Here is a 51000-nt window from a genome sequence, read left to right on the forward strand (position 1 = left end):
CATCCGCACGGTGCTCTGGGCCGGCGTGCTGTACGTGCTGACTTCGTGGCTCTGGCTGCTCTTTCTCGTGCCGGGCTGGATCGCCTGGGCACTGATTTCGCTTTGGTTCCTCTATCGCATCGTCAAGGGGATGGTGCGCATGAACGCGGGCCGACCCATGGAAACAGCCAATGTCATCTGACCCGAACTGCGTCTTCTGCAAAATCATCGAAGGCAAGATCCCGTCGCGCAAGGTCTACGAGGACGACGAGCTGTTCGTCTTCCACGACATCGCGCCGTGGGCGCCGGTGCATTTCATGATCGTTCCGAAGCGCCACATCCCGTCGATGGCGCAGGTGACGACCGACGATTCCGCGCTGCTCGGCAAGATGATGACCCTGGCGCCCAAGCTGGCGGTCGAGCAGGGCTGCCGTCCCTACCCCAAGGGCGGATTCCGCATCATGGTCAACACCGGCGCCGAGGGCGGACAGGAAGTGCACCATCTCCATGTCCACGTCATGGGCGGCCCGAGGCCCTGGCTCAGGGGTTGAAAGCCATCCTTTCGGCCGGTCATTTCGCGGCGACTAAAATCCGACACATTCTTCAGGAGTAATCCATGGGTTCACTTTCCATCTGGCACTGGCTCATCGTGCTGCTCGTCGTCGTGATGATCTTCGGCACCAAGAAGCTGCGCAACATGGGCTCCGACCTGGGCGGCGCCGTGAAGGGCTTCAAGGACGGCATGAAGGACGGCGCCACGTCCGACGCGCCGACCGCCGCCGGCCCGAACGCCCAGGTGACCGCCAACAGCACCGCCGACAAGTCGACGATCGACGTCGAAGCGCGTCAGAAGTCCTGAGCCAGACCGTTCCGTGATCGACCTCGGCATCTCGAAGCTGGCCCTGATCGGCGCCGTGGCGCTGATCGTCATCGGGCCGGAGAAGCTGCCGCGCGTGGCGCGCACCGTCGGCACCCTGCTCGGCAAGGCGCAGCGCTACGTGAACGACGTCAAGGCCGAGGTCAACCGCTCGATGGACCTCGACGAACTTCGCAAGATGAAGGACACGGTCCAGGAGGCGGCGCGCGATGTCGAGCAAAGCATCCAGTCCGGTGCCAGCGACTTCGAGAAGCAGTTCTCCGAGAGCGGCCAGACGCTTTCCGAACTGTCCGACACCCCCCCCTCGTACCCCGAATACAAGCACCCACGCAAGAACTGGCGCCTGAAGCAGGGCGCCACGCCGCAGTGGTACAAGGCGCGCAACGGCGTGCGCACGAAGGCGTTGTCGGGCGCCGCGCGCGTGGCCCGCTACCGTCCCCACAAGATCAACTAGCGCAAGCTGGCGAAACGGCCGCGCGCAGCGTGCGCCGGGCGCCCGACTGCAGCGTCCCCACATGGCCGATTCCACCGACAAGAACAAAGAAGACGAACTGGCCGGCACCGAGCAGCCTTTCGTCCAGCACCTCATGGAGCTGCGGGACCGCCTGCTCTACTGCGTCTACGGACTGGTCGTGGCCGGCGTGCTGCTGGCCATCTGGCCCGGCCCGGCCGGCCTGATCGACATGATCGCGGTGCCGATCCGCGCCCACATGCCGCCCGATGCCAAGCTGATCGCGATCGGGGTCTTCTCGCCCTTCTTCGTGCCGCTCAAGGTGCTGGCCATGACGGCAGTGCTGCTGGCGCTGCCCTGGCTGATGTACCAGGCCTGGATGTTCATCGCACCCGGCCTCTACAGCCACGAGAAGAAATTCGCGCTGCCGCTGATCTTCTTCGGCAGCCTGCTGGCTTATGGCGGCATCGCCTTCGTGCAGTTCTTCGTGCTGGACAAGATGTTCGGCTTCATCCAGAAGTTCACGCCGCCCTCGGTCAACGCCACGCCCGACATCTCGTCCTACGTGGAGGCGATCCTGTCGCTCTACATCGCCTTCGGGGTCGCCTTCCAGGTGCCGATCGTGGTGATGCTGCTGGTGCGCTTCGAGCTCGTCACGGTCGAGAAGCTGCGTTCCTTCCGTGGCTACTTCATCGTGCTGGCTTTCGTCATCGCCGCGGTGCTGACGCCGCCGGACGTGGTCTCGCAACTCGCGCTGGCGATCCCGATGTGCCTGCTCTACGAGATCGGCATCATCGGCGCCCGCTACTTCACGAAATATTCCAAGCCGCCCGAAGAGAGCAGCACCGACTCGGCGCAGACCTGAACCCCCGGCCGGACGGCCGGATTCGGATCACTCGGTCTCGCTCGGCGCCCGGCGCACCGATGACCTGGGCCGCAGGCCCGGCGTGATGTCGAGTTCCAGCTTGTCGCTGCCTCGCTGCAGCACGAAGCGCGTCGCCGTGCCGGGCTTGAGGCCGGCCACGGCGCTCAGCAGTTCCTGGGTGTTGCCGATGTTCTTCTCGCCCACGCCGGTGATCACGTCGCCGGGGAGCAGACCGGCCTTGGCGGCCGGGCCGTTCTGCAGCACGCCGGTGATGATCACGCCGGCGCTCGCCTTGACGCCGAAGGTCTCGGCCAGTTCGGGCGAGAGGTCGTTCGGCTCGACGCCGATCCAGCCGCGCGTGACCTTGCCGGCCTTCACGATGTCCTCGAGCACCTGCTTCGCGGTCGACACCGGGATCGCGAAGCCGATGCCCATGCTGCCGCCCGAGCGCGAGTAGATCGCGGTGTTGATGCCTTCGAGGTTGCCGTTGACGTCGATCAGCGCGCCGCCCGAGTTGCCAGGATTGATGGCTGCGTCGGTCTGGATGAAGTTCTCGAAGGTGTTGATGCCGAGCTGGTTGCGCCCGAGCGCCGAGACGATCCCGCTGGTCACGGTCTGGCCGACGCCGAAGGGGTTGCCGATGGCCAGCACCTGGTCGCCAACCTGCAGCGCGTCGGAGTTGCCCAGCACGATCACCGGCAGCTTGTCGAGCTCGATCTTGAGCACCGCGAGGTCGGTGTCGGGGTCGGTGCCGATCACCTTGCCGCGCGCATGGCGGCTGTCGTTGAGCGTGACGTCGATCTCGTCCGCCCCCTCGACCACGTGGTTGTTGGTGAGGATGTAGCCGTCGGCGCTGACGATCACGCCGCTGCCGAGGCCGATCTGCGGCTGGTCGCCCTGGTCGCCGAAGAAGAAGCGGAACCAGGGGTCGTTGCTGCGCGGCGAGCGCTGCGCCGCCTTGCTGGTGTTGATGCTGACCACCGCGGGCGAGGCTTTCTTGGCCGCGGCGCTCAGGCTGCCGGCGGTGATGGTGCCGGCCGGCGCGGTGGGGGCTTCGATCACCGAGACCAGGCCATTGAGGGGGCCGTTGCGCCGGTTCAGCCATTCGGGCTTGAGGGTCGCGACGACGAAATAGGCCGCCAGCAGGACGGTCACGGCTTGGGCAAACAGCAGCCAGGTGCGTTTCATGAAAAAGGCAGGGAAGAAAGCGCCAATTGTCCCTCAAGGCCGGGAGCGACCTGTTCCGATGCCGTCCGAGGGGCCTGCCGACGACCCCGTCCCAAGGCAGGAAACAAGGGAAAACCCTTAAATCTCGCGCCTGTCCTGGTCGATGGCGCATCCCGTCAATCCTCGGCGGCGTGTTCGGCCTGGTGTCGGTCTGCCTGCGCCGCTTCCTGCACGAGCACCGGGCCGCCAGCTTCTGCGTCGCGCTGCCGACCTGGGTGCTGTCGGCCGCGATGCCACTCGGCGCTCGCGGCCATGCGATGCGGTCCGCGGCCGTCGGGGCCACAATGGCGCGATGAGCACGACCCGCCACGAACTCCTGCACGCATTCGACCTGCTGCTGGCACCCGCGCGCTTCAAGGACTACGGGCCCAATGGCCTGCAGGTCGAGGGCCGCACCACGGTGCGCAAGATCGTCTCCGGCGTGACCGCCAGCCGGGCCCTGATCGAGGCCGCGATCCACGCCGAGGCGGATGCGATCTTCGTCCACCACGGCCTGTTCTGGCGCGGCCAGGACGGTCGCGTCACGGGCTGGATGCGACAGCGCCTCGGCTTGCTGCTCGGCGACGATGTCAACCTGTTCGCCTATCACCTGCCGCTCGATGCCCATCCCGAGCTCGGCAACAACGCGCAGCTCGGCCTGCGGCTCGGCTTGGTGGCGCACCCGGGTTCGGCCGGCCGTTTCGGCGAACAGGAGATCGGCTTCCTCGGCGCCCGCGACAGCGGTGAGGGCTTCGCGAGCGCGAAGCTGCTGGCCGCGCATGTCGAGAAGGCGCTCGGCAAGGCGGTGAAGCTGGTCGAGGGCGCGCCGCGACCGATCCGCAACGTGGCCTGGTGCACGGGCGGTGCACAGGGCTACTTCGAGGCCGCGATCGCCGCCGGCGCCGATGCCTTCATCACGGGCGAGATCTCGGAGCCGCAGCCCCACTACGCCCGCGAGATGGGCGTCGCCTACCTGGCCTGCGGCCACCATGCCACCGAACGCTACGGTGCGCCGGCCGTCGCGGCCCATGTGGCCGCGCAGCTGGGCCTGGCGCACGAATTCATCGACATCGACAATCCGGCGTGAGCTTCGACACCGCTTCCCCCATCGCCCTCACGATCGGCGATCCCGCCGGCATCGGGCCCGAGATCATCGCCAAGGCCTTTCGCGATGCCGCCGCCGAACTGCGCGGATGCTTCGTCGCCGGCGACGCCGGACTCGTGCGCCATGCCGCACAGGCKATCGCCGCCGCCGGGGCCCCGGCCTTGCCGGTCGCACTGATCGAGGCCGCGGGCGAAGCCTGCGATGCGCCGCCGGGCTGCATCCCCGTGCTGCAGGTGGTCGCGCCGCCGGATGCGGCCATCGTACAGGGCCGCATCAGTGCCGCTGCGGGCCGCATTGCCGGCGATTGCGTGGTCTGGGCCGCGCGCGCCGCGCTGCGCGGCGAGATCGCCGCGATCGTCACGGCGCCGCTGCACAAGGAAGCCCTCGCGGCGGCCGGTTTCCCCTATCCGGGCCACACCGAACTGCTGCAGGCCGAGGCCGCGGCCCATCTCGGCCGGCCGCTGTCCGAGGTGCCGGTGCGCATGATGCTCGCCAACGACGAACTGCGCACGGTGCTCGTGAGCATCCACATGTCGCTGCGGCACGCCATCGAGGCCGTGACCTTCGACGGTGTGCTGCAGACGCTGCGCATCGCGCACCGGTCGCTCGGCGCGGTGCTCGGCCGGGCCCCGAAGATCGGCGTGGCGGGCCTCAATCCGCATGCGGGGGAGGGCGGGCTGTTCGGCTCCGAGGAGCGCGACATCATTGCGCCGGCGATCGCCTCTGCGCGGGCCGAAGGCATCGATGCCGACGGTCCGCATGCGCCGGACACCGTGTTCATGCGCGCGCGCGCCAAGGCCGGCGGCCGCGGCGAGTTCGACGTGGTGGTCGCGATGTACCACGACCAGGGGCTGATCCCGGTCAAGTACCTGGGCGTGGAGAAGGGCGTCAACGTGACGTTGGGCCTGCCGCTGGTGCGCACCAGCCCCGATCACGGCACGGCCTTCGACATCGCGGGCAGCGGCCGCGCCGATGCCTCGAGCCTGATCGAGGCGGTGCGGATGGCGCGGTCGTTGGTGCGGGGGGCTGAGGCTGCGCGGGATTTTTTCTAATCAGTTGAGGACAGAGCAAAAACTGCTACGCAGTTTCTTGGTCTGTCCCGCAAAGTCTCAGATTTGTCCCGCAAGGTCTCAGGAACGCTTCAGGCTGTCGCGGATCTCGCGCAGCAGCATCACGTCTTCGGGTGTCGGCGCCGGCGGCGGGGCCTCGGTCGTCTTGCGCAGCTTGTTGATCTGCTTGACCATCAGAAAGACGATGAAGGCCAGGATCACGAAGTTCACTGCCACCGTGATGAAGTTGCCGTAGGCGAGCACGGGTGCGCCGGCCTTCTTGAGCTCGACCAGGGTGTCGGCCACGCCGGCCGGCCTGGGGCCGAGCACGATGTACAGATTCGAGAAGTCGAGCTTGCCGAAGATCAGGCCGACCAGCGGCATGATGATGTCGCTCACCAGCGAGTCGACGATCTTGCCGAAGGCCGCGCCGATGATCACGCCGACCGCCAGGTCGATGACGTTGCCCTTGACGGCAAATTCGCGGAACTCTTTCAGAAAGCTCATGTCGTGCACCTCTTCTGCGGCTTGTTTTGAACGCCGGCCAGTATAGGGTGGGCTTCGTGACGGCCCCGGTCGAGGGCGTGCGTCGCGCGCCCCGGTCACGTTGAATTCGCCTTTTACGCTCCGCTACAATCGCGGGTTGACCCAAGTCCCCCCGAAGAAGATTGAGGATCTCCATGAGTGACAGCAGCGTGAGCACCGCCGGCCGCCCCCGGATCGACACCAGCAAGCGGACATGGTTGATCGCATCAGGCTGCGCAGGCGCAGTGGGTGGCGTGGCCGTGGCCGTGCCGTTCGTGAGCTCCTTCCAGCCGTCGGAAAAGGCCAAGGCTGCCGGCGCGCCGGTCGAGGCCGATATCGGTGCCCTGCAGGTCGGCGAGAAGATGACCGTCGAGTGGCGCGGCAAGCCGGTCTGGATCCTCAAGCGTTCGCCCGAACAGGTCGCCGAGCTGCCCAAGCTCGACCCGCTGCTCGCCGATCCGCAATCCAAGCGCAACCCCGACGAATTCACGCCCGCCTACGCGCRCAACGACCACCGCTCGATCAAGCCCGAGATCCTGGTGGTCGTCGGCATCTGCACCCACCTGGGCTGCTCGCCCAGCGATCGCTTCCAGCCCGGCCCGCAGGCTTCGCTGCCCGACAACTGGGAGGGCGGCTTCCTGTGTCCCTGCCACGGCTCGACCTTCGACCTGGCCGGCCGCGTCTTCAAGAACAAGCCCGCACCCGACAACCTGCCGGTGCCGCCGCACATGTACCTCTCCGAAACGCGCCTCCTGATCGGCGACGACAAGAAGGCCTGAGGAGAACAAGAACATGGCTGAATTCCACGAAATTTCCCCCAACGCGCCGGCCGGCGAGAAGCTGCTCAACTGGGTCGACAACCGCTTCCCGCTGACCAAGCTCTGGAACGACCAGTGGGGCAAGTACTACGCACCGAAGAACTTCAACTTCTGGTACATCTTCGGCTCGCTCGCGATGCTGGTCCTCGTGATCCAGATCGTGACCGGCATCTTCCTCGTGATGCACTACAAGCCCGACGCCGCGCTGGCCTTCGGCTCGGTCGAATACATCATGCGCGACGTGCCCTGGGGCTGGCTGATCCGCTACATGCACTCGACGGGGGCCTCGGCCTTCTTCATCGTCGTCTACCTGCACATGTTCCGCGGCCTGATGTACGGCAGCTACCGCAAGCCGCGCGAGCTGATCTGGATCTTCGGCTGCGCGATCTTCCTGTGCCTGATGGCCGAGGCCTTCATGGGCTACCTGCTGCCCTGGGGCCAGATGAGCTACTGGGGTGCGCAGGTGATCGTCAACCTGTTCTCCGCGATCCCCTTTGTCGGTCCTGACCTGGCCCTGCTGATCCGCGGCGACTATGTGGTGAGCGACGCCACGCTCAACCGCTTCTTCAGCTTCCACGTGATCGCCGTGCCGCTGGTGCTGCTGGGCCTCGTGGTGGCCCACCTGATCGCGCTGCACGAAGTGGGTTCGAACAACCCCGACGGCATCGAGATCAAGGCCAACCGCGGCGCCGACGGCCATCCGGTCGACGGCATCCCGTCGCACCCGTACTACACGGTGCACGACATCTTCGGCGTGGTGGTGTTCCTGACGATCTTCTCGGCCGTGATCTTCTTCGCGCCCGAAGCCGGCGGCTACTTCCTCGAGTACAACAACTTCATCCCGGCCGATTCGCTCAAGACGCCGAACCACATCGCGCCGGTCTGGTACTTCACGCCCTTCTATTCGATGCTGCGTGCCATCACCAGCGAGATGATGTATGCGCTGATCGCCTGCGTCGTCGCGGGGGCCGGCTACGGCGTCTGGAAGGCCCGCTTCCCGACCTTCATCAAGGCCGGTGTCGTGGTGGTCGCCGTCGGCGTCATCGCGATGATGCTGTCGATCGACGCCAAGTTCTGGGGCGTGCTGGTGATGGGCGGCGCGGTCATCATCCTGTTCTTCCTGCCCTGGCTCGACCACAGCCCGGTCAAGTCGATCCGCTATCGCCCGAGCTGGCACAAGTATGTCTACGGCGTGTTCGTCGTCAACTTCGTGGTGCTGGCCTACCTCGGCGTGCAGCCGCCGTCGCCGGTCGGCGAACGCATCTCGCAGATCGGAACGCTCTTCTATTTCGGTTTCTTCCTGCTGATGCCGTGGTGGAGCCGCCTCGGCGAATTCAAGCCGGTCCCCGAGCGCGTGGTTTTCAACGCTCACTGACCGGGAGACAACAAGAATGAAGAAACTGATCCTCACGTTGATCGCAGCGCTCGGCATCGTCACCGGCGCGCAGGCTGCCGAAGGCGGCCTGGCCTGGGACAAGGCACCGAACCGCACCACCGACCTGGCGGCGCTGCAAAACGGCGCCAAGCTGTTCGTCAACTATTGCCTGAGCTGCCACTCGGCGTCGTTCATGCGCTTCAACCGGCTGCAGGACCTCGGCATCTCCGAGCAGCAGATCAAGGACAACCTCCTGTTCACGACCGACAAGATCGGCGAGACCATGAAGGTCAACTTGGACCCGCACCAGGCCAAGGAGTGGTTCGGCACGGTGCCGCCCGACCTGACCCTGGTGGCGCGCTCGCGTGCCGGCCACGGCGGCACCGGCGCCGACTACCTCTACACCTACCTGCGCACCTTCTACCGCGACGACACCAAGGCCACCGGCTGGAACAACCTTGCGTTCCCGACCGTGGCGATGCCGCACGTGATGTGGGAGCTGCAGGGCGAGCGCCGGCCGGTCTTCGAGAAGGTCGAAGCCCACGGCCATGAGACCGAGATCTTCAAGGGCTGGGAGCAAGTGAAGCCCGGCACCATGACGCCGATGCAGTTCGACCAGAACATGGGCGACCTCGTGAGCTTCCTGCAATGGATGGCCGAGCCGGCGCAGAACACCCGCGTCCGCGTCGGTGTCTGGGTGCTGCTGTTCCTGGTCATGGCGGTGGTTTTCACGTGGCGCCTGAATGCCTCGTACTGGAAAGACGTCAAGTAGTACCACGCCGATCCGGCGCCTCGTGCGCCGGGTCCCGCAGAGTGGGTTGCCCAAGCGACCCACTCTTTTTGATTTTTAGGAGTCTTTCGCCATGATGGTCCTGTATTCTGGAACGACCTGCCCCTTTTCCCACCGCTGCCGCTTCGTGCTGTTCGAGAAGGGCATGGATTTCGAGATTCGCGACGTCGATCTCTACAACAAGCCCGAAGACATCAACGTGATGAACCCGTACGGGCAGGTGCCGATCCTGGTCGAGCGCGACCTGATCCTGTACGAGTCGAACATCATCAACGAGTACATCGACGAGCGCTTCCCGCATCCGCAGCTGATGCCCGGCGATCCGGTCGACCGCGCCCGCGTGCGCCTGTTCCTGCTCAACTTCGAGAAGGAACTCTTCGTGCACGTCTCGACGCTCGAGAACCGCACCACCAAGGGCAACGAGAAGGCGATCGAGAAAGCGCGCTCGCACATCCGCGACCGCCTGACGCAGCTGGCCCCGGTGTTCCTCAAGAACAAGTACATGCTGGGCGACAACTTCTCGATGCTCGACGTCGCGATCGCGCCGTTGCTGTGGCGCCTCGACTACTACGGCATCGACCTCAGCAAGAACGCGGCCCCGCTCTTGAAGTACGCCGAGCGGATCTTCTCGCGTCCGGCCTACATCGAGGCGCTGACGCCGTCCGAAAAGGTCATGCGCAAGTGAGTCGCTGGCGCCGTCGCACATGATCAACGCGCTCGAATCGTCATCCACCCGCCCGTACCTGATCCGGGCGCTGTATGAATGGTGCACCGACAACGGCTTCACGCCGTATGTCGCGGTGCAGGTCGACGATACGGTGCAGGTGCCGCGCGAGTACGTCAAGAACGGCGAGATCGTGCTGAACATCAGCTTCGACGCCACCAGCTCGCTCAAGCTCGGCAACGACTTCATCGAGTTCAAGGCCCGCTTTGCCGGCACGGCGCGCGAGATCAGCGTGCCGGTCGGCCGGGTGATCGCGATCTACGCGCGCGAGAACGGCCAGGGCATGGCGTTTCCGGCGCCAGCGCCCGCGCCGGGCGATGGCAGTGCCGCACCGGCGGCCACGACCGCATCGACCACTTCGACCCGGACGCCACTGCGCGACGCGTCGCGCGGGACCGAGGGCGATGCGGGCAAGATCGTTCACTTGGTGCCCGGCGAGGACGCCGCGGAGCCTGCCGAGACCACCAGTGCAGACACCGAAAAGCCGGAAGACCCACCGCGTCCGCCGGCAGGTGGTGGCGCTCGCCCCTCGCTCAAGCGGATCAAGTGAACGCCGGGCCGCGCCCGCGACGTTAAAATTCAAAGCACGCCGCTTTAGCTCAATTGGTAGAGCACCCGCCTTGTAAGCGGAAGGTCGTCAGTTCGATTCCGACAAGCGGCACCATCCCGATTCATGACCCACGCAACGAACGCGACCGTCCTCCTCCAGGCCAGCCGTTCCACGACACAGCGCCGAATCGTGCTCGTCCAATGGATCCGCAAGACCCACGGCTGGATCGGCCTCTGGGGCGCGATCCTGGGCCTGATCTTCGGCATCGCCGGGATCTGGCTCAACCACCGCGCGGTGCTGAAGCTGCCGATGGCACAAGAGCGCGTCAACGCCCAGCTCGCACTGCCCGATCCGGCGCCTGCCAGCGCGCAGGACATGGCGCTCTGGCTGCAGGGCGCGCTGGCGCAGGCCGGCCCGCCAAATTCGATTCGCACCGAGCCCGCGCGAGCGGTCGCCTGGGCCGAAAAAGGCAAGGCCGATCCGCTGATGCAGCCCGAACGCTGGGTGTTCAACTTCGGCGGGCCCGACGCCATCATGCAGGCCGACTACTGGCGGGGCAACCGCTCGGTCGGCGTCACGACCACGCACAGCGGCTTCGTCGCCACACTGGCCAACATGCACAAGGGCACCGGCATGCCGGTGGCGTGGATCCTGCTCGTCGACACCCTGGCCGGTAGCCTGATCTTTCTGTCGATCTCGGGCGTCGCGCTGTGGATGCTGACCCATCGGCGCCGCAGCGTCGGACTGGCCATCTTCGGAGCCTCCGTGGCCCTCACGCTGGGCCTCGCGATCGCGCAGCTCTGAGGCGGCCGGGCGGGGGGTCAGCGCCGCGACATCACCTTGATCCGGATCGTCGCCACATCCCAGCCGCGCGATTTCAGCCGCGCCTGCAGCATGGGCGCCAGCTGACGCAGCTTGGCCGCCGCCGCGCTGCCGTTCACCAGCATGCACCAGACATCGCCCTCGGCGGGACCCGCCAGAATCGCGGGGCGCATCTCCGGCGGGATCAAATCCTGCACCGCGGCCAGACGCTCGTTGGCGTCGCGCGCTCGCGCGGCCAGGCTCGCAAGGGTGGGCGAGCCCTCGGTGGCCTCGAACAGGGTGACGGCGTGATAGCGGCGATTCATCGGCAATGGACAGGGGTCGGGAAGCTTCGGGCACACCGGCTAAAATCAGTGGTTTGCCGGCAATCCTGCGGGCCGGCCCGCTTGCCTTTTGGCAAAGCGCGCCCAAGTTCGTTCTCCGTCTATCTTAGGGATTTCGGTCGAGGCACCCGCATCCAGCGAGTGTGCATCGATCTCCATTCATGGCCACCAACTTCCTGACCCAAATTTTCGGCAGTCGCAATGACCGGCTCCTGAAGCAGTATCGCAAGACGGTCGAACGCATCAATGCGCTGGAGCCGTCCTTCGAGAAGCTCGACGACGAGGCCCTGCGCGCCAAGACGCAGGAGTTCAAGGCCCGTGTCGCCAAGGGCGAGTCGCTCGACGATCTGCTTCCCGAGGCCTTCGCCACGGTGCGCGAGGCCTCGAAGCGGGTCATGAAGATGCGCCACTTCGACGTCCAGTTGCTCGGCGGCATGGCCTTGCACAACGGCAAGATCTCCGAGATGCGCACCGGCGAGGGCAAGACCCTGACGGCGACGCTGCCGGTCTACCTGAACGCGCTCACGGGCAAGGGCGTGCACGTGGTCACGGTCAACGACTACCTCGCCAGCCGGGATGCCAAGTGGATGGGCCGGCTCTACAACTACCTCGGCCTCTCGGTCGGCATCAACCTGCCGCAGATGCCGCGCGAGGAAAAGCAGCAGGCCTACGGCAGCGACATCACCTACGGCACCAACAACGAGTATGGCTTCGACTACCTGCGCGACAACATGGTGTACGAGCCGGGCGACCGGGTCCAGCGCGGGCTGAACTACGCGATCGTCGACGAGGTCGACTCGATCCTGATCGACGAGGCGCGCACGCCGCTGATCATCAGCGGCCAGGCCGAGGACCACACCGACCTCTATCTGGCGATCAACAAGGTCGTGCCGCTGCTGGTCAAGCAGGAAGGCGAAGCCGATCCGCGCACCGGCGAGGGCGTCACCAAGCCGGGCGATTTCACGGTCGACGAGAAGACCCACCAGGTCTTCCTGACCGAGGACGGCCACGAGAAGGCCGAGCAGCTGCTGTCCGAGTTCAAGCTGCTGCCCGAGGGCGCCTCGCTGTACGACCCGGCCAACATCACGCTGATGCATCACCTGAATGCGGCGCTGCGGGCGCGGCATCTCTACCACCGCGACCAGCACTACGTGGTGCAGCAGGGCGAGGTCGTGATCGTCGACGAATTCACCGGCCGCCTGATGACCGGCCGCCGCTGGAGCGATGGCCTGCACCAGGCCGTCGAAGCCAAGGAAGGCGTCGAGATCCAGTCCGAGAACCAGACCCTGGCCTCGATCACCTTTCAGAACTACTTCCGCCTCTACGCCAAGCTCGCCGGCATGACCGGCACGGCCGACACCGAGGCCTACGAGTTCCAGGAAATTTACGGCCTCGAGACCGTGATCATCCCGCCGAACCGGCAGAGCAGGCGCGAGGACCAGCTCGACCGCGTCTACAAGACGACGCGCGAGAAGTACGAGGCTGCGATCCAGGACATCCGCGAGTGCTACGAGCGCGGCCAGCCGGTGCTGGTGGGCACCTCGTCGATCGAGAACTCCGAGATCATCGACGGCCTCCTGGAAAAGGCCGGGCTGCCGCACCAGGTGCTGAACGCCAAGCAGCATGCGCGCGAAGCCGAAATCGTGGCCCAGGCGGGCCGCGCCAAGATGATCACGATTGCCACCAACATGGCGGGCCGAGGGACCGACATCGTGCTCGGCGGCAATGTCGACAAGACGATCGAGGCGGTGGAGGCGGACGAGTCGCTCGATCCCGCCGCCAAGGCAGCCGAGACCGCCCGCCTGCGCACCCAGTGGGAGAAGGACCACGAATTCGTGAAGTCGCTCGGCGGCCTGCGCATCATCGCCACCGAGCGCCACGAGTCGCGGCGCATCGACAACCAGCTGCGCGGCCGCTCGGGGCGCCAGGGCGACCCCGGCTCCTCGCGCTTCTACCTGGGCCTGGACGACCCGCTGATGCGCATCTTCGCGGGCGACCGCGTGAAGGCCATCATGGACCGCCTCAAGATGCCCGACGGCGAGGCGATCGAGGCCGGCATCGTGACCCGAAGCATCGAGAGCGCGCAGCGCAAGGTCGAGGCGCGCAACTTCGACGTCCGCAAGCAGCTGCTCGAGTACGACGACGTCTCGAACGACCAGCGCAAGGTGATCTACCAGCAGCGCAACGACATCCTCGACGCGAGCGACCTCACGGCCCAGATCGAGGCGCTGCGCGAGGGCTGTTTCACCGACCTCGTGCGCCAGTACGTGCCGGCCGAATCGGTCGAGGAGCAGTGGCAGCTCGCCGCCCTGGAGAAGGCGCTGGCCGACGAGTGGGCCCTCGAGATCCCGCTGCAGAAGGAGGTCGAGGCCGCGACCGCGATCGGCGACGAGGATGTCGTCGAGAAGGTGGTCGCCGCCAGCAACGAGGCCTTCAACGCCAAGCTGGCCCTGATCGGCCAGGAGAATTTCACCCAGTTCGAGCGCATGGTGCTGCTGCAGAGCATCGACACCCACTGGCGCGAGCACCTGGCGTCGCTGGACTACCTGCGCCAGGGCATCCACCTGCGCGGCTATGCGCAGAAGCAGCCCAAGCAGGAGTACAAGCGCGAGGCATTCGAGCTCTTCGGCCAGCTGCTCGACTCGGTCAAGAACGAGGTCACGCGCCAGCTCATGACGGTGCGCGTGCAGTCGGGCGAGCAGTTCGAGGAAGCCGCCGATGCGATGGAAAGCCGCGGCGAGAACCTCGCGAACATCACCTACACGGCGCCGACCGAGACCGGCGAGGTCGAGGTGCGGGTCGACGAGGAAAGCCTGCGCCGCCAGGCGGCCAGCGGCCTCAGTGCCGGCGCCGCGGCCTTCGCGCGCGTCGGCCGCAACGATCCGTGCCCGTGCGGCAGTGGCAAGAAGTTCAAGCACTGCCACGGCAAGCTCACCTGACAGCCATCGACCAGGATTTCCTCATGCCTGTGAATCTTTCCGCTCCCGATCCCGCCGCCCTGCATGCGGTGCCCGGCGTTCGCATCGGCGTGGCCGAAGCGGGTGTGCGCAAGGCCAACCGCAAGGACCTGACGGTGGTGCTGATCGACGAGGGCGCCGCGGTCGGCGGCGTCTTCACACAGAACCGCTTCTGCGCCGCGCCGGTGCAGGTCTGCCGCGAACACCTGGCGCAGAACTTCGGCATCCGGGCGATGCTGATCAACACCGGCAATGCGAACGCCGGCACCGGCCAGGACGGTCTCGCGCGCACGCACGCCACGTGCATCGCGCTGGCGCGCCACCTGGACCTGGCGCCCGAGCAGATCCTGCCGTTCTCGACCGGCGTGATCATGGAGCCGCTGCCGATCGACCGCATCGAGGCCGGCCTGCCGGCGGCGCTCGCCGACGCCGCACCCGACCATTGGGCGCGTGCAGCCGAGGGCATCATGACCACCGACACCGTGCCCAAGGCCTTCAGCCAGCAGCTTCGGATCGGCGGCGCAACAGTCACGGTCACCGGCATCAGCAAGGGCGCCGGCATGATCCGGCCGAACATGGCGACCATGCTGGGCTTCATGGCGACTGACGCCAAGATCGATCCGTCGCTGATCCAGCCGCTGACCAAGGCGCTGGCCGACGCTTCGTTCAATCGCGTGACGATCGACGGCGACACCTCGACCAACGACTCCTTCGTCGTGATCGCGACGCAGAAGGCGGCGCACGGCACGATCACTTCGCTCGATTCCGCCGAGGGCCGCGCACTCGTCGAGGCGATGCAGAACGTCGCCCGCCAACTGGCCCAGGCCATCGTGCGCGACGGCGAAGGCGCCACCAAGTTCATCACTGTCCGGGTCGAAGGCGGCAAGGACTCGGCCGAGTGCCGGCAGGTCGCCTACGCGGTCGCCCATTCGCCGCTGGTCAAGACCGCGTTCTATGCCAGCGATCCGAACCTGGGCCGAATCCTCGCGGCGGTGGGCTATGCGGGCATCGCCGATCTCGACCAGACGGGCATCGACCTCTACCTCGATGACGTCCATGTGGCCGTCAAGGGCGGCCGCAATCCGGATTACCGCGAGGAAGATGGCCAGCGCGTGATGAAGCAGAGCGAGATCACGGTGCGGATCGCGCTCGGCCGCGGCAACGCCGTCGACACCGTCTGGACCTGCGACCTGAGCCACGACTACGTATCGATCAACGCCGACTACCGGTCATGAACGTCCAGTTCGAACGCCTGCTCCAGCGTGCCGAGCAACTGATCACGCGCATCGAGTCGATCCTTCCGCAGCCGCTGGCGGCGCCGGCCGACTGGAGCGCTTCGATCGCCTGGCGCTACCGCCGCCGCAGCTCGGGCCACGGCACGCTCGAGCCGGTGCGCCACGTGGCTGCGATGTCGCTCGACGCCCTGAAGGAAATCGACGTCCAGAAGCAAAAGATCGAGCGCAACACGCGCCAGTTCGTCGCGGGCAAGCCGGCCAACAACGTGCTGCTGACCGGCGCCCGAGGCACCGGCAAATCGTCGCTGATCCGCGCCTGCCTGCAGGCCTATGCGCCGCAAGGCCTGCGCCTGATCGAGGTCGACAAGGCCGAGCTGACCGACCTGCCCGACATCATCGAGGTGGTGGCGAGCAGGCCCGAGAAGTTCATCATCTTCAGCGACGACCTGAGCTTCGACGAGGGCGAGCCGGGCTACAAGGCGCTGAAGTCGATCCTCGACGGCTCGATCGCGGCATCGACGCCGAACGTGCTGATCTACGCGACCAGCAACCGGCGCCACCTGCTGCCCGAGTACATGAAGGACAACCTCAGCTACACCCATACCGAGGACGGCGAGGTCCATCCGGGCGAGGTGATCGAAGAGAAGATCTCGCTGTCCGAACGCTTCGGCCTGTGGGTCAGCTTCTACCCGTTCAGCCAGAACGAGTACCTGGCGATCGTTGCCCAATGGCTGTCCTCGTTCGGCGTCGACGCCAAGGCCGTCGAGGCGGCGCGTCCGGAGGCGCTGGTCTGGGCGCTCGAGCGCGGCTCGCGCAGCGGTCGCGTCGCCTACCAGTTCGCGCGCGACTATGCCGGGCGCGCTTGCGCCGCATGACCGAGGCGCGCAAGCACACCGAGGTCGCGGTCGGCATCCTGATCCGCGAAGACGACGCGCTGCTGCTGTCGACCCGGCCCGAGGGCAAGCCCTACGCCGGCTACTGGGAGTTCCCGGGCGGCAAGCTCGAAGCCGGCGAGACCGTCGAACAGGCGCTGCGGCGCGAACTGCACGAGGAACTCGGCATCACGATCGCGGGTGCCGAGGTCTGGAAGGTCACCGAGCACGACTACCCGCATGCGCTGGTCCGTCTGCACTGGTGCAAGGTGCACGCATGGACCGGGGACTTCGAGATGCGCGAGGGTCAGGCCATGTGCTGGCAGCAACTGCCGCTCGAGGTCGCGCCGGTGCTGCCGGGTGCGCTGCCCGTGCTGGGCTGGCTGGCCGAGGAACGCGGGCTGGTGGTCTTGGCGCCGCCGCCGACCGCCTGAGACGCGGAGGCTATTGCCGCTTGGGATCGCCGAACGGATCGTCGTCCGGCGRCGCGTCGGCCGGCATCCTGAACTCTTCACTGGCCCAGGCGCCGAGGTCGATGCCCTTGCAGCGGGCGCTGCAGAACGGCCGGTAGGGGTTGCTGGCCGCATAGACGCTGTCCTGCCCGCACGCCGGGCACCGGACGATCCGCTCGCCGATGGCATTCACTCCCGTCATTGGGAAACCTCCGTGCTGCGCACTGCGGTGCGAGCTTGCTTGGGGCGGCCCAGCGCGGCGCTCATGCGCAAAGTGTCAGTTCAAATGGCGTGTCGTCGGTGCTCTGGTGCAGCCGGTCGTCGGCCTCGTGGCGCATCAGGCGCACCGACACCATGAGCCGGTTGCCGGAGATCTCGGGGATCAGCCCGAGCTTGGGATCGATGCGCAGGCGCAGCAGCTGGAAGCTGCGGCCCTGCGGCAGGGTCTGCTGAAACTGGCCGTTGGCCGCGATCACCTTGTAGGGCACGTCGGCGTCGCGCAGCAGCTTGAGCAGCAGGTAGATCGATTCGGCCAGCGGCGCCAGCGTCGAGGACCAGCGCTCGAGGTCGGCGCGCCGTTCGTTGGCACGGCGATTCTGCCAGGCGTAATAGGCCGGCAGATCGAACTCGCAGGTACCGCCGGGGATGCCGGCCCGGCTGCGGATGCTCATCAGCCACTCGTTCTCGGTCAGGGCCTGGCCGGCCTTGCCCGGGACCGTGTTGAGGATGGCGAAATTGCTTTCGAGCTTGTTCACCACCTGGTCCAGCACCGACTCGGCGATCGCCGGATTGCCGCGGTAGCTGTTGAACACGTTCTTGTGCTTGTCGAGATCCCGCAGCACGTCGGCCTTGAGGTCGGCGCGCGCCGCCACGTCCATGATCTCGAAGATCGTGACGAGTGCATAGTGATGCAGCAGCGGCGAGTCGGCCGGAACGAGTTCGCCAAGACGACGGAACAGGTGTTCCAGCCGCAGGTAGGTCCGGATGCGCTCGTTGAAGGGGTACTCGTAGAGGATCACGCGTGGTGGCTTCCGGTTGCAGATGATAGCTTCAAGAGGCCTTCGAAGGCGCAGCGGGCGAGATCTTCCGAAYCGCCTCGAGCATGCGCCGGCCGACCACCAGCTGTCCATGCATCGACAGGTGCGTATCGTTGGGGAAATAATAGTCGCGAACCTTCTTTTTCTGCTCCTGCGAGAACGTGAAAAGGTCGGGGCCCAGTCCCGCCGCCTCGAAGGCGGTCACGAAACCTTTCGAATGTTCCGGCTTGACATACACGGTGGTCTTGTTCGGAATCACCATCCAGAGGATCGACCGCGGGCGCTGCGATTCGTTGAAAGCCCGCATCTGGGCGGCGTGCTGGACGGTGAGCTCGCCGTTCTCGTCGTCGGCCGGCCAGAAAGGGGCGCGGTCGCACAATGCACTGCTGAACATCGAGCAGCCGTCCGCGACCGGCCGCACCACGATGCGCTTGTTGGACAGGAAGTCGCCGGTCGCCTGGCGCGCGCGCTTGGTATTGCGGTAGATGTTGACGCCCGAGGTGAGCTTGCCGTCCCAGTTGATCGCCGGTGGCGGAACGTGGTCGAGCGGTGCGAAGAAGGGCTTGAGGCCGGCCAAGAAGGGCTTTTGCATCTTCGCGCAGGTCCGGCTGTTGGCCAGCCGGTCGGCGAGCAGGCGCTCTACGCTCTCGACGATCACGATCTTGCCGCGGAAGCCGGCCTGGTCGAGCCAATCGTTCAGGTCGCCGCACAGCGCTTCGTCGATCTGGCCCCAGAAAGTCGTCGTGACCCGATAACCCGCGCGCGTGAGCTCGGACTGCCAGCGGTTCGACATCGAGAAGCTGTCGCCGATCACCACGATGTCGGCCTGCGCAACCGGAGAGGCCTGCAGGTACTCGGTCGGCACTTGCGGCGGCTCGATGGTCCAGCCGAAGGCGTTCTCCGACAGCAGCCCGATGCGGGTCATGTCGCCATAGAAAGGCGAGGTCTTGAGCGTCACGATCAGCAGCCCGCAGATGAGGGCGAAGCCGGCCAGAAAGATCCGCAGCCAGATTTTTGCGGGCGTCATATCAGTTTTCCATTGCGCATTCGCGCCACCCGCGACGCATGAAACCGGCACAACCGAGGCGGGAGACACCGCGGAACTGGCTTTGCCAGGCCGCTGGTGTCGCCCCCTTGAGGGGGTACTCGGCTACACGAAGTGAGCCGATACGGGGGTGGGTTTTCATCTCAGAATTGGAAGTACAGGAAGGGGCTGTAGGAGCCCAGCTTCGACACGCAGACACCGAGCAGGATCACCGTGAACACGGCCATCGCCGCGGTGAAGACCCAGGCCAGGCGAGGACGCCCGGCCAGGGTCTGGGCCTGCGGCACCCAGCGCTGCAGCGTGATGGTCGGCGGCAGCGCGAGGCAGACGATGAAACCCACCAGCATGGTCTGGAAGAACTCGGGCTTGCGGTAGGGGATGGAGCCGAACTCGCTGAAGATCGAGTAGTTCACGCCGTTCATGCCCAGCATGCCCTTGTAGATGGCGGTGGCCGCGGTCATGCTCTCGGCGCGGAACACCACCCAGGCGATCATCACGCAGACGAAGGTCAGCAGCCAGCCGAGCACGCGCCCGAACACGCCCGGCTTGGCATTGCGCCGCACCTTGGCGTTCCAGAGGTGGTTGACCATCAGGAAGAAGCCGTGCAGGGCGCCCCAGATCACGAAAGTCCAGGCCGCCCCGTGCCACAGGCCGCCCAGCAGCATGGTCAGGAACAGGTTCAGGTAGCGCCGCGCCGGCCCCTTGCGGTTGCCGCCCAGCGGCACGTAGAGGTAGTCGCGCAGGAAAGTCGACAGCGAGATGTGCCAGCGGCGCCAGAACTCGATGATGTTGGTTGACTTGTAGGGCGAATTGAAGTTGAGCGGCAACTGCACGCCCAGGCACAGCGACAGGCCCACCGCCATGTCGGAATAGCCCGAGAAGTCGAAATAGATCTGCAGCGTGTAGGCCATGACACCGAACCAGGCGCTCACCACGGTCGGCTGCACGCCGTTGTGGACACCCGTGAACATCAGGTCGGCGTACTGGCCCATGGGGTCGCCGATGAGCAGCTTCTTGGCCAGACCGAAGACGAAGATCGCCAGCCCGAGCGACACCTTGTCGTAGTCCACGCGGTAGGTCGCCGGATTGCCGAACTGCGGCATCATCTGCGCGTGGTGCAGCACCGGGCCGGCGATCAGGTGCGGGAAGTAGGTGACGAACAGCACGTAGTGGATGAAGCTGCGCTCGCGCACCTTGTCCTGCCAGCAGTCGACCAGGAAGGCGATCTGCGTGAAGGTGTAGAACGAGATGCCGATCGGCAACGCCACGTGCAGCATCGGCAGCGGCGCGATGCCGGCCGCCACCAGCCCCTCGTTGACGTTGCCGACGAAGAAGTTCGCGTACTTGAAGGTGGCGAGCACGCCCAGGTTGACCACCAGCGAGACCACCAGCATGCGCTTGCGGGCCGCGTCGGTGCGGCCAGGGCCTCGGGTCAGGCGCAGTCCGGCCCAATAGTTGAAGCAGATCGAGCCGACCAGCAGGGGCAGTGCCTGGATGCTCCACCAGCCGTAGAAGAACAGCGATGCGAGCGCGAGAAAGCCGGCTGCCGCCCGCGCGTTTCGACTGCCGACCAGAAAGAACCCGAAAAGAACGATCGGGAAATAAAAAAAGATGAACGCGTACGAATTGAAAAGCATCTTGGGGGGGAGAGCTGTGCCGCAGGGCGTTCCCGCGCCGCATTCTTGTTATCTGGCGCACGCGCCGGCGGACCGCAGATTATCGCGTGTCCGCGTCGCACCAGCGCTTCCAAAGACTCCCGACCTCTAAGGAGAGTTCCGCCGGCGTGAGCTTCTCGTTGAAGATCACCGCGTCGGCGGCGGCGCGCCGCAGCGTGCGATCGGCCTGCTGCGCGATCACCGCCCGGACCGCTTCCGGCGTCCAGCCGGAGCGAGCCACCACGCGTTCCAGCTGAACCGCCTCGGAAGCATCGACCACCAGCACGCGGTCGACGTTCGTGCGCCAGCGCCTGGACTCCACCAGCAGCGGGACGTCGAAGACGATGGTCTGGCCGGCGGCCGCGGACGCTGCCTGCCGTTCGCACTCGGCGCCGATCAGCGGATGCAGGATGGCTTCGAGCCGGCGTTTGGCTTCGGGGTCGGCAAATACGAGTTCGCGCATCCGCGCCCGATCGAGGCCGCCATCGGGGGCGATCACCGACGGGCCGAATTCAGCCTCCAGCGCCGGCATGGCGGCGCCTTGCGGCTGTGCCACGGCGCGTGCGATCGCGTCGGTGTCGACCAGCTTCGCGCCGAGCCCGACCAGCATCGACGCCACGGTGCTCTTGCCGCTGCCGATGCCGCCGGTCAGGCCGATGCGCATGGTGCGCCGGCCTTCAGAGCCCCACCGCGCGAAGGATCGCGTCGGGGCCGAAGATCATGGCCGTGAAGCCGGCGCCGGCCAGGAAGGGGCCGAAGGGCACGTAGCCACCCTCGCGCAGGCCACTGCTGAACTTGAGCGCGAGTCCGACCACGACGCCGATGACCGAGGCCATCAGGATGATCGGCACCAGCGCCTGCCAGCCGAACCAGGCGCCGAAGGCAGCGAACAGCTTGAAGTCGCCATAGCCCATGCCCTCCTTGCCGGTGGTCAGCTTGAACAGCCAGTAGATGGCCCACAGCGAGACGTAGCCCGCCACGGCGCCCCAGACCGCGCTCGACAGCGGCACGGACGTGAAGCCGGCCACCGAGGCCAGCAGGCCGGCCCACAGCAGCGGCAAGGTGATGTCGTCGGGCAGCAGGGTGGTGTCCCAGTCGATCAGCGCCAGTGCCAGCAGCGCCGCCGCGAAGCCGCACCAGGCCAGGCCGCCGAACTGGCCCGGCGCGCGCCACACGCACCAGGCGAACAGCAGGCCGGTCGCGAGTTCGACCAGCGGGTAGCGCAGGCTGATCCGGGTGCCGCAGGACGAGCATTTGCCGCGCAGGAACAGGTAGCTCAGGACCGGGATGTTCTCGTACCAGCGGATGGTGTGCCCGCACTGCTGGCAGCGCGAGTGCGGAACCATCAGGTTGAAGCGCTCGGGCGGCGGCGCCGGCGCATCGTTCGCGCCRCCGAGCGCGGCGCACTCGGCCGCCCATTGCTGCTCGAGCATCTTGGGCAGCCGGTAGATCACGACATTCAGGAAGCTGCCGATCAACAGCCCGAACACCCCGGCCAACACGGCGTCCACCCCCTGCGACACCAGCATCAGACGACCTGGCCGAGCTTGAAGATGGGCAGGTACATCGAGACCACGATGCCGCCGATGATCACGCCCAGGAAGACGATGATGATCGGCTCCATGAGGCTCGACAGGCCGGCGACCATGTCGTCAACCTCCGCTTCGTAGAAATCGGCCGCCTTGCCCAGCATGTGGTCGATCGAGCCCGACTCTTCGCCGATCGCGGTCATCTGGATCACCATCGACGGAAACAGGTTGGCGTTGGTCATCGCGGTCGTCAGGCTGGTGCCGGTGGACACCTCCTGCTGGATCTTGACCGTGGCATCGGCGTACACCGAGTTGCCCGAGGCCCCGCCGACCGAATCGAGCGCCTCCACCAGCGGCACGCCGGCGGCGAACATCGTGGCCAATGTGCGGGTCCAGCGGGCGACGCAGGACTTGTCGATCAAGGTGCCGAAGATCGGCAGGCGCAGCAGCAGGCGGTCCATGACCTTCTGCACGCGCTCGTTTCGCTTCCAGGCCTGCAGGAAGAAATAGATGCCGCCGCCGATCACGCCGAAGATCAGCCACCAGTAGGCGACGAAGAACTCGCTCATCCCCATCACGAACAGGGTTGGGGCCGGCAGGTCGGCGCCGAAGGAGGTGAACACCTGCTTGAAGGCCGGGATCACGAAGATCATGATGATCGCCACCACCACGAAGGCCACCACGATGACCGAGGTCGGGTACATCAGCGCCGACTTGATCTTCGACTTGATCGCCTCGGTCTTCTCCATGTAGGTCGCCAGGCGGTCGAGCAGGTCTTCCAGGATACCGGCGGCCTCGCCGGCCTCGACCAGGTTGCAATACAGGCTGTCGAAATACCTGGGGAACTTGCGGAATGCCGCCGACAGCGACGTGCCGGTCTCGACGTCGCTGCGGATGTCGTTCAGCAGCTTGGACACGCTCGGGTTGGCGTTGCCGCGGCCGACAATGTCGAAGGCCTGCAGCAAGGGCACGCCGGCCTTCATCATGGTCGCCAGCTGGCGCGTGAAGATCGCGATGTCCTTGGGCTTGATCGCCTTGCCCGAGCGCATCCGGCGCTTCTTGATCTTGGTCGTGAGAATGCCCTGGCGCCTGAGCGCGGCCTGCACCTGGTTTTCGCCGGCGGCGCGGACTTCCCCGCGCACGGTCTTGCCGTTGCGGTCCTTGCCCTCCCATTCGAAGACGAATTCCTTGACCGTCCGGGACGATGCTGTTGCCGTTGCCATGGGATCTCCGCTTCCGTCGTGTGCTGATGCGTGCCTGCTGACGCGTGTTATTCGTTGGTGACTGCCAGCACTTCTTCGAGCGAGGTCAGGCCTTGCATGACCTTCTTCAGTCCCGACTGGCGCAGCGACCTGACCCCCTCGGCCTCGGCCTGCTTGGCGATGTCGAGCGCGCTGCCGTCGCGAAGGATGATCTTCTGGATCTCCTCGGTGATTGGCATCACCTGGTAGATGCCGACGCGTCCCTTGTAGCCGCTGTTGCAGGCCGAGCAGCCGACCGGGTGATAGGGCTTCCAGGAGCCGTCCAGGTCGCTCTCCCTGAAGCCGGCGTCGAGCAGGGCCTGGCGCGGCAGCTCGGTCGGCGCGCGGCACACGGTGCAGAGGCGCCGCGCCAGCCGCTGGGCCGTGATCAGGATCACGCTGGAGGCGATGTTGAAGGGGGCGATGCCCATGTTGCGCATCCGCGTGAGCGTGGTCGGAGCGTCGTTGGTGTGCAGTGTCGAAAGCACCAGGTGGCCGGTCTGCGCCGCCTTGATCGAGATGTCGGCGGTCTCGAGGTCGCGGATTTCGCCGACCATGATGATGTCGGGATCCTGCCGCAGGAAGGCCCGAAGCGCGGTCGCGAAGGTCAGGCCGGCCTTGTCGTTGACGTTGACCTGGTTGACCCCCGGCAGGTTGATTTCGGACGGGTCTTCGGCGGTCGCGATGTTCACGCCCGGCTTGTTGAGCAGGTTCAGGCAGGTGTAGAGCGACACCGTCTTGCCGGAGCCCGTGGGCCCGGTGACCAGCACCATGCCGTACGGCCGCCCGATGGCCGCGAGCAGGCGTTCCTTCTCGTCGGCGTCGTAGCCGAGGGCATCGATGCCCAGCCGGGCGCTGCTCGGGTCCAGGATCCGGATCACGATCTTCTCGCCGAACAGCGTCGGCAGGGTGCTGACCCGGAAGTCGATCACACGCTCGGGGCCGATCTTGAGCTTCATCCGGCCGTCTTGCGGGACGCGCTTCTCGGAGATGTCGAGCCGGGAGATGACCTTGATGCGCGAGGCCAGCTTGTCCTTGATGACCGTCGGCGGGCTGGCGATCTCGCGCAGTTCGCCGTCGATGCGGAAGCGCACCCGGTAGTTGTGCTCGTAGGGCTCGAAGTGGATGTCCGAGGCCCGCATGCTGAACGCGTCCAGCAGCATCTTGTGCAGGAAGCGGACGACCGGCGCGTCCTCGACTTCGGCCACCGCCGGGTCGTTGCTTTCGCTCGAGGTATCGGCCGACACCTCGTCGAACTCGAACTCGGCGCCGATGATGCTGTCGATGGTTTCGGAGGCGGTCACCGCCGCCGCTTCGATCATCCGGGAGAGCTTGTCGTACTCGGCGATGACCCAGTCCACGCCCATCTGCGAGGCGAACTTGATCTTCTCCGCCGCCTGCTGGTCCGAGGGATCGGCTGTGGCGACAATGAGACGATTGTTGCGCTTGCTGAGCACCACGACCCGGTAGGCCTGGCACAGCTTGGGGTCCAGCAGGTCCTTGGGCAGACGCTGGGGATCAATGGCGTCGAGGTCGAGCAGAGGGGCCCCGAAGGCGCTCGACAGCGTGTGGGCCAGGTCGGCCGCCGAGACGGCGCCGGTACCGGTCAGTTCGGCGATGAAGCTGGTTCTGCCGCTGAGGGACTTCTGGTAGATGTCTTCCGCGGTCTTGGCGGGGAGCTTTCCGGCCGAAACAAGTGCGCGCGCCAGGCCTGGAAGGGCAATCGGCGAGCTGTCTTTGACGATGGGTTCGGCTGCGGCCATTCAACGAATGTAAGAAACGTGAAAATTTGCTTCACGATCATCGCTGATCGCCCAAGYGCTGTAAACCGCCGCGCGGCAACAGTTCCGCGAAGCATTTGGCAATTACAGCCCTGAAAGGCTGGTCGGGGTGAGAGGATTCGAACCTCCGGCCTCTACGTCCCGAACGTAGCGCTCTACCAGGCTAAGCTACACCCCGATGGTGCTGGTTGCAAGAAATGTGAAGCGTCTGTGCCGCCCACTCGCGTGGGCGGGTCATCAGGCGCGTCGCTCAAGCAGCTGAGCCGCTAATTGTAGCAAAGCCGCGGAGTGCGAATTTGCAGAAAAACCACGAAGAGCGTCGATTGCGCGTTGCGCCTCGGCGGCCGCGGCGGCGCGGGTGGCTTCCAGGGCCCCGGTTTCGCGCACGATGGCGACGATCTGCGGCAGTTGCGCGGTGTCGCCGGCCTCGATGGCGCTGCGGATCAGCGCACTCTGCCCGGGCGTGCCGCGCTGCATGGCCAGGATCAGCGGCAAGGTGGTCTTGCCCTCGCGCAGGTCGTCGCCGACGTTCTTGCCGGTCTCGTTGGCATCGCCGGCATAGTCCAGCACGTCGTCGATGACCTGGAAGGCCGTGCCCAGTGCCTGCCCGTAGGCGGCGCAGGCTTCTTCCACGGCGGGCGGCACGCCGGCCAGCACGGCGGCCAGCCGGGTGCTGGCCTCGAACAGCTTGGCGGTCTTCGAGCGGATCACCCGCAGGTAGGCCTCCTCGTCGAGCGTGGCGTCGTGCATGTTCATCAGCTGCAGCACCTCGCCCTCGGCGATCACGTTGGTCGCCTCCGCAAGGATCTGCATCACGCGCACGTCGTTGGCGTCCAGCATCATCTGGAAGGCGCGCGAGTACAGGAAATCGCCGACCAGCACGCTGGCGGGATTGCCGAAGGATTCGTTGGCGGTGGGGCGGCCGCGCCGCAACGTGGATTCGTCAACCACGTCGTCATGCAGCAGGGTGGCCGTATGGATGAATTCCACCACGGCAGCCAGATTGAAGCGTTGTTCGCCGCGGTAGCCCAGGGCGCCGGCCATCAGCAGCAGCAGCGCCGGGCGCAGTCGCTTGCCGCCCGCGGAGATGATGTATTTCGAGACCTGGCTCACCAGTGGCACGCCGGTGTCGAGGCGGCGGGCGATCACGAGATCGACGCTGTCCATGTCTTCGGCGATCAGGCTGAGAACGGCGGCGGCGGGAGAGGTGTCGGCGGCGTGAACTGACAAAGGGGAGGGCGCTTGCGCGCTGCAGGAGGTGCGACGATGGCGCTGGAGGCCACAATGGCCGGAAGCCCTCGATTATAGGGACGGCCAGCCCGGGGACAGGAGGTGCGGAGCGCCGCCAGTGGCGCAGATGGCCCTGGATGCTATAATCGCGGGCTCTGCGGAATTCGCCGTGGAGCCATCCCAACGGATGAACAAGATCAAGAGGTCAATATGTACGCGGTCATAAAAACCGGTGGCAAGCAGTATCGCGTTGCTTCCGGCGAAAAAATTAAAGTAGAACAGATTGCTGCGGACGTGGGCCAGGAAATCGTGATCGATCAAGTGCTCGCAGTCGGAACCGGCAGCGAAATCAAGGTCGGCACGCCCCTGGTGTCCGGCGCCACGGTGACGGTCACGGTCCTGTCGCACGGCAAGCACGACAAGGTTCGCATCTTCAAGATGCGCCGTCGCAAGCACTATCAGAAACGTCAAGGCCATCGCCAGCAGTTCACCGAACTGCAAATCGGCGCGATCGCCGGCTAAGGAGCACATTCCATGGCACAGAAAAAAGGCGGCGGCTCAACGCGAAACGGGCGCGATTCCAAGCCCAAGATGCTCGGCGTGAAGCGCTTCGGCGGGGAACTGATCAGCGCAGGCTCGATCATCGTGCGCCAGCGTGGTACCCAGTTCCATCCCGGCGTCAACGTCGGCATCGGCAAGGACCACACGCTGTTCGCCCTGGTCGAAGGCAAGGTGTCCTTCGGCACCAAGGGTGCACTCAACAAGCACACGGTCAACGTGACGCCGGCGTAAGCCCTGTCACTTCGATCTGTTCGGAGCCCCGCTTTGCCGGGGCTTCTTCTTTTGTAGACTGGATGTTCTCATGAAGTTCGTGGACGAAGCCTTCATCGACGTCGCCGCCGGCGACGGCGGCAACGGCTGCGTGTCGTTCCGCCATGAGAAGTACAAGGAGTTCGGCGGTCCGAACGGTGGTGACGGCGGACGCGGCGGCCATGTGTTCGCGGTCGCCGACCCGAACCTCAACACGCTGGTCGACTTCCGCTATTCGCGCCGCCACGATGCCAAGCGCGGCCAGCACGGCATGGGCTCCGACATGTTCGGCGCCGCCGGTGACGACATCACCCTGAAGATGCCGGTCGGGACCATCATTTCCGACGCCGAAACCGGCGAAGTGCTTTACGAACTGCTGACGCCAGGCGAGGTGATCACCATCGCCAAGGGTGGCGATGGCGGCTTCGGCAACATGCGCTTCAAGAGCGCGATCAACCGCGCGCCGCGGCAGAAGACGCCCGGCTGGCCAGGCGAGAAGAAGAACCTCAAGCTCGAACTCAAGGTGCTGGCCGACGTCGGACTGCTGGGCATGCCGAACGCCGGCAAGTCGACCCTGATCAGTGCCATCTCGAACGCCCGCCCGCGCATCGCCGACTATCCGTTCACGACGCTGCATCCGAATCTCGGCGTGGTGCGCGTGGGCCCGGAGCAGAGCTTCGTGGTCGCCGACCTGCCGGGCCTGATCGAGGGCGCCTCCGAAGGCGCCGGCCTCGGTCATCTGTTCCTGCGCCATCTGCAGCGCACGCGCCTGTTGCTGCACGTGATCGACCTGGCCCCCTTCGACGAAGGCGTGGATCCGGTCGCGCAGGCCAAGGCGATCGTCGGCGAGCTCAAGAAGTACGACAAGACGCTGTACGAGAAGCCGCGCTGGCTGGTTCTGAACAAGCTCGACATGGTGGCGGACGACGAGCGCGCGGCGAAGGTCAAGGACTTCGTCAAGCGGATGCGCTTCAAGGGCCCGGTGTTCGAGATCTCGGCCCTCACGCGCGAAGGCTGCGAGCCGCTGGTGCAGGCGATCTACCAGCACGTCAAGGCACAGCAGGTGGCCGAGCAGCCGCCGACCGAAGTCGATCCGCGTTTTCCCGATCTCCAGCCATGAGTTCAATGCAAGGCTCTACCGTGCTGCGCGATGCGCGCCGGATCGTCGTCAAGGTGGGGTCCAGCCTGGTCACCAACGAGGGGCGCGGGCTGGACGAGAAGGCCATCGGCGAATGGTGCCGGCAACTGGCGTTGCTGGTGCGCGATGGCCGGGAGGTCGTGATGGTGTCGAGCGGCGCGATCRCCGAGGGCATGAAGCGGCTCGGCTGGCGGGTGCGCCCGCATGAGATCCACGAACTCCAGGCCGCCGCCGCCGTCGGCCAGATGGGGCTGGCGCAGGTCTACGAGAGCAAGCTGCGCGAGAACGGCATGGGCAGCGCCCAGGTGCTGCTGACCCACGCCGACCTGGCTGACCGCGAGCGCTATCTCAACGCGCGCTCGACGCTGATGACCCTGCTGGCGCTCGGCGTGGTGCCGGTCATCAACGAGAACGACACGGTGGTCACCGACGAGATCAAGTTCGGCGACAACGACACGCTGGGTGCGCTGGTCGCCAACCTGGTCGAGGCCGATGCGCTGGTGATCCTGACCGACCAGAAGGGCCTGTACACGGCCGATCCGCGCAAGGATCCCGCGGCCCGTTTCGTCGACGAAGCGGCGGCCGGCGACCCCGAGCTCGAGGCGATGGCCGGCGGGGCGGGCAGCAGCATCGGGCGCGGCGGCATGATCACGAAGATCTTGGCTGCCAAGCGCGCGGCCGGCTCCGGTGCCTCGACCGTGATTGCCTGGGGCCGCGAGCCCGACGCCCTGCTGCGACTGGCGCGCGGCGAAGCCATCGGCACGCTGCTGGTGGCGCAGACCGCCAAGCACCAGGCGCGCAAGCGCTGGATGGCCGACCACCTGCAACTGCGCGGGTCGGTCTCGGTGGATGCCGGCGCCGCGGCCAAGCTGCGCGGCGAGGGCAAGAGCCTGCTGCCGATCGGCATGACCGGCGTCGAAGGCGAGTTTTCGCGCGGTGACGTGATCGCCATCCGCGACGAACGGGGCATCGAGCTCGGACGCGGCCTGGCCAACTATTCGAGCGCCGAAGCGCGGATGCTGTGCCGCAAGCCTTCGTCGGAGTTCGAGCGCCTGCTGGGCTACGTGGCGGAGCCGGAGATGGTCCACCGCGACAACATGGTGCTGCTGCAGGGTTGAGGCTGACTGGCCCCCACGCTCCCCCACTGCGTGTGGGTCGCTGCCCCCCGAGGGGGCGCAGGCCGCCTTGGGGCGGCCCGGCGCCGGCCTGAGCCCCCTCGCTCCCCCACTGCGTGTGGGTCGCTGCCCCCCAAGGCGGCCTGGGACGGCCCCGCGCAGCGCTATTCCACTTCGCGCACCGGCGTCTTCAGGAAGCGGATCATTTCGCCGACCGAGGCGCGCGGCGCTTCGCCCCGGCACAGCCCCTGGGCCGCCAGCGCCTTGGTGTAGCTCGAATTGCGTTCGCCGAGGCGTTTCCATTCGGGTGCCGGCGTCGGCTCCCAATTGCCGTTGTTGAAGCGCGCGTAGCTCTTGTACTCGGCCGTGGCGCAGCGCAGGCCCTCGTAGAAGGCATTGAAGCCGCCGCCCTCCTTGTGGGCCGCGACCACCACGTAGCGAACCACGCCGTCCTTGGTGAGCGTGATGGTCGCCGGGTCGATGCCGAACTTGAGCGTCATGTAGCGCGGCATGTCGATGGCCACCAGCTTGTTCGGGTCGAAGGCCGGCGGCGGTGGTACCTCGGTTTCCTTCCAGTCGACCTCGCCGCCGAACAACTGCGCCTGGGCCAGGCCGGCGCTGCCCAGCACGCAGGCCAGCAGAAGGGTGCGGCTAGCGCGGAAGAGGGGACGGATCGTTCGTCGAGGCAGGGTCGTTGGCAAGATGGGCATTCGGGTTGGGATCGAAGCTGGCGCCGGGCGGCAGCTCGAAAGTCGGTTCGTGGCCCGCGCCGGGCGGATGGCGCTCGAATTCGCGGGCCCGCACATTGCTGCGCAGGAAGCGGTTGCGGAAATCCTGCCTTGGCAGGTAGCGGGCGAGTTCGGTCAGCGCCATCTCGTAGACGCCGCGCTTGAACTCGACCACCACGTCGAGCGGCACCCAGTAGTCGTGCCAGCGCCAGGCGTCGAACTCCGGATGGTCGGTGGCGCGCAGGTTCAGGTCCCAGTCGTGACCGGTCAGCTGCAGCAAATACCAGATCTGCTTCTGGCCCTTGTAGTGGCCCCGTGCGTCACGGCGGATGAACCGATCCGGCACCTCGTAGCGCAACCAGTCGCGGGTACGGGCGACGATCCGCACATGCTCCGGATGGAGACCCACTTCCTCGTGCAGTTCCCGGAACATGGCTTGCTCGGGACTTTCGCCGCGATCGATGCCGCCTTGCGGAAACTGCCAAGAATGGGTGCGTATGCGTTTGCCCCAGAAAACCTGGTTTCTCTGGTTGAGCAGGATGATGCCGACGTTGGGCCTGAAGCCGTCCCGGTCRAGCATAATCAAACCCCAATTTTTTGAACTGAGTCGATTATGCATGCCGGGTTGCGCACGGCAAGCGACCGGTTCCAGGACCGTTCAGGACCTGCCCTTCCGATCACCCGTTCCAGCCCCCTTCGAGACCGATGAAAGCTTCCCGATTCTTTATCTCCACCCTCAAGGAAGCGCCCGCCGATGCCGAGGTCGCCAGCCACCGCCTGATGATGCGGGCCGGCATGATCAAGAAGCTGGGCACCGGCATCTACACCTACATGCCCATGGGCCTGCGCGTGATCCGCAAGGTCGAGGCCATCGTGCGCGAGGAAATGAACCGGGCCGGTGCGGTCGAACTGGCGATGCCGGTGGTSCAGCCGGCCGAGATCTGGGCCGAGAGCGGGCGCTTCCAGGGCTACGGACCCGAGTTGCTGCGCATCAAGGACCGGCATGACCGCGATTTCGTCATCCAGCCGACCAGCGAAGAGGTGGTGACCGACATCGCCCGGCAGGAAATCCGCAGCTACAAGCAGCTGCCGAAGAACTTCTACCAGATCCAGACCAAGTTCCGCGACGAGCGCCGGCCGCGCTTCGGCCTGATGCGCGGGCGCGAATTCATCATGAAGGACGCCTACAGCTTCGACCGCGACCTCGAGAGCGCCAAGGCCAGCTACAAGATCATGTCCGATGCCTACCGCCGGGCCTTCGACCGCTTCGGGCTGCGCTACCGGGCCGTGGCAGCCGACAGCGGCGCCATCGGGGGCGACGTCAGCCAGGAGTTCCAGGTCATCGCGGCCACCGGCGAGGACGCGATCGTCTACTGCCCGGACAGCGATTACGCCGCCAACATGGAAAAGGCCGAGGCGCTGGCGCCGGCCGGTCCGCGCGGCGCCGCCACAGGCGCGCTGACGAAGACGCCGACGCCGGGCAAGAGCACCTGCGAGGACGTCGCCGCGCTGCTCGGCGTGCCGTTGGCCACCACCGTGAAGTCGCTGGTGCTGGCCACCGATGAACTGGACGAGGCCGGCAACATCAAGAAGGTGACGGTCTGGCTGCTGCTGCTGCGCGGCGACCACGACATGAACGAGATCAAGGTGAGCAAGGTGCCCGGCCTCGACCAGGGATTCCGCTTCGCCACCGCGACCGAGATCGAGGATCACTTCGGCTGCGAGCCCGGCTACCTGGGCCCGCTGAATCTCAAGCAGCCGGTGAAGATCGTCGCCGACCGCGAAGTGGCGGTCATGGCCGACTGGATCTGCGGCGCCAACGAGGTCGACTTCCACCTGACCGGCGTCAACTGGGGCCGCGACCTGCCCGAGCCCGAAGCGGTGGCCGACCTCCGCAACGTGGTGGCGGGCGATCCCTCGCCCGACGGCCGCGGCCTGCTCGCGATCGAGCGCGGCATCGAGGTCGGCCACGTGTTCGTGCTCGGCACCAAGTACAGCAAGCCGATGAACGCGACCTTCCTCGACGAGGCCGGCAAGCCCCAGTTCCTCGAGATGGGCTGCTACGGCATCGGCATCACGCGGCTGCCGGCGGCGGCCATCGAGCAGAACAACGACGAGCGCGGGATCATCTGGCCCGATGCCATCGCGCCCTTCACGGTGGTGGTCTGCCCGATCGGGATGGACCGCAGTGCCGAGGTCAAGACCGCGGCCGAGGCGCTCTACGAACAACTGCTGGCGGCCGGCATCGACGTGCTGCTCGACGATCGCGGCGAGCGCCCCGGCGCGATGTTCGCCGATTGGGAGCTGATCGGCGTGCCGCACCGGGTGGTGATCTCCGACCGCGGCCTGAAGGAAGGCCAGCTCGAGTACCAGCACCGCCGCGATGCGGCTGCGACCAAGGTGCCGGCGGCCGGCATTGCCGACTTCATCGCGCAACGCCTCGCGGCGGCCTGAGCCGGCGGCCTTGAAAGCCTCTGGCCTCTCCCGGCGCCAGTGCCTCGGCGGCGCGGCAGCTGGCGCGTTCTCGCTGGCCCTGCCGCAGAGCGCCTTCGCCGGGGCCCAGATCGAGGAGCCGCTGATCGACTCGGTGCGCACCGCGCTGAGCTCGGCGATCCAGAACAAGGCGCCGCCAATCCCGGAATTCGGCGACACCGAGGCCCGCATGGCCTACCTGCGCTGGCTCGGCGCGATGAGCGAGCGGCTCAAGAAGAAGCTGCCGGACTGGCCGACGCGCAAGGAGTTCCTGCAGACGGTCTGGTATGAGGCGCGCCGTGCCGGGCTCGACGTCAGCCTGGTGCTGGGGCTGGTCCAGGTCGAGAGCAACTTCCGCAAGTTCGCGGTCTCGAGCGCCGGCGCCCGCGGCTACATGCAGGTGATGCCCTTCTGGACCCGGGTGATCGGCGACAGCGACCCGTCCAAGCTGTTCCACATGCAGACCAACCTGCGCTTCGGCTGCGTGATCCTGCGCCACTACCTCGGCCGGGAGCAGGGCGACCTCTTCATGACGCTGGGGCGCTACAACGGCAGTCGCGGCCGCTCGCCGTATCCGGACGCGGTGTTCGCGAACCAGCGGCTCTGGGTCTTCAGAGACCGAACGGATTGAGCTCGCCCCCAGGTTGCCCGGCACTTCGTGTCCGGGCGCCCACCCCCTACCGGGGGCAACACCAGCGGMCTGGCRRAGCCAGWTCCGCGGTGTTTCACCGACGGGCCTGGCTKCGCCGGCCGGKGAAACYGGCGCTGTGYTTGYTYKTCGGCTGCGCGYAGCGCGCCYGTTGGTGGGCAGTCGCGGAACCGGCTTCGCCGGGCCGCTGACTGCGCCCCCGGTAGGGGGTGGGCGKCCCGACACGAAGTGCGGGACAACCTGGGGGCGAGTCACATCTTCGTCACCATCACCTGGTCGATGCGGAAGCTGTCGACGTCCATCACCTCGAAGGTGTAGCCGGCCCAGCTGACGCTGTCGGTGCGCTTGGGCACCCGGCGCAGCATCACCATCAGGAAGCCGGCGAGGGTTTCGTACTCGTCGACGTGGGGCAGGGTCTCGATGTCGAGCGCGCGCTGCACGTCCTGGATCGGCGTCACGCCGTCGATCAGCCAGGAGTTCTCGTCGCGCCTGACGATCTGCTGCTCTTCGTCCTGAGGGCCGACCAGGTCGCCCATCACCGTGCTCATGACGTCGTTGAGCGTGATGACGCCCACCACCAGGCTGTATTCGTTGACGATGATCGCGAAGTCCTCGTGCGCCTGCTGGAACAGCTCGAGCACTTCCGTCAGCGAGATGCGATCGGGGATCACCAGCGCCTTGTGCAGCGGCAGGCCGTGGTCGAAGGACAGCGGCTGGCCGCTCAGCACGCGCTGGAACATGTCCTTGGCGTCGACATAGCCCAGCACGTGGTCGATGTCGCCCTCGCACACCGGGTAGGCGGAAAAGGGCTCGGCGACGATGCGCGCCCGCAGCACCGATTCGGGGTCGTCACGCAGGAACCACGCGATGCGGTCGCGCGATGTCATGACGCTGCTGACCAGCCGGGTGTCGAGTTCGAAGACATTGGCGATCACCTGCTGCTCGCGCACCGCGAGCACGCCGGCGCGGGCCCCGGCCTCGGTCATCGCGAGGATGTCGGCCGAGGTGATCTTCTCGTCGCGATGCAGCGGCATGCCCAGCAGCTTGAAGAGCAGGTCGGTGGACACCGTGAACAGCCACACCAGGGGCTTGAAAGTGGTGATGAGGACCTGCATCGGCCCGACCATGCGCACCGCGAGCAATTCGGGGCTGCTCATGCCCAGCCGCTTGGGGAACAGGTCGGCGAAGACCAGGAAGACCGAGATGATGCTGGCGAAGGAGGCCAGGAAAGCGGCGGTCTTCGCCGCCTCGACGCTGAGCCAGATCTCGAACAGGCGCGCGAAGTACGGGCTCAGCGCGCCTTCGCCGACCACGCCGCCGAGGATCGCGACCGCATTGAGGCCGATCTGCACCACGGTGAAGTAGTGGCCCGGCTGCTCCTGGATGCGCATCACGTGCTCGGCGCGCGCGTCGCCCTCGTCCGCCATCTGGCGAAGCCTCAGGCGGCGCGAGGCCGCCAGCGAGATCTCGGCCAGGGAGAAGAAGGCGCTGGTCCCGATCAGCGCGACGATGATCAGGAGGTTCTGTGTCAGGGTCATGGTCGGTCGATGAAGACCGACATGGTGCCATGCGCCGCCGGGCCGCTCCCAAGGCGAATACCGCAGCGCTGCTGCGCGAAGGTTGCCCAATGAGCCGCCGGGCCGCTCCCAAGGCGAATACCGAAGCGCTGCTGCGCGAACGACCCGCTACTGGACGAACCCGATCCGGCTCCGGGCGGCATTGGCACGCGGCAGGTCTTCGACCCGGACCTCTTCGCGGCCGGCCAGCCGAGCATTGCCGAAGCCGGTCATCAGTGCGCGCCGCATCTCGCGCGGCGCCAGCGTGGCCAGCTGGTCGAGCACGTCCGCCCCGGGTTCCTCGGCCAGCCGGCGGCCCCAGTCGTGCTCGGCCCGGATCGAGGCATAGAGCTGGCGTGCGATCTGGCGTGCCGCCTCGGGCGAGGGCGGCTCGATCTCGAACACGTTCATGCGGTTGAGGATCGGTTCCGGGATGCCGCGCGGATCGTTGGCCGTCGTGATCCAGATCACCTGGCTGGCGTCGATCGCCACCTCGGCGAATTCGTCGACGAAGGCGTGCGCGGTGTCGTGCTCGAGCAGGTTGTAGAGCGCGCCCAGCGGGTCGTACTGGCTGTCGGTGCCGGCCTTGTCGATCTCGTCGATCACCATCACCGGGTTGGCGTACTGGCCCTCGACCAGCGTTTCGAACACCTTGCCGGGCTTCGAGCCCTTCCATTGCGAGGAGGCGCCCGAGAGCAGCCAGCCGGCGGTCATCGAGTTCATCGGCACCAGCGACATGCCAGTGCCCAGCAGTTCGGCCAGCTTCTTCGCGAAATGGGTCTTGCCGATGCCGGGGGCGCCGAGCAGCAGCATCGGCGTCACCTCGAGCCCGTCGCGGCTGTCCTGCGCCAGCGCCACATGGCGGCGCACGTCGTCGAGCACCTCGGTGAAGTTGGGCAGCTGGGCATAGAGCGCGGCCATCTCGGGCACGCCGCTGGGCTTGACCTGGAAGCGATCGGGACCGCGTTCGAGCATGCGCTCGTAGGTGGTGCGCAAGTGCTCGTGCTCGCGCTCGGGGAGCTTGGCGAGCTTGCGCTCGACGTCATGCGTCTGGAACACGCTGCGCAGGTTGGCGACCGGCAGCTGGAACGACGGCGACGCGGGGACGAGACTGCGGGAATCCATGGACACCTCCGGTTTCGAACACTCTTTGGACAGCATAAGCCGTGCCCGGGTTCGCAGGATGTCTAGGTTTTCTCGCTTTGGCGGGTTTTGGGGACCTGTCGCGCGGTGGTCACAGGCCGGGTCAGGCGGGGCTGGCGTTCAGCATCTGCTGCAGCTCGCCCGACTCGTACATCTCCATCAGGATGTCCGAGCCGCCGACGAACTCGCCTCTGACGTAGAGCTGGGGAATGGTCGGCCAGTTGCTGTATTCCTTGATGCCCTGGCGCACTTCGGCGTCGTCCAGCACGTTGACGGTCTTGAGGGTGCGGGTGTCGACCCCGACGGCCTTGAGGATCTGGATCGCGCGGCCCGAGAAGCCGCACATCGGGAAGCTGGCATTGCCCTTCATGAAGAGCACGAGGTCGTTGCTCTTGACGAGATCGTCGATGCGCTGCTGGGTGTCGGACATGGGTGACTCCTGAAAATTGGACTGGCCGGATTATTTCACTCCCGGCCAGAATCCGCCGGAGCAGCGCGCGATGCCGGCGAGGTCGTCGCGGCTTTGGACGGCTTCGAAGCCGCGATCGGCCAGCAGCCGCCGCACCGCGCCGGCCTGGTCGTAGCCGTGCTCGAGCAGCAGCCAGCCGCCGTCCTTCAAGTGGTTCGGGGCGGCCCGGACGATGCGTCGGATGTCGTCCAGTCCGTCGGCACCCGACACCAGCGCCTGCAGCGGTTCGTGGCGCAGCGCGGCCAGGTGCGGGTCGCCGGCCACGATATAGGGCGGATTCGAGACGATCAGGTCCAGCCCGCGGTCGGCGCCGTCCAGCCAGTCGGCCTGGGCGAAGCGCACCGGCAGGCCGAGCCGGTCTGCGTTGGCGCGGGCCACCGCCAGGGCGTCGGCACTGGCGTCGACCGCCGCGACCCGGGCGTCGTGCCGCGCATGCTGGATCGCCAGGGCGATCGCGCCGCTGCCGGTGCCGAGATCGAGCACCGCCGGTGCGGTCCGGCCGTCCAGGCACTGCAGCGCCCATTCGACCAGTGTCTCGGTGTCGGGTCGCGGCACCAGCACGCGGGTGTCGACCTGCAGGCCCAGGCCGTGGAATTCCTTCTCGCCGACCAGGTAGGCCACCGGTTCGCCGGCCACCCGGCGGTTGCACAGCCGCTCGAAGGCGGACCAACTGCCGTCGGCCAGGGTGTCGGTGTCGTGGGCCAGCAGCCAGGCGCGCTCGCTCGCGGCGCGGCCCAGCGCATGCAGCAGCAGCAGCTGGGCATCGAGCCGGTCGACGCCGAGAGCCGCCGCCGCGGCCAGCATCTGCGCTGGGGTCGAGGGTGACGTCACCGGACCATCCCCGCGTGGCCGGGCGGAAGTGGCGCGGCCCAGGCCAGGGATGCCGCGGAACCGGCTTCGCCGGGCCGCTGGTATCGCCCCCTTGAGGGGCTGAGGTCCGCGGCTCCAAGCCTGCCTGCGCAGGCTTGGACGGACACGAAGAGCCGCTGCCTTTGGCAGCGACTCGGGGCGCCGAAGGCGCTTCGGGGGTGTTTGTTCATCCCGGCAGGCCGGCTTCGAGCTCGGCGAGCTGCTCGGACTCGCGCGCTGCCTGCAGGGCGGCCAGCACATCGCCGAGGTCGCCTTCCATGATCGCCAGCAGCTTGTAGAGCGTCAGGTTGATGCGGTGGTCGGTGAGGCGGCCCTGCGGGAAGTTGTAGGTGCGGATGCGGTCCGAGCGGTCGCCGGTGCCGATCAGGCCCTTGCGCATGGCGGCGTCCTTGGCCGCGCGCTCGCTGCGGTCCTTTTCCTGGATCCGCGCCGACAGCACCTGCAGCGCCTTGGCCTTGTTGCGGTGCTGGCTGCGGTCGTCCTGGCATTCGGCCACGATGCCGGTGGGGATGTGCGTGATGCGCACCGCCGAATCGGTCTTGTTGATGTGCTGACCGCCGGCGCCGCTGGCGCGGTAGGTGTCGATGCGCAGGTCGGCCGGGTTGATCTGCACCGCCTGCGCCTCGTCGGGTTCGGCCAGCACCGCGACCGTGCAGGCGCTGGTGTGGATGCGTCCCTGCGTCTCGGTGGCCGGCACGCGCTGCACCCGGTGGCCGCCGGATTCGAAGCGCAGCTTGCCGAAGACGCCGTCGCCGACGATCCGGATCACCACTTCCTTGTAGCCGCCGAGCTCGCTCGGGCTCTCGCTGACGATCTCGCAGCGCCAGCCGGCGCGCTCCGCATAGCGCGTGTACATGCGCAGCAGGTCGCCGGCGAACAGCGCCGATTCGTCGCCGCCGGTGCCGGCGCGGATTTCGAGGAAGGCGTTGCGGGCGTCGTCCGGGTCCTTGGGCAGCAGCAGGCGCTGCAGTTCGTCGTCGAGCTGCAGCAGCTCGGTCTCGGCGGCCGCGATTTCATCCCGCGCCATCTCGGCCATCTCGGGCTCGTCGAGCATCTCGCGGGCGCTGGCCAGGTCGGCCTCGCGCTGCTGGTAGCGGCTGTAGCGGCCGGCGACCTGCGTGACCTCGGCATGTTCGCGGGAAATGGTTCGGTACTGCGCCATGTCGGACATGATGTCCTCGCGCGAGAGCAGGAAGTCGAGTTCGCCGAGGCGTTGCGCATAGCGCTCGAGTTGGTGACGCAGGAAGGGTTTCACGGGATGCGGGACAGGGCGGGTGAGAAGGCCGCAGCCGGGTGATGCGGCCGCGGGTGTGGCGGGGCGCACGGCGCCGCCGGAGCGACCAGCGTCGCTAACGCTCTTTGCGCGGTTCGTTGCGCAGGAACAGGCGCGAGAGGGTCTGTGCCGTCTGCTCGCGCGCCGCGGCATCGCCGGCATGCAGCTCGGCCAGGGCGCCGTGCAGCATCTTCTGCGTGAGGCCGCGCGACAAGGCCTCGAGCACCGCATCGACGCTCTCGCCCTTGGCCAGCAGCTTGCGCGCGCGGGCCAGCTCGATGGCGCGCCATTCGTCGGTCTGGGCGTTGAGCTGGCGGATCAGCGGCACCGTGCCACGCTGGTCCAGCCAGTGCATGAAGCTCTGGACGCCGGCATCGATGATGACTTCGGCCTGCGCCACGGCCGCCTGCCGGTTGGCGTGCCCCTGCTGTACGACCTGGGCGAGGTCGTCCACCGTGTAGAGGTAGACGTCCTCGAGCGCCTTGACCTCGGGCTCGATGTCGCGCGGCACCGCCAGGTCGACCATGAACATCGGACGGTGCCGGCGCAGCTTGAGCGCACGCTCGACCGCGCCGAGGCCGATCAGCGGCAGCGTGCTGGCGGTGCAGCTGACGACGATGTCGAACTCGGCCAGCCGGGCCGGCAGGTCGGCCAGCCGCATGGCTTCGCCGCCGAAGCGCGAGGCCAGCTTTTCGCCGCGCTCCAGCGTCCGGTTGGCGATCACGATGGATTTGGGCTGCCGGGCCGCGAAATGCGTCGCCGCGAGGTCGATCATCTCGCCGGCGCCGATGAACAGCACCCGCGTGTGTTGCAGGTCCTCGAACAGCTGGCCGGCCAGCCGCACCGCCGCCGCCGCCATGCTGATCGAATGGGCGCCGATCTCGGTCGCGGTGCGGACCTCCTTGGCGACCGCGAAGGAGCGCTGGAACAACTGGTTGAGCGTGCTGCCGAGCGCGCCGGCGGTTTCGGCGGCGCGGACGGCGTCCTTCATCTGGCCGAGGATCTGGGCTTCGCCGAGCACCATCGAGTCGAGCCCGCTGGCGACGCGGAAGGCGTGGCGCGCGGCGTGGTGGTCGTACAGCGTGTAGGCATGCGAGCGCAGCAGGGCCGGCGAGACGCCGCCGCTGTGGGCCAGCCAGTCGACCGTGTGCTCGAGCGCCACCTGGTCGGCGGCGCAATAGATCTCGGTGCGGTTGCAGGTCGAGATGATCGCGGCCTCGACGCCGGGATGCCGGTTCGAGCCGAAGGACGTCCGCAGGCTGTGCAGCGTCGGGGCGATCTGGTCGATGGCGAACGCGAAACGACCGCGCAGGTCGAGCGGCGCGGTCGTGTGGTTCAAGCCGAGGGCCCAGACTGACATAGCGCGTGATTATAAAATGGGCAAGGCCCGGACCACCCGCGGCCGCGAAAAAGGCCGCAACCGGGACGGCGAACTCTCTGCCATGTCAGCGCTGGACCTTGTCGATCACCTGCTCAATTTCGTCGCTCCAGCCTTCGCGGTCGGCTTCCTGACGGCGCTGCTGGGCCGGGTCGCGATGCGAAAGTCTGCCAAAGCGCCGGCCTGGTGGATTCAGGGTGCTATCAATTTCATAGTCGGCACGGCGGTCTTGGTGGCTGGCCTCGTGGTGTTCGGCCGCGACGGCAAGATGACTTCCTACGCCGCCCTGGTGCTGGCCTGCGCCACCAGCCAATGGCTGCTGGGCGGTGGCTGGCGCCGCGCCTAGCTCGCCAGGCCCGGCAAGACCGGCGGCGGCGACGGCGCGACGACGGGCGCCGGCACTCCGGGCGCGCCCGGATAGGCCGCTGCCCCCGGATAGGCCGCCATCGGCAGGTCCGCCGCCCGCAGCCCCTCGAGCATCGCGAACAGCACGTCGCTGCGCACGCCGCCCGCCAGGCGGGGGCTTTGCACATAGGCGATCGCCTGGAAGATCAGGAACCCCACCTCGACGCCCTCGAGCGTGACCGAGGGGGCTGGCGTGGACAGCACGCCCGGGTGATCGGCAAAGGCCGCCAGCATGACCTCGCGGGCCTTCGTGGCGTGGGTCGTCAGCGGCATCGGCAGGCGGATCAGCACCCGGCCCTCGGCATTGGAGAGGGTCATGTTGCGCACGGTCTTGGTGATGAATTCCGAGTTCGGCACGATCATCGTGGAGCGGTCGCCCAGCTGGATCTCGGTGGCGCGCACGTTGATGCGGCGCACGTCGCCCTCCGCATTCCCCAGCACCACCCAGTCTCCGACCTTGACCGGGCGCTCGGCCAAGAGGATCAGCCCCGAGATGAAGTTCTGCACGATGGCCTGCAGGCCGAAGCCGATGCCGACCGACAGCGCGCTCGCCACCCAGGCGATGCGCTCGATGCCGATGCCCAGCGCCGACAGTCCGAAGGCCACCACCATGATCCCGCCGACGTAGCCGAGCAGGGTGGTGATCGAGCTCTGCATCCCGGGCTCGAGGCCGGTGTGCGGCAGGTAGCGCTGCTCCAGCCAGCGCTTCACCACCCGCAGGGCGATGAAACCGATCACCAGCACCGTCACCGCGCTGATGATTGCACCGGGCACCAGCTGGATCTCACCGATCTTGATGCCGCTGCCGAACTTGCCACTGCGCTGGTAGACCTCGCCCGGGCTGGTGCCGAGCGGCGTCGCCAGCGCGATCACCATGTAGAAGAACAGGATCACGCGGCTCAGGCCGGAGAGCACCGCCGCCGCCTGGTCGAGGGAGCGCGGCTGCAGGCCGAAGCTCAGTTGCAGCTTCTGGCCGAAGTTGCTGCGTGACGACACCACCGCCGTGAACAGGTCGTCGGCGAACTTGAACAGCACATAGAAAGCGGCCGCCACGATGCCGGCCCAGGTGAGCTGGCTCGCCAGAAAGCTGGCCATCGCGACGTAGCCGATCGCCACCAGCACCCAGATCGCGATCAGGATCAGCGTGACCCCGGCCAGCAGCACACCGACCCACATCGGACGTTCGAGGCCGCCGAAGCCGGATTCGGCCGCGGAGGGCGCGACAGGTGCCGGCGGCAGGCTCGGCGCGTTCGGTGCCGCCTCGGCCACTGGCGCGCTGCGCAGGCGCAGCAGCATGGCGCCGATCATGGCCGTCAGGACCAGGGCGGTCATCACATGGGTGGCGACCACCGCGGCGAAGCTCGCCTCGATCACCGCATTCACCTGGGTCGGCGTCCACACCACCACGGACACCAGCGCCATGACCCACGGAAAGGGCGCGAGCCGCGCGGCCATCGGGTCCGAGATCGGCGGCAGCCGCCACGAAGGCCGTCCGTTGGAGAGCAGCGCGCGGCCCAGTCCCACCACGAAGGCGATGAAGATGCTCGACTGCACCACACTCTGGCCGAGCTTGCGGGTCTGGGGCCCCCAGATGCCATGGTTGTCGAACACGGCGAACACGCCTTGCGCCGCCAGTCCGACCAGCAGCACGTTGGCGGTGACGATCGCGATCACGAGCAGCGAACGCCGCAGCCGGCCGGGTGGCAGGAAGCGCGCGGCGAACCGGGCCAGCGCAAGCTCGGCCAGCCAGTTGCCCAGCACCGCCACCAGCAGGGCGACCGCCAGCGTGCCGAGCACGGCCGCCGCATGGGCCGGTTGGCGCGCGGTCTCGAAGCCCTCTTCGACTTCGGCGCCGAGCTGGTCGAGCCGGGCCATGTCGCCGGACCAGGCGTCATCGATGTCCTCCCAGAATTCCCGCCCGAGCGGCGAGGGTGCGCGCTCGGTCAGCTGGGCTTCGAACAGGGCGCGGCGCTTGGCCAGCAGCTCGCTGGCGCGTTGCTGGGCATCCACCGACACCAGCCGTGCAAGCCGGATATTGGCATCGAGCGCGTTGCGCTCCTTGGTCAGCGTGGCCCGGCGGCGGGTGATGTCGGGGTTCTCGGTCGCGCCTGCGGCTGGCGCGTTGCCGAGTTCACCGAGTCGGGCATTGAGGTCATTGAGCTCGCCGGTGCGGGCGGCGATGAACTTGTCGGTCGCGGCACTGATCGCGTTGAGCTGCTCGACCACGCTGCGCACGCTGGCGGTGGTCTCGATCTGTGACGGCACGGCCTCGAGCTGGCTTCGCAGCGACGCCACCGTGGGCGTGGTCTCGGTCGCGGGGTCCTGCGCCCAGGCGCCTGCGGCGCACAGCGCGAGAGCCAGCAGGAGGGCCTTGAGATGGGGGAGCCAGCGCATGGTCTTCATCATAGAAGCCGCTGGCTGCCGGTTCGAAACAAGCCGTCGGCGGGCTCAGGCCGGCGCCGGATCGCCGCGAGTACACGAAGTGACGGAATGCATGGGGGCTCCACATTCACGTGGGGCTGAAGCGGTCGACGCGGTCGGTGATGATGCCGTCGGTGCCCAGGGCGAGCAGCCGCTCGGCCGCCCATTCGTCGTTCACGGTGTAGCTCAGCGCGCGCATTCCGGCGTCGTGCACCTGCGCCACCGTCGCGCCGTCCCAAAGCGCGTAGTTGCAGACGACGGCGACGCAGCCGAGTTCCAGCGCCGCGTCGAGCCAGCCCTCGCGCAGCGCGTCCAGCAGCAGGCCGCGCGGCAGTCCGGGTTGGGCGGCGAGCGCACCGCGCAGGGCGTCGGGCGCAAAGGAAGTGAGCAGGGGCGGCGGCTGGGCCGCGTCTGTCCAGAGCTGCGCGGCGTGGCGGGCAACGACCTCGCCGGTCAGGCGCTCGACCCCGGGGGTCGGCTTGATCTCGATGTTCAACGCGTAGCGGTTCGCCAGGCAGAAGCGGATCAGGCCCTCGAGGCTCGCCAGCGGCTCGCCGGCGTAGCGGCGCGAATGCCAGGCACCGGCGTCGATCTGCGACAGTGCCGCCCAAGGCAACTCGCCTGCGATCCCGCGACCGCTGCTGGTGCGCTCGAGCGTTGCGTCATGCAAGAGGAAGGGCACGCCGTCGGCACTGAGCTTGGCGTCGCATTCGAACATGCGATAGCCGTATTCGGCACCGAGGCGGAAGGCGGCCAGGGTGTTCTCCGGCGCCAGCTTGCCGGCACCGCGATGGGCGATCCAGCGCGGGTAGGGCCAGTCGCATCGGGCAAGCTCCGTGCTGCGCACTGCGGTGCGAGCGCCTTCGGGCGGCCGGGCGGCGCTCATAGGGCAAGCTCCGTGCTGCGCACTGCGGTGCGAGCGCCTTCGGGCGGCCGGGCGGCGCTCATGCGCTCCTCTTACCGGAGCCGGCGTCGAACCAATGCAGCTTGTCCTGGCGCGCTGCGATCTTGACGGTGTCGCCGGCGACCGGCGGCGTGTGGCCCTCGTCGACCCGCATGATCAGCTGCTCTTCGCCGATGCGGCCATAGATCAGCCGCTCGGCACCCAGCAGTTCGACATGCTCGACCTGCACCGACCAGCCGCTCGCATCGAGGCTCAGGTGCTCGGGCCGGATGCCGAGGATCATGCCGGGCCGGACGCCAGGCGCATGCCTCAGCAGGTTCATCGGCGGCGAGCCGATGAAGCTCGCGACGAAGGTGGTGGCGGGACGCGAATAGACCTCTTCGGGCGTGGCGAACTGGTCCATCACGCCGCCGTTCATGACGATGATCCGTTCGGCCAGCGTCATGGCCTCGACCTGGTCGTGGGTCACGAACAGCGAGGTGATGCCGAGCTCGCGGTGCAGCTTCTGGATCTCGAGCCGGGTCTGGGCGCGCAGCTTGGCGTCCAGGTTCGACAGCGGTTCGTCGAACAGGAACACCTTGGGCTGGCGCACGATGGCACGGCCCATGGCGACGCGCTGGCGCTGGCCGCCCGAGAGCTGGCGTGGCTTGCGTTCGAGCAGGTGACCGAGTTCGAGGATCTTGGCCGCCTTGTCGACCCGGGTCTTGATCTCGGGCACCGGCACCTTGGCGATCTTCAGGCCGTAGGCCATGTTGTCGAAGACCGACATGTGCGGATAGAGCGCGTAGTTCTGGAACACCATCGCGATGTCGCGCTCGGACGGCTCGAGGTTGTTGACCACGCGGTCGCCGATGCGAATCTCGCCGGCACTGATTTCCTCCAGGCCCGCGACCATCCGTAGCAGCGTCGACTTGCCGCAGCCCGAAGGCCCGACGATGACGACGAATTCGTGGTCGGGGATCTCGGCGCTGACGCCATGGATGACCTGGTTGGCCTTCGGGCCGTGGCCGTAGCGCTTGATGACGTTGCGAAGAGAGAGTGCTGCCATGTCTTTTTAGTCAGTTGAGGACAGAGCAAATTGCTTCGCAACTTGGTCTGTCCCGCAAAGTGATTTACTTTTCCGTGTCCACGAGGCCCTTGACGAACCATTTCTGCATCAGGATCACGACCAGTGCCGGCGGCAGCATCGCCAGCAGCGCGGTGGCCATCACGATGTTCCATTCGTTCTGGCCGTCGCCGCCGGCGATCATGCGCTTGATGCCGATCACCACCGGGTACATGTCCTCGGTGGTGGTCGCGAGCAGCGGCCACAGGTACTGGTTCCAGCCGTAGATGAACTGGATCACGAACAGCGCCGCAATCGAGGTCTTCGACAGCGGCAGCAGCACGTCCCAGAAGAAGCGCATCGGGCCGGCGCCGTCCATGCGGGCAGCCTCGATGAGCTCGTCGGGCACGGTCATGAAGAACTGCCGGAACAGGAAGGTGGCGGTCGCCGAGGCGATCAGCGGAATCGTCAGGCCGGCGTAGCTGTTGAGCATGCCGAGGTCCGAGACGACCTGGTAGGTCGGGCCGATGCGCACTTCGACCGGCAGCATCAGCGTCACGAAGATGGCCCAGAAGCACAGCGTCTTGAACGGGAAGCGGAAGTACACCACCGCGAACGCCGACAGCAGCGAGATCGCGATCTTGCCGAAGGTGATGACCAGTGCCGACACCAGGCTGACCCACATCATGCGGGCCACCGGCGCGGTCGATCCGGCGCCGGCCGTGCGACCGAACAGGGCCGACTTGTAGGTCTCCCAGAGGTGGCCGCCGGGCAGCAGCGGCATCGGCGCCTGCACGATTTCCTGGGCCGAGTGACTCGATGCCACGAAGGCCAGGTAGAGCGGGAAGGCGACGATCAGGACGCCGAAGATCATCACGGCATGGGCCAGGATGCCGAGCGTGGGGCTTCGTTCGACCATGTCAGTGCCCGCCCGGCCGCCCGAAGGGCACTGAGCGCCCCCTCGGGGGGCAGCGATACGCGAAGCGATGAGCGTGGGGGCTGGTCATCTTAGTAGTTCACCTTCTTTTCAACGTAGCGGAACTGGATCACGGTGAGCACCACCACGATCGCCATCAGCACCACCGACTGCGCGGCCGAGCCGCCGAGGTCCATCGCCTTGAAACCGTCGTAATACACCTTGTAGACCAGGATCGAGGTTGCCCGGCCCGGCCCGCCCTGGGTCGCCGCATCGACGATCGCGAAGGTGTCGAAGAAGGCGTAGACGATGTTGATCACCAGCAGGAAGAAGGTGGTCGGCGACAGCAGCGGGAACTGCACCGTCCAGAAGCGGCGCAGGGGCCCGGCGCCGTCGATGGCGGCGGCCTCGATCAGCGACTTGGGAATCGACTGCAGGCCGGCCAGGAAGAACAGGAAGTTGTAGGAGATCTGTTTCCAGACCGCGGCCAACACGATCAGCGTCATGGCGTGGGTCGAGTTGAGCAGGTGGTTCCAGTCGATGCCGATCTTGCCGAGCGCGTAGGCGATCACGCCCAGCGAGGGCGAGAACATGAAGACCCACAGCACGGCCGCCACCGCGGGTGCCACGGCATAGGGCAGGATCAGCAGGGTTTTGTAGAGCATCGCCCCGCGCACGATGCGGTCGGCGAAGACGGCGAGCACGAGCGAGATCGTCAGGCCGAAGAAGGCCACCAGGATCGAGAACAGCGCCGTGGTCTCGAAGGAGTCGATGTACTTCGGGTCCGAGAACAACTGCTTGAAATTGTCGAAGCCGACCCATTCGGTCGAGGTGCCGAAGGCATCCTGCATCTGCATCGATTGCATCAGCGCCTGGCTGGCTGGCCAGAAGAAGAACACGATGATGACGGCCATTTGCGGCGCTAGCAGCGCCCAGGGCAGCCAGCCCGAGCGAAAGACGACGCGTTTTTCCATGAATCCCTCAAAAAGAAACCCCGCCGGTTCTTAGGCCCGGCGGGGCTGCGAGTCTATCGTGTGTGGCGCCCCGCCAAGCACCTTGCCAAGCACCGGCAAGCACCCTCCCCGCTTGGCGGGGAGGGCAGGGTGGGGTGCCAACCTGAATGCCGAAGGCAAATAAAGGCGTCAGCCTTTATTTGCCTTCTGGAAGCGTTCCAACTGCTCGTTGCCACGCGTCACGATGGCGTCGAGCGCTTCCTTGGCGGTTTTCTTGCCGCTCCAGACCTGCTCGAGCTCCTCGTCCTCGATCGCGCGGATCTGCACGTAGTTGCCCAGGCGGATGCCGCGGCTCTTGTCGGTCACCTTGCGGATCATCTGGGTCACGGCGACGTCGGTCCCCGGATGCTCCTTGTAGAAGCCGGACTTGTCGGTGAGCTGGTAGGCCGCCGTGGTGATCGGCAGGTAGCCGGTGCGCTTGTGGCTGGCCGATTGCACTTCAGGTGTCGAGATGAAGCTGAAGAACTTGGCGATKCCTTTGTACTCTTCCGGCTTCTTGCCCGCCATCACCCACAGGCTGGCGCCGCCGATGACCGTGTTCTGCGGCGCGCCCGGAACGTCGGGGTAGTAGGGCAGCGCCGTCAGGCCGTAGGCGAACTTGGCGTTCTTCGCCACGTTGCCGTAGAAACCGGACGAGGTGGCGATCATGGCGCACTCGCCGGACACGAAGGACGCCTCGGGCACGTTGCCACGACCCTTGTAGATGAACAGGCCCTGCTTGGCCATGCTCGCGAGGTTCTCGACGTGGCGCTGGTGCAGCGGCGAACTGACCTTCAGGCGCGTGTCCAGACCGGACAGGCCATTGTTCTTGGTCGCGAACTCGACGTTGTGCCAGGCCGAGAAGCTCTCGAGCTGGGTCCAGTTCTGCCAGGCCGTCGTGAACGGGCACTTGTGKCCGCTGGCCTTGAGCTTGGCCGCGGCGGCGACCACTTCGGGCCAGGTCGCGGGCGCCTTGTCGGTCGGCAGGCCGGCCGCCTTGAAGGCGTCCTTGTTGAAATAGAAGATGGTGGTCGAGCTGTTGAAGGGAAAGCTCAGCATCTGGCCGTTGGGCGCCGTGTAGTAGCCGGCCACCGCGGGAATGTAGGCGCTCGGGTCGAACTTCTCGCCGGCGTCCTTCATGACCTGGCCGACCGGCACGATGGCGCCCTTGCTGGCCATCATGGTCGCGGTGCCGACTTCGAAGACCTGCAGGATATGCGGCGCGTTGCCGGCCCGGAAGGCGGCGATGGCGGCCGTCATGGATTCGTCGTACTGGCCCTTGTAGGTCGGCACGATCTTGTAGTCCTTCTGGCTCTCATTGAACTGCCTGGCCAGGTCGTTGACCCATTCGCCGTTGACGGCGGTCATGGAATGCCACCACTGGATCTCGGTCTGGGCCAACGCGGATGTGGAAAGCGTTGCGGCCAGCGCCGATGCCATGGCGAGCGTTTTGAATCGCATGAAGACTCCTGAGGGGGAAATGAAAGCGCGGATGCTAGGTCGCGCGTATGACACGACAGCGTCACATATTCTTTGCGCGCCACGAAGCGTCCACCAGCCGGGGAAACCCTTTTGGTGCGCCGCGGCAGGCACGTCGTGCTGCGGCGCACCATGCTAGCATCGTCATTCGACTTTCTGGCCCCGGAATGAGCAAGACTTCACTCGACAAAAGCAAGATCAAGTTCCTCCTGCTCGAGGGCATCCATCCTTCGGCGGTGGAGGTGCTGCGGGCCGCGGGCTACAGCAACATCGAGTCGCTTTCCGGTGCCTTGCCGGATGCCGAACTCAAGGCGCGCATCGCCGATGTGCATTTCCTCGGGATCCGCTCGCGCACGCAACTGACGGACGAGGTGTTCGCCGAGGCGCACAGGCTGGTGGCGGTGGGGTGCTTCTGCATCGGCACCAACCAGGTCGACCTGGAGGCTGCGCGGGAGCATGGCGTAGCGGTCTTCAACGCCCCTTATTCCAATACCCGCTCGGTGGCCGAACTGGTGCTGGCCGAGGCCATCCTGCTGCTGCGCGGCGTGCCCGAGAAGAGTGCGGTGGCGCACCGGGGCGGCTGGCTCAAGTCGGCCGAGAATGCCTTCGAAATCCGCGGCAAGACGCTGGGCATCGTGGGCTACGGCTCGATCGGCGCGCAACTCTCGGTGCTGGCCGAGGCGCTTGGCATGAACGTCTGCTTCTTTGACGTGGTCACCAAGCTGCCGCTCGGCAATGCGCGCCAGGTCCGCCTGTTGCCCGAGTTGCTGGCGCAGAGCGACATCGTGAGCCTGCACGTGCCCGAGACCCAGGCCACGCAGTGGATGATCGGCGCCGCCGAAATCGCGGCCATGAAGCCGGGCGCGATCCTGATCAACGCCTCGCGCGGCACCGTGGTCGAGATCGAGCCGCTGGCCGAGGCCCTGAAGGCGAAGAAGCTGCTGGGCGCCGCGATCGACGTGTTCCCGGTCGAGCCGCGCAGCAACAGGGACGAGTTCCGGTCGCCGCTGCGCGGACTCGACAACGTGATCCTGACGCCGCACATCGGCGGCTCCACCATGGAGGCGCAGGCCAACATCGGCCTCGAGGTGGCCGAAAAGCTGGTGAAGTACAGCGACAACGGCACCTCGACCTCGTCGGTGAATTTCCCCGAGGTGGCGCTGCCGGCGCACCCGGGCAAGCATCGCCTGCTGCATGTGCACCGCAATGTCCCGGGCGTGCTGTCGGAGATCAACCGAATCTTCTCGGACAACCAGATCAACATCGCCTCGCAGTTCCTGCAGACCAACGAGAAGGTGGGCTACGTGGTGACCGACATCGATGCCGCCTCGTCCGACCTGGCACTCGAGAAGCTGGCCAAGGTGCCTGGGACGATCCGCAGCCGGGTGCTGTTCTAGCCGCGGCAGCGTGGCCTGCGGGCGCTTGAGCCGTCCCGCTTCATTCCCTCCCGAAATCGCCCTCAAGGCGCTCCGCCGGGCCTCCGGCGCTGTGCATCGAATGAACACGGGCCGCCCTTTTTGTGAAAGGGTGTAAGGCCATCATGGTCTTTTTATCGACGTTGGCAACGAATTGGTTGCATTTCTCGCCCGTTGTCTATGACAAAAGACTTAGTTCTAGGCTGAAAAGAGGAGAGGAGTAACCCGATGTACCTGAACAAAATGTAGGAAAAATCCGACTCCACTTGCTTGCGTTGACATGACTAAGGCTGAAAAATCATGTCAATTGGAGGAATCAAGTGTGAAAGTAATATCAAAGTTTACCTGCCTCGTGTTGCTGGCGATCCTGGCCGGCTGCGGTGGTGGAAGCTCGGGCAGCGGCACCTCAGGTGTGGGCGCGACAGCCGACACCACAACGGCGGCCAAGTCGGCCGACGCGGAATCGACCGGCGATGCAGCAGCGCTGGCCGCAACCGGAAGCAAGCAAGCCGCCGTGCAGAAGCTCGACGCGAGCTGGATCAGCATCGCGACCGAAAACCAGTTGTTCACGGTCCCCAGCGGCACGCTCGTCCAGTACGGCGTCGACTCCTCGTGGGTCCAGAAGACCATCAGCGGCACCGCGTATTGCAGCAGCGCCTTCTTCGGCAGCGATCCCGCCCCCAACGTCCTCAAGGGGTGCTTTGCGCAGACCGGCTCGACAACGACGGCCACGACCCCCACGGCTTCCACGTTGTTGGCGAATGAAGGCGCTTCGTTCACCGTCGCCACGGCCACGACCGTGCAGTACGGGGTCGGCACGAGCTGGGTCCAGAAGACGGTGACGGGGACGGCGACCTGCAACAACGTCTATTTCGGCCAGGATCCCGCGCCTGGCGTCGCCAAAGCCTGCTATTCGGCGAGCACGACAACGACCCCGACGACCCCCACGACCCCGACGACTTCCACGTTGTTGGCGAATGAAGGCGCATCGTTCACCGTCGCCACGGCCACGACCGTTCAGTACGGGGCCGGCACGAGCTGGGTCCAGAAGACGGTGACGGGGACGGCGACCTGCAACAACACCTATTTCGGGCAGGATCCCGCGCCTGGCGTCGTCAAAGCCTGCTATTCGGCGAGCACGACAACGACCCCGACGACCCCCACGACCCCGACGACGTCCACGTTGTTGGCGAATGAAGGCGCATCGTTCACCGTCGCCACGGCCACGACCGTGCAGTACGGGGCCGGCTCGAGCTGGGTCCAGAAGACGGTGACGGGGACGGCGACCTGCAACAACACCTATTTCGGGCAGGATCCCGCGCCTGGCGT

The 51000-nt window shown here is 66.6% G+C and carries 51 protein-coding genes, 2 tRNA genes and 2 pseudogenes; 28 read left to right on the forward strand and 27 right to left on the reverse strand.

The window, feature by feature from the left end; translation table 11 throughout:
• From AC1D2E_RS16260 to tatC, 5 genes and pseudogenes are all read left to right on the forward strand, one after another.
• Positions 1-181, forward strand: a pseudogene (locus AC1D2E_RS16260) (DUF4870 family protein); the annotation flags it as partial.
• The gene (locus AC1D2E_RS16265; RefSeq protein ID WP_478198337.1) at positions 171-530 is read left to right on the forward strand and encodes a histidine triad nucleotide-binding protein; all 360 of its coding nucleotides are present in this window, start codon (positions 171-173) and stop codon (positions 528-530) included. The pseudogene AC1D2E_RS16260 and the gene AC1D2E_RS16265, both read left to right, overlap by 11 nt.
• A gap of 65 nt (positions 531-595) precedes the next feature.
• Entirely contained in the window at positions 596-838 is a 243-nt protein-coding gene (gene tatA / locus AC1D2E_RS16270; RefSeq protein ID WP_478170804.1) for a Sec-independent protein translocase subunit TatA, read from the forward strand.
• Positions 839-851: 13 nt separating this feature from the next.
• Positions 852-1310 (forward strand): Sec-independent protein translocase protein TatB, encoded by a 459-nt coding sequence (gene tatB / locus AC1D2E_RS16275; protein WP_478170805.1) that lies wholly within the window; start codon positions 852-854, stop codon positions 1308-1310.
• 61 nt (positions 1311-1371) lie between these two features.
• Positions 1372-2172, forward strand: coding sequence for a twin-arginine translocase subunit TatC (gene tatC, locus AC1D2E_RS16280; protein WP_478198338.1), 801 nt, complete (start codon positions 1372-1374; stop codon positions 2170-2172).
• 27 nt (positions 2173-2199) lie between these two features.
• On the opposite strand, the gene AC1D2E_RS16285 is transcribed toward tatC, so the two are convergent.
• Complete coding sequence (locus tag AC1D2E_RS16285) at positions 2200-3360, reverse strand: S1C family serine protease (protein ID WP_478198339.1); 1161 nt, start codon at positions 3358-3360, stop codon at positions 2200-2202.
• Between the two features lie 170 nt (positions 3361-3530).
• Here AC1D2E_RS16285 and AC1D2E_RS16290 point away from each other — a divergent pair, with 170 nt between their 5' ends.
• Genes AC1D2E_RS16290 through pdxA form a run of 3 tightly spaced genes read left to right on the forward strand, consistent with a single transcriptional unit; the run spans position 3531 to position 5535 of the window.
• Positions 3531-3695: a hypothetical protein gene (locus tag AC1D2E_RS16290; protein WP_478198377.1), complete on the forward strand. Its 165-nt coding sequence runs from the start codon at positions 3531-3533 to the stop codon at positions 3693-3695.
• Positions 3692-4465, forward strand: a complete 774-nt coding sequence (locus tag AC1D2E_RS16295; protein ID WP_478198340.1) for a Nif3-like dinuclear metal center hexameric protein — start codon at positions 3692-3694, stop codon at positions 4463-4465. The genes AC1D2E_RS16290 and AC1D2E_RS16295 overlap by 4 nt, the downstream gene beginning before the upstream one ends.
• On the forward strand, positions 4462-5535 hold the full coding sequence (gene pdxA, locus AC1D2E_RS16300) for a 4-hydroxythreonine-4-phosphate dehydrogenase PdxA (RefSeq protein ID WP_478198341.1): 1074 nt from the start codon (positions 4462-4464) through the stop codon (positions 5533-5535). Before AC1D2E_RS16295 ends, pdxA begins: the two co-directional genes overlap by 4 nt.
• A gap of 78 nt (positions 5536-5613) precedes the next feature.
• On the opposite strand, the gene mscL is transcribed toward pdxA, so the two are convergent.
• Positions 5614-6039, reverse strand: a complete 426-nt coding sequence (gene mscL / locus AC1D2E_RS16305) for a large conductance mechanosensitive channel protein MscL (protein WP_478198342.1) — start codon at positions 6037-6039, stop codon at positions 5614-5616.
• Between the two features lie 173 nt (positions 6040-6212).
• Between mscL and petA the strand changes: the two genes are divergently transcribed.
• The 7 genes from petA to AC1D2E_RS16340 all read left to right on the forward strand — a co-directional run bounded on the left by petA (position 6213) and on the right by AC1D2E_RS16340 (position 11118).
• Positions 6213-6836, forward strand: coding sequence for a ubiquinol-cytochrome c reductase iron-sulfur subunit (gene petA, locus AC1D2E_RS16310; RefSeq protein WP_478198343.1), 624 nt, complete (start codon positions 6213-6215; stop codon positions 6834-6836).
• Positions 6837-6849: 13 nt separating this feature from the next.
• A complete protein-coding gene (locus AC1D2E_RS16315) occupies positions 6850-8250 on the forward strand; it encodes a cytochrome b (RefSeq protein ID WP_478198344.1) in 1401 nt (466 codons plus the stop codon).
• 16 nt (positions 8251-8266) lie between these two features.
• Complete coding sequence (locus AC1D2E_RS16320) at positions 8267-9022, forward strand: cytochrome c1 (RefSeq protein WP_478198345.1); 756 nt, start codon at positions 8267-8269, stop codon at positions 9020-9022.
• Between the two features lie 91 nt (positions 9023-9113).
• Positions 9114-9725 (forward strand): glutathione S-transferase N-terminal domain-containing protein, encoded by a 612-nt coding sequence (locus tag AC1D2E_RS16325; RefSeq protein WP_158722427.1) that lies wholly within the window; start codon positions 9114-9116, stop codon positions 9723-9725.
• Positions 9726-9744: 19 nt separating this feature from the next.
• On the forward strand, positions 9745-10314 hold the full coding sequence (locus AC1D2E_RS16330; protein ID WP_478198346.1) for a ClpXP protease specificity-enhancing factor: 570 nt from the start codon (positions 9745-9747) through the stop codon (positions 10312-10314).
• 38 nt (positions 10315-10352) lie between these two features.
• Positions 10353-10428: transfer RNA gene (locus tag AC1D2E_RS16335), tRNA-Thr, on the forward strand.
• Between the two features lie 9 nt (positions 10429-10437).
• The gene (locus AC1D2E_RS16340; protein WP_478198347.1) at positions 10438-11118 is read left to right on the forward strand and encodes a PepSY-associated TM helix domain-containing protein; all 681 of its coding nucleotides are present in this window, start codon (positions 10438-10440) and stop codon (positions 11116-11118) included.
• 17 nt (positions 11119-11135) lie between these two features.
• Here AC1D2E_RS16340 and AC1D2E_RS16345 read toward each other — a convergent pair whose 3' ends face one another.
• On the reverse strand, positions 11136-11441 hold the full coding sequence (locus AC1D2E_RS16345) for a hypothetical protein (RefSeq protein WP_478170835.1): 306 nt from the start codon (positions 11439-11441) through the stop codon (positions 11136-11138).
• A gap of 179 nt (positions 11442-11620) precedes the next feature.
• On the opposite strand from AC1D2E_RS16345, the gene secA reads away from it, so the two are divergent.
• The 4 genes from secA to AC1D2E_RS16365 are packed head-to-tail and all read left to right on the forward strand — an operon-like array spanning position 11621 to position 16957.
• Positions 11621-14398 carry a preprotein translocase subunit SecA gene (secA, locus tag AC1D2E_RS16350; RefSeq protein ID WP_478198348.1) on the forward strand — a complete coding sequence of 926 codons (2778 nt, stop codon included), beginning with the start codon at positions 11621-11623 and terminating at the stop codon, positions 14396-14398.
• A 23-nt stretch (positions 14399-14421) separates the two neighbouring features.
• Positions 14422-15651: a bifunctional glutamate N-acetyltransferase/amino-acid acetyltransferase ArgJ gene (gene argJ, locus AC1D2E_RS16355; RefSeq protein ID WP_478198349.1), complete on the forward strand. Its 1230-nt coding sequence runs from the start codon at positions 14422-14424 to the stop codon at positions 15649-15651.
• A complete protein-coding gene (locus AC1D2E_RS16360; protein ID WP_478170838.1) occupies positions 15648-16526 on the forward strand; it encodes an ATP-binding protein in 879 nt (292 codons plus the stop codon). The genes argJ and AC1D2E_RS16360 overlap by 4 nt, the downstream gene beginning before the upstream one ends.
• Positions 16523-16957, forward strand: a complete 435-nt coding sequence (locus tag AC1D2E_RS16365; protein ID WP_478198350.1) for an NUDIX domain-containing protein — start codon at positions 16523-16525, stop codon at positions 16955-16957. The genes AC1D2E_RS16360 and AC1D2E_RS16365 overlap by 4 nt, the downstream gene beginning before the upstream one ends.
• A gap of 10 nt (positions 16958-16967) precedes the next feature.
• Here AC1D2E_RS16365 and AC1D2E_RS16370 read toward each other — a convergent pair whose 3' ends face one another.
• From AC1D2E_RS16370 to AC1D2E_RS16415, 10 genes are all read right to left on the reverse strand, one after another.
• A complete protein-coding gene (locus AC1D2E_RS16370; protein WP_478198351.1) occupies positions 16968-17177 on the reverse strand; it encodes a DNA gyrase inhibitor YacG in 210 nt (69 codons plus the stop codon).
• Between the two features lie 61 nt (positions 17178-17238).
• Positions 17239-17994, reverse strand: a complete 756-nt coding sequence (zapD, locus tag AC1D2E_RS16375) for a cell division protein ZapD (protein WP_478198352.1) — start codon at positions 17992-17994, stop codon at positions 17239-17241.
• Between the two features lie 31 nt (positions 17995-18025).
• On the reverse strand, positions 18026-19039 hold the full coding sequence (locus AC1D2E_RS16380) for a hypothetical protein (RefSeq protein ID WP_478198353.1): 1014 nt from the start codon (positions 19037-19039) through the stop codon (positions 18026-18028).
• Positions 19040-19200: 161 nt separating this feature from the next.
• Positions 19201-20694 (reverse strand): MBOAT family O-acyltransferase, encoded by a 1494-nt coding sequence (locus AC1D2E_RS16385; protein ID WP_478198354.1) that lies wholly within the window; start codon positions 20692-20694, stop codon positions 19201-19203.
• A gap of 79 nt (positions 20695-20773) precedes the next feature.
• Complete coding sequence (gene coaE / locus AC1D2E_RS16390; protein ID WP_478198355.1) at positions 20774-21376, reverse strand: dephospho-CoA kinase; 603 nt, start codon at positions 21374-21376, stop codon at positions 20774-20776.
• 13 nt (positions 21377-21389) lie between these two features.
• Positions 21390-22241 carry a prepilin peptidase gene (locus AC1D2E_RS16395; protein WP_478198356.1) on the reverse strand — a complete coding sequence of 284 codons (852 nt, stop codon included), beginning with the start codon at positions 22239-22241 and terminating at the stop codon, positions 21390-21392.
• Positions 22241-23464 (reverse strand): type II secretion system F family protein, encoded by a 1224-nt coding sequence (locus AC1D2E_RS16400; protein WP_478198357.1) that lies wholly within the window; start codon positions 23462-23464, stop codon positions 22241-22243. The genes AC1D2E_RS16395 and AC1D2E_RS16400 overlap by 1 nt, the downstream gene beginning before the upstream one ends.
• Positions 23465-23511: 47 nt before the next feature.
• Positions 23512-25245 (reverse strand): type IV-A pilus assembly ATPase PilB, encoded by a 1734-nt coding sequence (gene pilB / locus AC1D2E_RS16405; protein WP_478198358.1) that lies wholly within the window; start codon positions 25243-25245, stop codon positions 23512-23514.
• 119 nt (positions 25246-25364) lie between these two features.
• Positions 25365-25441: transfer RNA gene (locus AC1D2E_RS16410), tRNA-Pro, on the reverse strand.
• A gap of 59 nt (positions 25442-25500) precedes the next feature.
• The gene (locus AC1D2E_RS16415) at positions 25501-26493 is read right to left on the reverse strand and encodes a polyprenyl synthetase family protein (protein WP_478198359.1); all 993 of its coding nucleotides are present in this window, start codon (positions 26491-26493) and stop codon (positions 25501-25503) included.
• A 210-nt stretch (positions 26494-26703) separates the two neighbouring features.
• Here AC1D2E_RS16415 and rplU point away from each other — a divergent pair, with 210 nt between their 5' ends.
• From rplU to proB, 4 genes are all read left to right on the forward strand, one after another.
• Entirely contained in the window at positions 26704-27015 is a 312-nt protein-coding gene (rplU, locus tag AC1D2E_RS16420) for a 50S ribosomal protein L21 (protein ID WP_286369298.1), read from the forward strand.
• Positions 27016-27027: 12 nt separating this feature from the next.
• A complete protein-coding gene (gene rpmA, locus AC1D2E_RS16425; protein ID WP_478111479.1) occupies positions 27028-27285 on the forward strand; it encodes a 50S ribosomal protein L27 in 258 nt (85 codons plus the stop codon).
• A 70-nt stretch (positions 27286-27355) separates the two neighbouring features.
• Positions 27356-28423, forward strand: coding sequence for an Obg family GTPase CgtA (gene cgtA, locus AC1D2E_RS16430; protein WP_478198360.1), 1068 nt, complete (start codon positions 27356-27358; stop codon positions 28421-28423).
• Complete coding sequence (gene proB, locus AC1D2E_RS16435) at positions 28420-29559, forward strand: glutamate 5-kinase (RefSeq protein ID WP_478198361.1); 1140 nt, start codon at positions 28420-28422, stop codon at positions 29557-29559. Before cgtA ends, proB begins: the two co-directional genes overlap by 4 nt.
• A gap of 161 nt (positions 29560-29720) precedes the next feature.
• Here proB and AC1D2E_RS16440 read toward each other — a convergent pair whose 3' ends face one another.
• On the reverse strand, positions 29721-30185 hold the full coding sequence (locus AC1D2E_RS16440; protein WP_478198362.1) for a CNP1-like family protein: 465 nt from the start codon (positions 30183-30185) through the stop codon (positions 29721-29723).
• Positions 30186-30207: 22 nt separating this feature from the next.
• On the reverse strand, positions 30208-30864 hold the full coding sequence (locus AC1D2E_RS16445; RefSeq protein ID WP_478198374.1) for an RNA pyrophosphohydrolase: 657 nt from the start codon (positions 30862-30864) through the stop codon (positions 30208-30210).
• Between the two features lie 125 nt (positions 30865-30989).
• Here AC1D2E_RS16445 and AC1D2E_RS16450 point away from each other — a divergent pair, with 125 nt between their 5' ends.
• Both AC1D2E_RS16450 and AC1D2E_RS16455 read left to right on the forward strand, forming a co-directional pair.
• Positions 30990-32738 (forward strand): proline--tRNA ligase, encoded by a 1749-nt coding sequence (locus AC1D2E_RS16450; RefSeq protein ID WP_478198363.1) that lies wholly within the window; start codon positions 30990-30992, stop codon positions 32736-32738.
• A gap of 10 nt (positions 32739-32748) precedes the next feature.
• Positions 32749-33387: a lytic transglycosylase domain-containing protein gene (locus tag AC1D2E_RS16455; RefSeq protein WP_478198364.1), complete on the forward strand. Its 639-nt coding sequence runs from the start codon at positions 32749-32751 to the stop codon at positions 33385-33387.
• Between the two features lie 269 nt (positions 33388-33656).
• On the opposite strand, the gene paeA is transcribed toward AC1D2E_RS16455, so the two are convergent.
• From paeA to hemA, 6 genes are all read right to left on the reverse strand, one after another.
• Positions 33657-34943 carry a polyamine export protein PaeA gene (gene paeA / locus AC1D2E_RS16460; RefSeq protein ID WP_478198365.1) on the reverse strand — a complete coding sequence of 429 codons (1287 nt, stop codon included), beginning with the start codon at positions 34941-34943 and terminating at the stop codon, positions 33657-33659.
• 147 nt (positions 34944-35090) lie between these two features.
• Positions 35091-36086, reverse strand: a complete 996-nt coding sequence (locus AC1D2E_RS16465; protein WP_478178090.1) for an AAA family ATPase — start codon at positions 36084-36086, stop codon at positions 35091-35093.
• Between the two features lie 121 nt (positions 36087-36207).
• Positions 36208-36534 (reverse strand): Grx4 family monothiol glutaredoxin, encoded by a 327-nt coding sequence (gene grxD / locus AC1D2E_RS16470; protein ID WP_478198366.1) that lies wholly within the window; start codon positions 36532-36534, stop codon positions 36208-36210.
• A gap of 30 nt (positions 36535-36564) precedes the next feature.
• Positions 36565-37377, reverse strand: coding sequence for a peptide chain release factor N(5)-glutamine methyltransferase (prmC, locus tag AC1D2E_RS16475; RefSeq protein ID WP_478198375.1), 813 nt, complete (start codon positions 37375-37377; stop codon positions 36565-36567).
• A gap of 232 nt (positions 37378-37609) precedes the next feature.
• Positions 37610-38698, reverse strand: a complete 1089-nt coding sequence (prfA, locus tag AC1D2E_RS16480; RefSeq protein ID WP_478198367.1) for a peptide chain release factor 1 — start codon at positions 38696-38698, stop codon at positions 37610-37612.
• A 94-nt stretch (positions 38699-38792) separates the two neighbouring features.
• Entirely contained in the window at positions 38793-40076 is a 1284-nt protein-coding gene (hemA, locus tag AC1D2E_RS16485; protein WP_478198368.1) for a glutamyl-tRNA reductase, read from the reverse strand.
• 82 nt (positions 40077-40158) lie between these two features.
• Between hemA and AC1D2E_RS16490 the strand changes: the two genes are divergently transcribed.
• Positions 40159-40440, forward strand: a complete 282-nt coding sequence (locus AC1D2E_RS16490; protein ID WP_478198376.1) for a hypothetical protein — start codon at positions 40159-40161, stop codon at positions 40438-40440.
• Here the strand turns inward: AC1D2E_RS16490 and AC1D2E_RS16495 are convergent.
• The 6 genes from AC1D2E_RS16495 to ugpB form a co-directional block, all read right to left on the reverse strand.
• Positions 40437-42893 carry a DUF3772 domain-containing protein gene (locus AC1D2E_RS16495; protein WP_478198369.1) on the reverse strand — a complete coding sequence of 819 codons (2457 nt, stop codon included), beginning with the start codon at positions 42891-42893 and terminating at the stop codon, positions 40437-40439. The two genes, AC1D2E_RS16490 and AC1D2E_RS16495, sit on opposite strands and share 4 nt — an antisense overlap.
• 115 nt (positions 42894-43008) lie before the next feature.
• Entirely contained in the window at positions 43009-43806 is a 798-nt protein-coding gene (gene ugpQ / locus AC1D2E_RS16500; RefSeq protein WP_478198370.1) for a glycerophosphodiester phosphodiesterase, read from the reverse strand.
• 58 nt (positions 43807-43864) lie between these two features.
• Entirely contained in the window at positions 43865-44872 is a 1008-nt protein-coding gene (ugpC, locus tag AC1D2E_RS16505; RefSeq protein WP_478198371.1) for a sn-glycerol-3-phosphate ABC transporter ATP-binding protein UgpC, read from the reverse strand.
• Positions 44873-44936: 64 nt separating this feature from the next.
• Positions 44937-45788, reverse strand: coding sequence for a sn-glycerol-3-phosphate ABC transporter permease UgpE (gene ugpE, locus AC1D2E_RS16510; RefSeq protein ID WP_478198372.1), 852 nt, complete (start codon positions 45786-45788; stop codon positions 44937-44939).
• An 89-nt stretch (positions 45789-45877) separates the two neighbouring features.
• Positions 45878-46759, reverse strand: coding sequence for a sn-glycerol-3-phosphate ABC transporter permease UgpA (ugpA, locus tag AC1D2E_RS16515; RefSeq protein ID WP_478178098.1), 882 nt, complete (start codon positions 46757-46759; stop codon positions 45878-45880).
• Between the two features lie 168 nt (positions 46760-46927).
• Entirely contained in the window at positions 46928-48238 is a 1311-nt protein-coding gene (ugpB, locus tag AC1D2E_RS16520) for a sn-glycerol-3-phosphate ABC transporter substrate-binding protein UgpB (protein ID WP_478198373.1), read from the reverse strand.
• A gap of 185 nt (positions 48239-48423) precedes the next feature.
• On the opposite strand from ugpB, the gene serA reads away from it, so the two are divergent.
• Positions 48424-49653: a phosphoglycerate dehydrogenase gene (serA, locus tag AC1D2E_RS16525; RefSeq protein ID WP_478178100.1), complete on the forward strand. Its 1230-nt coding sequence runs from the start codon at positions 48424-48426 to the stop codon at positions 49651-49653.
• A 370-nt stretch (positions 49654-50023) separates the two neighbouring features.
• Positions 50024-51000: pseudogene (locus AC1D2E_RS16530) on the forward strand (hypothetical protein); the annotation flags it as partial.

The sequence above is a fragment of the Variovorax sp. P1_H2 genome (genome assembly GCF_056405295.1).

What these genes read in the sequence shown, in the direction of transcription:
- hemA (WP_478198368.1), bottom strand. Translation starts at nt 40,076, where the DNA reads ATGTCAGTCTGGGCCCTCGGCTTGAACCACACGACCGCGCCGCTCGAC.
- AC1D2E_RS16495 (WP_478198369.1), bottom strand. Translation starts at nt 42,893, where the DNA reads ATGCGCTGGCTCCCCCATCTCAAGGCCCTCCTGCTGGCTCTCGCGCTG.
- secA (WP_478198348.1), top strand. Translation starts at nt 11,621, where the DNA reads ATGGCCACCAACTTCCTGACCCAAATTTTCGGCAGTCGCAATGACCGG.
- AC1D2E_RS16325 (WP_158722427.1), top strand. Translation starts at nt 9,114, where the DNA reads ATGATGGTCCTGTATTCTGGAACGACCTGCCCCTTTTCCCACCGCTGC.
- ugpQ (WP_478198370.1), bottom strand. Translation starts at nt 43,806, where the DNA reads ATGAGCGCCGCCCGGCCGCCCGAAGGCGCTCGCACCGCAGTGCGCAGC.
- ugpA (WP_478178098.1), bottom strand. Translation starts at nt 46,759, where the DNA reads ATGGAAAAACGCGTCGTCTTTCGCTCGGGCTGGCTGCCCTGGGCGCTG.
- AC1D2E_RS16365 (WP_478198350.1), top strand. Translation starts at nt 16,523, where the DNA reads ATGACCGAGGCGCGCAAGCACACCGAGGTCGCGGTCGGCATCCTGATC.
- coaE (WP_478198355.1), bottom strand. Translation starts at nt 21,376, where the DNA reads ATGCGCATCGGCCTGACCGGCGGCATCGGCAGCGGCAAGAGCACCGTG.
- rplU (WP_286369298.1), top strand. Translation starts at nt 26,704, where the DNA reads ATGTACGCGGTCATAAAAACCGGTGGCAAGCAGTATCGCGTTGCTTCC.
- AC1D2E_RS16330 (WP_478198346.1), top strand. Translation starts at nt 9,745, where the DNA reads ATGATCAACGCGCTCGAATCGTCATCCACCCGCCCGTACCTGATCCGG.
- AC1D2E_RS16340 (WP_478198347.1), top strand. Translation starts at nt 10,438, where the DNA reads ATGACCCACGCAACGAACGCGACCGTCCTCCTCCAGGCCAGCCGTTCC.
- AC1D2E_RS16400 (WP_478198357.1), bottom strand. Translation starts at nt 23,464, where the DNA reads ATGGCAACGGCAACAGCATCGTCCCGGACGGTCAAGGAATTCGTCTTC.
- grxD (WP_478198366.1), bottom strand. Translation starts at nt 36,534, where the DNA reads ATGTCCGACACCCAGCAGCGCATCGACGATCTCGTCAAGAGCAACGAC.
- serA (WP_478178100.1), top strand. Translation starts at nt 48,424, where the DNA reads ATGAGCAAGACTTCACTCGACAAAAGCAAGATCAAGTTCCTCCTGCTC.
- AC1D2E_RS16285 (WP_478198339.1), bottom strand. Translation starts at nt 3,360, where the DNA reads ATGAAACGCACCTGGCTGCTGTTTGCCCAAGCCGTGACCGTCCTGCTG.
- AC1D2E_RS16295 (WP_478198340.1), top strand. Translation starts at nt 3,692, where the DNA reads ATGAGCACGACCCGCCACGAACTCCTGCACGCATTCGACCTGCTGCTG.
- AC1D2E_RS16385 (WP_478198354.1), bottom strand. Translation starts at nt 20,694, where the DNA reads ATGCTTTTCAATTCGTACGCGTTCATCTTTTTTTATTTCCCGATCGTT.
- AC1D2E_RS16465 (WP_478178090.1), bottom strand. Translation starts at nt 36,086, where the DNA reads ATGGATTCCCGCAGTCTCGTCCCCGCGTCGCCGTCGTTCCAGCTGCCG.
- cgtA (WP_478198360.1), top strand. Translation starts at nt 27,356, where the DNA reads ATGAAGTTCGTGGACGAAGCCTTCATCGACGTCGCCGCCGGCGACGGC.
- pilB (WP_478198358.1), bottom strand. Translation starts at nt 25,245, where the DNA reads ATGGCCGCAGCCGAACCCATCGTCAAAGACAGCTCGCCGATTGCCCTT.
- paeA (WP_478198365.1), bottom strand. Translation starts at nt 34,943, where the DNA reads ATGACCCTGACACAGAACCTCCTGATCATCGTCGCGCTGATCGGGACC.
- AC1D2E_RS16345 (WP_478170835.1), bottom strand. Translation starts at nt 11,441, where the DNA reads ATGAATCGCCGCTATCACGCCGTCACCCTGTTCGAGGCCACCGAGGGC.
- AC1D2E_RS16490 (WP_478198376.1), top strand. Translation starts at nt 40,159, where the DNA reads ATGTCAGCGCTGGACCTTGTCGATCACCTGCTCAATTTCGTCGCTCCA.
- ugpE (WP_478198372.1), bottom strand. Translation starts at nt 45,788, where the DNA reads ATGGTCGAACGAAGCCCCACGCTCGGCATCCTGGCCCATGCCGTGATG.
- tatC (WP_478198338.1), top strand. Translation starts at nt 1,372, where the DNA reads ATGGCCGATTCCACCGACAAGAACAAAGAAGACGAACTGGCCGGCACC.
- AC1D2E_RS16315 (WP_478198344.1), top strand. Translation starts at nt 6,850, where the DNA reads ATGGCTGAATTCCACGAAATTTCCCCCAACGCGCCGGCCGGCGAGAAG.
- AC1D2E_RS16360 (WP_478170838.1), top strand. Translation starts at nt 15,648, where the DNA reads ATGAACGTCCAGTTCGAACGCCTGCTCCAGCGTGCCGAGCAACTGATC.
- AC1D2E_RS16320 (WP_478198345.1), top strand. Translation starts at nt 8,267, where the DNA reads ATGAAGAAACTGATCCTCACGTTGATCGCAGCGCTCGGCATCGTCACC.
- mscL (WP_478198342.1), bottom strand. Translation starts at nt 6,039, where the DNA reads ATGAGCTTTCTGAAAGAGTTCCGCGAATTTGCCGTCAAGGGCAACGTC.
- prmC (WP_478198375.1), bottom strand. Translation starts at nt 37,377, where the DNA reads ATGCTGGCCGCGGCGGCGGCTCTCGGCGTCGACCGGCTCGATGCCCAG.
- ugpC (WP_478198371.1), bottom strand. Translation starts at nt 44,872, where the DNA reads ATGGCAGCACTCTCTCTTCGCAACGTCATCAAGCGCTACGGCCACGGC.
- rpmA (WP_478111479.1), top strand. Translation starts at nt 27,028, where the DNA reads ATGGCACAGAAAAAAGGCGGCGGCTCAACGCGAAACGGGCGCGATTCC.
- tatA (WP_478170804.1), top strand. Translation starts at nt 596, where the DNA reads ATGGGTTCACTTTCCATCTGGCACTGGCTCATCGTGCTGCTCGTCGTC.
- AC1D2E_RS16265 (WP_478198337.1), top strand. Translation starts at nt 171, where the DNA reads ATGTCATCTGACCCGAACTGCGTCTTCTGCAAAATCATCGAAGGCAAG.
- argJ (WP_478198349.1), top strand. Translation starts at nt 14,422, where the DNA reads ATGCCTGTGAATCTTTCCGCTCCCGATCCCGCCGCCCTGCATGCGGTG.